This window comes from Colwellia echini (assembly GCF_002843355.2).
GTDB lineage: Bacteria > Pseudomonadota > Gammaproteobacteria > Enterobacterales > Alteromonadaceae > Colwellia > Colwellia echini.
This window is the reverse complement of the sequence record NZ_PJAI02000004.1, coordinates 1-57671: the sequence shown is the minus strand read 5'-3', so window position 1 is coordinate 57671 and position 57671 is coordinate 1. Positions and strand designations below refer to the sequence as shown.

Sequence of the window (57671 nt, the reverse complement as noted above, 5' to 3'; positions counted from 1 at the left end):
GGGAACATTGGCAACTTATCGAATGTCCGTTAGCGCTTTCTGAAAAGCTAAGTTTACTTGATAACGAGCTTAACAATAATCCTAAGCGCGTTTATTTACTCGATTGTTTAACCTTGTGGTTAAACAATCAACTTTATGCGGTTGAAAACCTAAACAATGAAGCGCAAACACAACATTTACAAACTGAAATTGATAAGTTAATACTCAGTTTAACGGCTTTTAAAAGTGATATTGTGATTGTTAGCAATGAAATTGGTTTAGGGGTTATTCCAATGGGTAAATCAACGCGTTTATATGTTGATTATTGTGGTTGGCTAAATCAAAAAGTGGCTGCCATTGCTGATCAGGTGACTTTGGTTACCGCGGGAATTCCGTTAACTATTAAATCCATTTCAGCTAACTAGTGATTTAAATAATAGTTAATCACTCTAACAGATATGCATATGATTGAAATAGACTTAATAAGACATGTTAAAGTTGTCGGTAAAGCTGGATTGTATGGCGCTACGGATGTAGAGCCGATGTTAATAGAAAATGCCCGTTTACTTAAATGTTTAATAGCACAACAAAGTACGGTTAAAACGTATCAGAGCATTATTTCGTCACCATTAATACGTTGTCAAAAACTAGCAAGAGAGTTCTCAAAAGCGAGTCAGTTACCGTTATCTATCGATTATGAATTACAAGAAATGAACTTCGGTGACTTTGACGGAGTAGCTTTCGATGACATGTATTATGAAGCAAAGGCTAACGATACAGTGTCTTTTGACGCTAAAACACAACCGCTGCATTGGTCAACACTAGAAGGTTTTTTTAATGCGCCTGCCAAGGTGATTTTACCCAATGCAGAATCATTATTTGATTTTAATGAGCGTATTATCAGTGCGTGGGAGAGTTTACTTGAACGACAGGTTAGTCTTTTAGCTTCTGACTCTATTACGAATATTGATACTAGTTCTGAAATGAGTGCTGGTAATAGTTCTGATACTAAGTCGAAAAAGAGAAAACGAATATTAGTGATTGCCCATGGCGGTGTTATACGCATGATATTAGCGCATATTTTAAAGCTTGATTGGAAGAGTCCTGCGTGGCATCAACAATTACAAATAGCTAATGGCAGCCTGTCTCGTATCAAGATTAATCAAAGTATACAACCATTACCAAATCATCAAAGCTGTGCACACATGCACGAACAAATACATGCACAATTTCACCAACAAGTGACGACTATTGCGATGCCGTTACTTGAGGATTTTTAAATGACCAAGCACGCAGAACAAGTACTAAAAAATAATAAACAGCAAAAAGAGAACCCAAACAGACAAGGTAAAACCTTGATGATTCAAGGCACCACATCCGATGCAGGTAAAACTACCTTAGTTGCAGGTTTATGTCGTTTGTTTGCTGATTTACAAATTAAAGTAGCGCCTTTTAAACCGCAAAATATGGCACTCAATAGTGCGGTTACACCTTGCGGTGGAGAAATTGGTCGAGCACAGGCTCTGCAAGCAAAAGCAGCACGTTTACCATTAAACGTTGATTTTAATCCTATATTACTTAAGCCTAATAGTGATACTGGCGCGCAAGTGATTGTGCATGGTAAAGCGCTTACCCATAAAGTCTCGTCAAATATGGAAGCGGCTGAGTACCAAAAATATAAAAAACAAGCGATGCAAGCTGTGCTTGAATCTCATCAACGTTTAACTAAAATGTATGATTTAATTGTTGTTGAAGGTGCTGGTAGCCCCGCAGAAGTTAACTTACGTGAAGGTGATATTGCCAATATGGGTTTTGCTGAAGCTGTTGATTGTCCTGTTTTAATTATTGCCGATATTGATAAAGGCGGCGTGTTTGCCCAACTCGTTGGCACCTTAATGTTATTGTCGCAATCAGAGCAAGACCGAGTAGCAGGTTTTATTATTAACCGCTTTCGTGGTGACATTAGCTTACTTGAACCAGGCTTAAAATGGTTAGAAGAGAAAACTAATAAACCTGTTTTAGGTGTTTTACCTTATTTACATGGCTTAGATATTTCTTCTGAAGATGCGTTAGTCACTCAGCAAGATAACAGTGGCAGCAGCCAAATTAAAGTGCGTGTTGTTGTTCTAGTATATCCGCACATGAGCAATCATACCGACTTTGATGCACTGCGCCATCATGATGGTATTGATTGTCAGTTTTTATTTGCTAAAGGATCGGTTAGTGAAGATTCCTCAACTGAAAAGAGCCCTGATAAAGTCGTTATTCCTGCTTGTGATTTGATTATTTTACCAGGAAGTAAAAATGTACGTAGTGATTTACATTTTTTACGTCAACGAGGTTGGGATACCGATATTGCTAAACATTTACGCTACCAAGGAAAAGTAATTGGTATTTGTGGGGGCTATCAAATGTTAGGTGAGTTAATTGGCGATCCGCAAGGTTTAGAGGGCGCGCCAGGGGAAAGTCTAGGTTTAGGCTATTTCCCCATGAATACGGTATTAGAAGCCGAAAAAACACTAATAAATGTTGTTGGTTCATTACAGCTTAATCAACAAAGTGCAGACATTAGTGGTTATGAGATTCATGCAGGGCAAAGCACGCTTATTACCTTTGATGAAGAGCGGGGCAAAGACGTTGAGTTTCTACCTTTACTTAATATTAAAGGTGAAAAGCACGGGTTAGTCACCAGTGATGGTCAAATAGCAGGTTGTTATTTACATGGTTTATTCGATCAACCTAAAGCATTACAACTCTTTATGGACTGGGTCGGTTTTAATGTTGTAGAAGCACCAAGTATTGAAGTACTAGAAGAGCAAGCAATAGAACGAGTGAATAAAGCCTGTCAACAGCATTTAGATATGACGAAAATACAAAAAATTGTTGATGATTGGTATCAGTAGCCTGATATAAATCGCTGAAAAGTATTAACCAATGAATATCGGTAATTATGATTGTGTACATTCATTGTAATGTACACAATCAAGGAATCATTTTATGGCTAGATTAATTCTTAGATTAAATTTTCTTGGTTAGCTATAAATAAGAGAATTATGCATCGGTTGCTAAGAAAGGTGCATATTGATTATTTTTACCCAATATTGCCTGCGTGCCTTTTAGCGAGAAGTTATAACCACATAAGGTGAAATTACCTCTAAATGCCAATGCCTGTATTAATTCTGCGCTGTCTAATGGAGAGAAACTAGCGAAGTATTCACCACCATTTTCTACTAATACCGCTAAAGGTCGAATAGAATCACCTTTATTAAAACTAATTTCCTGACAGCTTTTATCACCTTTCGCCGAAGCTAACGACCAACGTTCGCCATCATTTACTTTATCAGCTTGCCAATGGATTATTAGACCCTTGTATTGTGATAAATATAAATTGAAGTTATCGGGCATACCTAATAAATGGTCTCTATCAGCAACTAAAGCAATTAAGGGGCTTTGAGGCGTTACTTGCTCTTCAGCAATTTTAGCAGGAGTTATTAACTCATCAGGTTGGTTAAACGCATTAATGATACTGTTGATAAATACGCCGATAAAAATTAATGCAACCGCGGCAATAATACCTAGTTGTAACTGTCTATTACTAAGAAACTTTAACCGAATTAGCTCACCAATATCAGTTTGTTTATTATCGGTAAAAGAATCATTTTCAGGGGGATTAACATAACCGGTTGAGTAATTTTCATTCAGGTTAGCATTAAAAGCCGCGATGGTATTTACCTCAGCTATATTTTCGCTCGTTTGCTGTTGTTGATTACCTTGTGTAACCGCTAAAGTCGGTTCAATTCTACGGTTATTGGCTTGAGTGGTTGGTTCACTAATATAACGACTTAAGTCAACTGGGCCGTAATAACCAAAAATATATGCATCTTTAGGTTTTTTACTTTTGCTAGGGTAAGTAAGAAGGAGTGCCGTACTTAATAAGGGTAAAACAAATAAATAATAGCTACTTGTGCTATCAATAAATAAACTCAATATGCCTATAAGTAAAAATAACCCGCCAGGTACAAGTTGCCAGTTTGTGGTTAAACGAGCGTCATGTAAACGACGCTTGGTGCTACAAACAAGTACCGCCGTTAAAATAAAAAGAATGACGATACTTATTATCAAAGTGTCAGAGAAAATGGCTGATAAAATAATAAAACTAAGTAAGGTAAAGAGTGTAGTAGCAAAAAAACGGCTACGATTATCAAACCCCTTTAAACAAAAAGCTGCTTGTAAAAATGGCACATAAACTCCAATTGAATGTAGTTAATTTGAAAATTTATTGTTCAGTAAAATTCATTATCTGGTTCACAGGTTAATTAAAATCCTGTACTAATGAATTCGGTATGCAGGTAAATCTATGGTTGATAACTTTAAGCCATAAAGCGATAAGCTACCTTGGTTGTTAGACTCACCATCACCGCTAAAATCAAAATCAAAAATGCTGTAAATACACAGCCCTTGTTGTTTGGTGTACTTCACTCGACTTGAGCGTCTAGCCAATGAAATAAATTGTAAGTCACCTTCTTTACAGTAGCGACGAATATGATGCTCTGCCATTTCAGATACTTTGCGTAAATAGACAAAATACCAACAAAACAAACAAAAAATTAATAAATAATAAATATTTTCCATACGGGTAGACCTTAATTCTAAACTTATTTTAGGTTAAAAGTAACACAGTAAAATGTAACTTTTTATCTTTAGGGATATTACGCTTGTGGGCGTATTAATGTCGTTTTGTAATATTTCTCACTAATATCTCTAACTAATATTGTTCAGTAAAATTAATGCTGAGTAAATAATTGTCCAATTGCTTGGGCAAGTTCCGCAGATCTATTTTCACTACGAATACATTCAAAGACCACATGCCTTACTAATGGCAGTGTTACTAAATCTTTAAATACACTTGAAAACAATGCTAAATCGTTTTGTTTAAGTAGTTGTTCAAAATAACATATTAGTATTTTATTATCCGCTAAAGCTTGCCAACAACGGCTGGATAACGTTATGAGTAATTCAACATTAACTTCGTTTTTATTTAAAAGCTGTGCAACTAATACTTTTACATGGGGATGATCACTACTCGCTGCAAGGGCACGTAATAATTGTGTAGACTTTGCCTGTTGTTCTGACGTACCTGTTGTGGCTGAACTTATTAAGGTTGTTGAAAACTCAGCGATGACCACATCAAGTAAAGCAACAGGATAATGTTCATTTTCTAAAGCACTACAAACGGGCGATAACACTTCATCAGGTAAGTAAGGTAGCGCGCCACGTAACAACTCGCTGTGATTATCTTGATTTATTCTTGCCACAAAGTCGGTAATACCTTGTACGCCAATATGCTGCCAGTTATTCCAGTCAGGTTTTTGATTGGATTCTAAGTTCAGCGTTAAATATTGTTTAAATACTGAAAAGTATTCACTGGGTGCTTGTTTTAAATCGACTTTTATTTTGCTATTTAAACTGGCTAATTTATATTGTGCAGGCGTAAAAAGGTAAGGGTTACTGCTGAGTAACTCTTCCTGTTTTTTAGTTGCTTCTTGCGTTAAATCACCACCTAAGGCTTCAACAATAATAGCAATTAAATGGTTTCTTGCGGCTTGGTTTAATAAACCACGTTCATCAAGAGGAAGCTTCAACAACCATAAATAAGGTTGTGCAGATTGCTTTTGCCAAAAGGCAATAGCAATACAGGCATGCCCTTGTACGGGCGTAGGGTATGGTAATTGATTTAACTCTACCTTCTCAAATTGTTCTTTAGATAATTTAGTGACCAACCGACCAATATCGTAAAGTCGATATTGAGAGCCTGAAAGTTTAAGTAATTCAGATAAGGTCTCTATATTCTTTGTAGGTGTAGATTCGGGAGTTGTAGATGAGTCAGTCATAAGTCATAAGTATTGTCGCTTGTTATAGCAAGTTATTATAAGGATAATGGCCGCGTTAACATAGTAAAATCCTTAATAGGTATAATTAATAGGTATAATTAATAAGTATAATTAATAGGTATAAGTAAATGGATCAATACGTATAGATGAGTAAGTTAATAAACGAAGTAAGCGCTGATGAAGAGTTGATAATAGATCCTGATAAACCAGTACTTACTATTTTATATCAAGACGAATACATGGTTGCTGTTGATAAACCGGCAGGCTTGTTTGTGCACCGAAGCTTTATGGACCGAGATGAAATATATTTTGCTTTGCAACTCGTTCGCGATCAAGTTGGCCAGTATGTGTATCCCGTACATCGTTTAGACAGACCTACCTCAGGTGTATTGCTTTTTGCCCTAACTAAAGAAGTTGCTACATTATTAAGTGAAGCTTTTGCTAATAAATCGAAACAAGCTGAGCTTGAAAGTGGTGCTGATTCAGTATCACAAACCAGCATGATGGAGAAAACCTATTATGCTCTAGTGCGTGGTCATTTAGCGGTAGCTGCAGATTTAATAGATCATCCGCTTAAAGAAAAGTTAGATAAGTTGGGTGATAAAAATGTTAGCCGTGATAAACCAGCACAATCGGCACAAAGTTATTATCAAGTTAAACAACAAGCCAGTTTACCAATCCCTTTAGGTAAGTTTGATAGCGTCCGTTATTCATTAGTAGAAGTGAAACCCATTACGGGCAGGCGACACCAAATCCGTCGACATCTTGCGCATTTGAGAAACCCTATTATCGGCGACATTAATTATGGTGATAATAAACAAAACCCATTTTTTATTGAACATTTTGGCTTCAAGCGATTAATGTTACATGCGCAATCGTTAGCGTTTAATCATCCGATAACCCATGAAAAAATCAACATAGTGGCACCGTTTGATGAACAATGGCAGCAAGTGTTTCACGAGTTAGAATGGCCATTGCCAATGCTATAACCTGACGTTGTAACTAGCTAAATAAAAAACCTTTACTCGGCGTAATTATTTCGGGTAAAGGAATATCCCAACTTTCTACGGGTACTTTCTCTACTTGCTGACAATTATGCGCAAGCCCCATTGGGTATAACTTAGTTTGCTGCCAATTTGCTAGGCTACGATCATAAAAACCACCACCCATTCCTAATCTTGCGCCTGTTTCATCAAAAGCGACAAGCGGCGTACAAATGACATCTAGCTGATTTAATGGGCATACCTTGGTGACGTCTAATTTAGGCTCTAAAATACCATATTTATTACTAATAAGTGGTGTGTCAGCTTGGTAATGTAAAAAAAGTAAATGCCCACTGCTAAAAGGGTGAAGTACCGGTAGGTAAATATCTTTATTATTTTGCCAACACCATTCAATAAATTTAACTGTTGATAGCTCGCCATCATTACTTAAATAAATGGCAATGTGCTGGGCTTGTTGAATCTTACTATGGTTAGCTAATCTGCTAATTAAATCTATTGCTGCTTTACTTTGTTCAGCATCAGTTAGGGCATTTCTACGCAGTCTTATTTCTTTGCGAAGCTGTGCTCTTTTAGTTGTAGGATTATTGATATTTTTAGTTATAGGATTAGCGATAGATTGAGTCATAAGTTAGCAATTAAATTAAAAACAAGATTGTAAGATGTTTTTCTATAGAGAATTCACTATAACTATATGTTCATAAAGTGAAAAATTATAAAGTTTAAAAAACAAACGATAAGTGTTTATCGCAATAAACACTTATATTTGATTTGTTTACTCTTCAGGTAATATTTCCCAATACCGGCTCTTTAAAGCAATTAATACAATAATAATACCGATGCCAATACCGAACAAGCCGATTTGCAGATAGAGGCTAGGTAATTGGTCAATATTATTAGGGTCGAAGTTACCCGCTAATAAACCGGCAATAATACTGCCCATAGAATAAGTTAAAACGAATATGCCCATCATTTGACCAACATAACGACGTGGAGATAACTTACTTACCGCGCTTAAAGCTACAGGACTAAAACATAGCTCACCAACGGTATGTAAAAAATAAGTAGCAACTAACCAATAAGGCGCAACTTTTAATCCTGATGCAGCATATTGAGCTGCGAAAAACATCACGATAAAACCACTTGCCATGATAATTAAACCTAACGCACATTTTATTCCATAAGATGGGCTAACTAAGCGTTTGCCTAAATTAATCCAAAGGGCAGCAAAAAAAGGTGATAGTAAAATAATAAAAAAGGCATTTAATGACTGAAACCAACCTGTAGGAACTTCAAAGCCGCTAATTAGTCGATCGGTATAATCTCTGGCAAACAAATTTAATGACGAACCCGCTTGTTCAAAACCAGCAAAGAAGCAGGTTGACGCTATACAAATAAGAAAGAGTGCCCACAAACGCTTTTTCTCATTGGCTGTTAAGTCACCGCCAAAATATATTGCGCCATAGTATAAAAAGAAGATTAAGGTAAAAGTAATAGCCACATATTGTGCAATTGAAACTGGGTCAACCAATAATGAACCCATCATAATTAAGGCCATAATTATTGCTACTACAATCAACAGTGAACTAATAATTAGCCAACTTAGTGTTGTGGCTTTCGCAGATAAAGGAAATGTTGGTGCAGCTCCAGCAAGACCAAGTTTATCTATTGTTCTACGGTATTGAACTAAGCCAATTGCCATACCAACGGCGGCAGCGCCAAACGCCCAATGCCAACCATAACTTTCTTGATCTTCCATTAAATAACCGCAAACCGAATAACCAATCACAGCACCGATATTTATTCCCATATAATAAATGGTGTAGCCACTATCACGTCTTTTATCATCATAAGAATATAACTGTCCAACCATGGCGCCAATATTAGGTTTTAATAACCCAGTACCCAAAATGACAAAAACTAAACCAATAAAGAAGGTATTGTCGTTAGGAATGGCTAAAATGATGTGACCACACATTATAATGATACCGCCATACCACACCGCTTTTTGTCCGCCAATTAATCTATCGGCAATCCAACCACCTGGTAACCCCATAAAATAAACACTACCAGTATACAAACCATAAATAGCCACAGCAGACGCAACGGTTAAGCCTAAGCCGTTTTCTTGTAATGATGCCGTCATAAATAAAACTAACAACATACGCATGCCGTAATAACTCATACGTTCCCACATTTCTGTGAAAAATAAGGTTTTTAAACCTGCAGGTTGACCAAAAAATGTGGCGTCAGATTGCGTTGACATAAATTAATTTCCTTCCAGGGTAGGCAGAATGTTTTATTGTTATTTTAATTATATTTATTGTTATTTTAGTAACTCGATTATCAGTTTACTTCAAGACAAAGTTAAGAGTAATGAGTGAAGCATCTATTGATTTTTTAAGCCTTATAATAGCTATTGCCTTGCCAGTTACTTTATCAGTTACTTTATCAGTTAAGCAAGGTAATACCTAAGTGAAGAACTTAGATAATATCTTAGTTATAACGTACTGAATATTCGTTGGTTTGTGCTTATTAATTTGTAGAGTAATTTTAATAACAGCAAATATTACTCAGAGCAAGCCATGCTAATATATTGTTTGCGCTGCTATATACTGGTAAACTTCGGCGTCACTAAAATTAGTGCGTATGTTAGGTGCTGTTATTCTTGTTTTACTTACTTTAATCAAGACATTGTCACGGCCTTAAATTACTGTATTTAGCTAGCTTATATGCTCGGTAAGCTATAAAGATAGGAACTTCTTGTTAAAATGATAACCGCCATAAAACTGTTTTTAAGTCGCCGTATTCGTCATATTTCTAGCCCTTTTTCTGTGGCTTTAATGATACTTGCTTTTACTATTTCTGTTTTGCCTATGAAAGGTTTTGCTTATGCGGCCGTAAGTCAACAGCAAATAGAGCAATTTAAACAGCTGCCTAAATCGCAACAAGAATCTCTAGCTAAAAGTATGGGGATTGACCTAAATAGCATACAAGGACAGTTGTCAGGGAATGGTGCTCTTGATGAAAAACTTAATACTGAAGTGTTTCCTCGTGGTACACAGTTTGACGCGGAAGGTAACCCACTTACTGAAGAAGAATTAGCAGAATTAGAAGAATTAGAGCGAATTGAAGAAAGTACAGAGCTTAAACCGTTTGGTTATGATGTTTTTGCTAATGCACCGCAAACCTTTGCACCAACCATGGATATCGCAATTCCTGCAGAATATATTATCGGCCCAGGTGATCAAATATCTATTCAAGTATTTGGTAAAGAAAAAAATGAATTTGAATTAGAAGTAAACCGTGAAGGACAAATTGTTTTCCCTGATCATGGTCCATTTAACGTATCAGGTTTATCATTTAACGAAATGAAACGCTTATTAACGGCGCGTATTAAAGAAAAAGTTATTGGGGTTGATGTCGTTATTGGCATTGCTTCTTTACGTTCAATGCGTGTTTTTGTATTAGGCGATGCGCACAAGCCAGGCCCTTACACCTTAAGCTCATTATCAAGTATTACCCATGCTATTTTTGCTGCAGGCGGTATTAGTGATGTAGGTAGTTTACGTAATATTCAATTAAAACGTTCTGGGAAACTTATTAAAACCCTTGATTTATATGATTTATTAATTAAAGGGGATTCACGTAGCGATATATTACTGCAATCTGGTGATGTGGTATTTATCTCACCTAAAGGTGGCACTGTTGCTGTTGAAGGCGAAGTACGTCGACCTGCTATTTATGAACTAATAAACAATGATACCTTTGCTGACGTGTTAACTATGTCAGGTGGCTTATTACCTTCTGCTTTTTCAAAAACAACGCGAGTTGAACGTTACAACCAAGATGCATTACGATCAGTTGTTAATATTGATTTAACTAAAAAAGATGATCTGGCTAAAAAAGCGCAAGCAGGCGATGCAATGTTTGTGATGAAAGCTGCTGAAATGTTTGAACAATCAATTACTGTAATAGGTGCAGTAACTCGCCCTGGTAAATATCAGTGGCAAGAGGGGCAGCGTATAACCGATGTTTTTCCAACCATTGACTCGCATTTATTGCAGTCAGCTGACCTAAACTATTCACTTGTTGTACGCGAAATTGATATTGCTCGCAATATAGAGGTATTGCAATTTAATCTATCAAAAGCATTAACCTCACCTAATTCTTCAGATAACTTAGTGTTACAAGGCAACGACAAAATTCTTGTTTTTTCTAATATCATTAAATTAATAGACAGTAAAATTAATTTAGATGCGCTAGCTTTTACGCAAGAAAATTTAACGAAGAAAGAAGAAGATCTAGCTAAAAAACAATTTAAGCAAAAACAATTTTGGCTAAGGTACGGTGATGAAGAACAAGTATCACAATTAGATAGCGGGCAAATTGCCGCAGCAAAACTTATTGAAAAGTCTATTGCCCAATTTAGTGGTGGTGATATAGAAGAAGAAGTTGATATTCAAGAATTGACTATTTTTTCTCGTCAACGCTTATTATTACCGATAATTGAACAACTTAAGCGACAAGGTAGATCAGGTCAACCAATTTTATTAGTTGAAATTGATGGCGAAGTGAAGTTTCCAGGTATATATCCTTTAAGTAAAAACTCACGTGTAGACGACTTAATAACAGCCGCTGGTGGCTTAACTGAGTCAGCTTATTTAGTGCGTGCTGAAGTGACTCGAAACCAAATCGTTAATCATATGGCGCAACAAAGCTCTATTGGTATTAATCTGCGTAATGCTATTAATGGTGATGATAAGGACAATGTATTATTGCGTTCAAAAGACCGTCTTAATATTCATCAAATACCTGCATGGAGTGAGAATAATGTTGTTGAACTTCGTGGTGAGTTTGTCTTTCCTGGTAAATATACTGTGCGCCGTGGCGACAGTTTAGCTGATTTAATTGTTAAAGCGGGTGGTTTTACTAAATTTGCTCATGAAGATGGCTCGGTATTTACCCGTGTACAGTTACGCGAAATAGAGCAACAAAATTTATTAAAGCTAACTGCTGATTTACGTATTGAAATGGCATCTAAGTCAATGACAGACAAAGATTATTCGCAATCTTATGCAGAAGTACAGCAAATGTTAGCGGATATGGCAAACGTGCAACCAGTTGGACGTTTGGTTATCGACTTACCAAAAATTATGACGGATAAGAATTACGATGTGTTACTTGAAGGTGGTGATGTACTTTATGTACCAACCAAGAAAAATTCAATTAACGTAGTGGGTCAAGTACAAGTTACCTCATCGCATATGTATGATGTAAATTTATCAGCCGACGATTATCTAGCACAAAGTGGTGGTAGTAAAAAACGTGCCGATGAAGGGCGAATTTATATCATATCAGCCAATGGCAGCATTAAAATGATGAATAGCGGTAATTGGTTTACCAGTGACGCTGGCGATAATTTAAAACCTGGGGACACTATTGTTGTTCCGCTTGATGCCGAGTACATGAATAACTTAGCCTTGTGGACAAGTGTAACAGGTATTATCTATAACTCTGCGGTAGCTATCGCGGCTATCAGTGGTATTTAATTAATCACACTCAACATATTATTATTCGCTTATTCAACATAAGTTAATAGATTTTTAAAGGTCACTAGCATTTGCTACTGACCTTTTTTTATGTCTGCTAGCTATTGAAACTTCGGGTAATCATTTGCCCTGTAATAAAAGTGTAATAAAAGTAACTTATACTTCGCCTCATTATAATATCGTATTCTCTCTATTGAATAAGCTACCGAGTAGCTTATCAATGATAAGGTTTATTAAGTGGCAACTCTTATTAGTTCGAACCGCAGTCGCGGGGTTAAAAACTCATTAGCAAAGTGGTTAATCACCTTAGGTGGCATTAGCGTATTATTTACGTTGGTGTTGATTTTCTTATATTTACTTTACGTCGTTAAGCCTATCTTTGAATCGGCTGAAATCGAAAGTAAAACAAATATTAGCTTGCATCTAGCCGCAGGCGAAAAAGTATTAAGTACAGGCGTTGACGAACTACAAGAAGTTGGTTATCAGATTAATGATGCAGGTAGTATTGACTTTTATCATTTAAAAGACAGTGTTAAAGGTGCAAGTAATGCTTTTAAAATTGGTGATAGCGCCTTATCAACATCACTACTTGAAAGTGATGATTTTGAAGATAAACAAGTTGCACAAGTTGTTAACTCTTTTAGTGCTAATAAGTTAGTACATACAGTTACCGGTAAAACCTTGCTGGTTCAGCCTAACTTTTATGCGACTTATGACAATGATGTCCGTGAAATCATTCCATTACTTAGTTATCCATTAGGACAAAATGCACTGATCATTGATGAGCAGGAAACACCATTAACGGAGTTATCTTTCGCAATGAATGATGAGCTAATCATTTTTGTAGGTTTTACTGAAGATAAGCGTTTAATTAAAACTACTTATGTTGCTGATGATGATTTTGGCTCTTCAAACGACGGCTATGATGTTGAATACGAGACTATATTCCAAGAGATAGATTTTAATCATCAGGTTGATGAAATTAAAGTCACCCCAGATTTAAATTTAGCTTTTGTACGTAGTGGTTCAACAGTTTATGTATACGAGTTAAACGAAGAAGACGACGCAAATTTAAAAGCAACCATTGTTCCTACTTTTACCAATTCTACAACTCAGCTTACTTCAATGGCACTACTTTCAGGTAGCAGCTCAGTGTTGCTAGGTGACAGTAATGGTAGTGTTAGCCAATGGTTTGAAGTGGCGACTGACAATGGTCGTAAATTTAAACAAATTAGAACGTTTGAAACCAGTGAGTTTAATAACTCATCAAATGCAGCATCAAATACTAATGCTATAAGTGCAATCTACACCGAGCAGTATAGAAAAAGTTTTTACACCATGACCGAAACTGGTTTGGTTAATGTTTTTTATACCACTAGCGATGCACATCTATGGCAAGGGCAATTAGTATCAGGTGAACCTGAGGCTTTTGCTATAGCGCCACGTGCTAATGGATTAATTAGTGTTGTTAAAGATCCTGCTAATAGCAATAAAATTAGCTTGCAAACATTTAGCGTGCACAACGAGCATCCTGAAGTAACATGGCAAGCATTATGGCAAGAAGTTTGGTATGAAGGTTACCCAGAGCCAGATTATGTATGGCAATCTACATCAGGATCTGATGATTTTGAAGGTAAATTCTCTTTAGTTCCAATCTCATTCGGTACTATTAAAGCGGCTTTATACGCAATGTTATTCGCCGTACCAATTGCCTTAACTGCAGCTATTTATACCGCTTACTTTATGACCCCAGGTATGCGTAAAAAAGTTAAACCAACGATTGAAATGATGGAAGCATTACCAACGGTTATTTTAGGTTTCTTAGCGGGTTTATGGTTAGCACCAATCATGGAAGAGTACTTACCTGCAATATTCTTGTTGTTCTTCTTCTTGCCATTAGCAACATTACTTACTGCTTTCATTTGGCATAACTTACCGAATGAATGGAAAGACAAAATACCTGAAACACTTGCTCCAGTGCTGCTTATTCCAGTACTTATGCTAGCCACATACCTTGCTTTTTCATTATCAGGTGTACTCGAAGTTGCCTTTTTTCAAGGTGATATGCGCCAATACTTAACGAATGATTTAGGTATAGATTTTGACCAACGTAATGCTTTAGTGGTAGGTATAGCAATGGGCTTTGCGGTAATTCCAACTATATTCTCTATGGCTGAAGACGCCATCTTTAGTGTACCAGGACACTTAACCAGTGGCTCATTAGCATTAGGTGCAACGCAATGGCAAACATTGGCTAAGGTGGTATTACTTACTGCTAGCCCAGGAATATTCTCCGCAGTAATGATGGGGTTAGGTCGTGCCGTTGGTGAAACAATGATTGTATTAATGGCAACGGGTAATACGCCAATATTAGACTGGAGTATCTTCCAAGGCATGAGAACGCTAGCGGCAAATATTGCGGTAGAAATGCCAGAGTCAGAAGTAGGTAGCTCGCATTACCGTATTCTATTCTTAGCGGCCTTTGTGCTCTTTATATTTACCTTTGTATTTAACACCATTGCAGAATTTGTTCGTCAACGTTTACGTGAAAAATACAGTTCAATGTAGCAATGTACATTAAGTATAGAATAAGTCAGTTTAGAGCTTAGTTAACAACCTAAGTTAATAATCTAAGTTAACAGTAAAGTCACGATAAAAATTATAGCGATAAAGTAGCGTGTCAGTTTTAAGCTGTATAGTTCAATTGAGTTATACAGCAACAAGATGATGACTACTTACCAATAAAGAGTTTATTTATGAATAAATGGTTTAAATCAGGCGCTCCTTGGATATGGATGTCAGCAGGTGGAGTAAGTATTAGTTTAATTTCAGTGTTAGGTCTTTTATGGCTTATCGCTTCAAGAGGTTTATCGTATTTTTGGCCGAGTGAGTTATATCAGTTTGATATTACCGACCAAAACGGTGCTAAAAGTGTGGTTATTGGTGAAATTTATGAACGTGAAGAAATACCTGTAAATCAGTTAGCGCATTTAGACCTTAAATTAGATCCTAACCAAGAAGTGTTAGAGAGACTGTTAGTTAAAACGGGTAACCGTGAGTTAGTTAGTTTAGATTTTCGCTGGTTGTTAGGTAATAACATTACTAACACTCAAACACCAAAAGACTTAGCTGTTATTGAACGCACTACGCACGGTAATTTTTATGGTTACATTGATAGTGTTGTGATGGATGGGAAAGAAGTCGAACAAAGCAAATTACCTGAGCTATTAACGCGTGTTGAAGAATTTCAAGACCAAATTGACGAATTACAAAAATCAGACATCGGCGCCATTAACTATCAGTTAGAGCGTTTACGTTTAAAAACAAGAAAATATCAACTAGATAATGAATTAACACCAGCACTACAAGCTGAGATAGATAGTGAAACAACGGCGTTAAAACAAGATTACGATAAACTTGAAGCTGAATTGATGGGTTACAGAAAAAAAATATCACGCGATCATATTGTTATGCGTGCTATGGACGGTCAATTAGTCACTGTTAACTTTGAACATATCCTTAAAGTAACCTTTAATAACCAACTGAATGTTTTTCAAAAAACAGGTTTGTTCTTTAGCCATATATGGGGCTTTTTAGTTGAAGATCCGCGTGAAGCCAATACTGAAGGTGGTGTTTTTCCTGCAATATTTGGTACAGTGTTAATGGTACTATTAATGACCATTATCGTTTCACCATTTGGCGTAATAGCGGCAATTTATTTACATGAATATGCAGGGAAGAATGCATTAACTAAAATTTTACGAATTGCAGTTATTAACTTAGCTGGCGTTCCATCCATTGTTTATGGGGTATTTGGTTTAGGCTTCTTTGTTTATATGGTGGGTGGCTCACTTGACCAACTGTTTTATTCAGAAAATCTACCAAGTCCAACCTTTGGTACGCCTGGTGTTTTATGGTCAGCGTTAACATTAGCCATATTAACGTTACCTGTTGTGATTGTATCAACAGAAGAAGGCTTATCACGTATTCCATCAGCGATGCGTCATGGTTCATTGGCATTAGGTGCAACCAAGGCAGAAACCTTATGGCGTATTATTTTACCTATTGCTAGCCCAGCGATTATGACTGGTATTATTTTAGCCATAGCACGTGCAGCAGGTGAAGTAGCGCCATTAATGTTAGTGGGTGTAGTTAAAATGGCTCCTAACTTACCGTTAGATGGTAACTTTCCATTCTTACATTTAGACAGAAAATTCATGCATTTAGGTTTCCATATTTATGATGTTGGTTTCCAAAGCCCAAATGTTGAAGCAGCACGCCCGTTAGTTTTTGCAACCGCACTATTATTAGTAACTATTATCGTTGCTTTAAATATGACTGCTGTGTCAATTCGTAATAGATTACGTGAAAGATATAAAATGTTAGAGCACTAAGTTACTCAGACACCGACAAATACCAATCCGTATTTACCCTTATTACTAAGTAAGAGCTAAGTAAGCACTTAATAAGCAGAGTAAATACGGCTTTATAAAAAAGAATTAGAGAATAACACTTATGATTTCAATTAATCCAAAAGCACTCGCAACAGGCTCAAATACTACTTTTGAGAGCAAGTTAGATTTACACAACTTATCGCCGGAGCAAGTTGCTTTAGACATCAACAAATTGAATTTGTTTTATGGTAAGAAACAAGCGTTAAATGATATTACCATGTCAATCCCAAAAGGGCAGGTAACAGCTTTCATCGGTCCAAGTGGTTGCGGTAAATCAACACTGTTACGTTGTATTAACCGCATGAACGACTTAGTTGATGATTGTCATATTAGTGGTGAAATAAATCTTCACGGCAATAACATTTATAATAAACATGTTGATGTAGCAGAGCTTAGACGAAAAGTGGGTATGGTATTTCAACGTCCTAACCCTTTTCCAAAAACTATTTATGAAAATGTAGTCTATGGTTTACGTATCATGGGCGAAAATAATCGCCGTAATCTTGATGAAGCAGTTGAAAAATCATTACGTAGTGCAGCGCTTTGGAATGAAGTAAAAGATCGCTTACATGAAAGTGCATTAGGTCTATCTGGTGGTCAACAACAACGTTTAGTTATTGCCCGTGCTATAGCAATTCAACCAGAAGTTTTACTGCTTGATGAGCCAACGTCGGCACTTGATCCTATTTCAACCTTGACCATTGAAGAATTAATCAATGATCTTAAAGAACAATTTACCGTAGTAATTGTTACGCATAATATGCAACAGGCAGCTCGTGTGTCTGATCAAACAGCGTTTATGTATATGGGGGATTTAATTGAATACAGCGATACAAATACATTATTTACTACCCCTGAGAAAAAGAAAACAGAAGACTATATTACCGGTCGTTACGGTTAATCGTTAGCAAGTAAACCTAATATAGCTTCAATGTAATAAACATTGCTGCAGTACAGATAAAAGTAAATACCTACAAAGGGATATCTCATGGATAAGTTACAAATTGGCCGTCATATTTCAGGTCAATTCAATGAAGATTTAAATCGCGTTATTAATAATGTTATGCATATGGGCGGTTTAGTTGAAAAACAATTAGCCGATGCCTTAATTGCTGTTGGTAATTCTGACGTTAGTTTAGCAAAACAAGTGCTAAGTAACGATTACCAAATTAATGCTTATGAAGTAAGTATTGATGATGAATGTACGCGAATTATTGCCAAGCGCCAACCCGCAGCAGGTGATTTACGTTTAATTATGGCGGTAGTTAAAACTATTGCCGACCTAGAGCGTATTGGTGATGAAGCTGAAAAGATAGCCAAGGTAGCGTTAGAAAGCTTTTCTTCTTCACAGCAAGATTTATTGGTTAATTTAGATAACCTAGGCCGTAGAGTGTTAGAGTTTTTACAAGCTAGCCTTGATGCTTTCACACGCATGGATTATGAAGCCGCGATAAAAATCCATCAAACGGATGACAAGATTAATCGTGAGTATGAAGCGCTAATGCGTCAATTAATGACTTATATGATGGAAGACCCGCGTTCAATACCGCAAGTAATGACGGTTATTTGGTCAGCTCGCGCATTAGAGCGTATAGGTGATCGTTGTCAAAATATCTGTGAGTATATTATTTATTTTGTAAAAGGTAAGGTTGTACGCCACACCACAGCAGAAGATATAAAAAAATTATAGAAATAACATAGTGAATGTTTTTTACTATAAATTTATTTAATTCAAACAATTACCTAGAAAATAACACTAAGTGTAAACTGTTTTTAAAGGAATATATAATACAAAAACAAACTTGGTAGTGCAGACCAGCTAATAGCGGCACAAGGTTAAGCTGACATTAGCATTTAACATTAACTGTTAAATGGGGTACTATCCGCGGCGAATAGCAATGACGAGAGTTATAGACTGACTGGAAACATTATGAATAAAAATACAATCTTAGGTGTATTTGCAAAATCACCGATCAAACCGTTAGTAAATCATATTCAAATAGTTGTTAAATGTAGCCAACAACTTATTCCATTTTTTGAGGCTTGTACTGCTCAAGATTGGGATGAAGCGGCAAGTATCCGTCGCAAACTTTCAAAACTAGAACAAGATGCTGATGCAGTAAAGCGTCAATTACGTCTAGAGTTACCAGGCGGATTATTTATGCCTGTTGATAGGGCTGATTTACTCGCTCTAGTGTCACAACAAGATAAAATAGCGAACAAAGCCAAAGATATCGCTGGCCGAGTTTTAGGGCGTAGCCTTGAAGTTCCTCCGAGCTTACAAGCTGAGTTTACTGCTTATTTAGCACGTTGTATTGAAGCAACAGAAAAAGCGGAAGAAGCGATCAACGAACTTGATGACTTATTAGAAACGGGCTTTCGTGGCCGTGAAGTTGTGTTAGTTGAAAACATGATCAGTCAATTAGATGCTATCGAAGATGATACTGATAGACTTCAAGTGACCTTACGTAAAAATTTATTAGCGATTGAAAAGGATTTGAATCCAGTTGATGTAATTTTCTTATATCAAATCATTGATTGGGTTGGTGACTTAGCCGATCTTGCTGAACGTGTAGGTGCACGTTTAGAAATACTTCTCGCTAGAAAATAAGGCTTAGAACATGGATATTATACTTAACTCAGGCAGTACCTTTATCATACTTGCCGCTATCGTCGGTTTCTTCATGGCATGGGGCATTGGTGCAAATGATGTAGCCAATGCAATGGGAACTTCTGTTGGTTCTAAAGCATTAACCATTAAACAAGCTATTATCATCGCAATGGTGTTTGAATTCGCTGGTGCTTACCTTGCTGGTGGCGAAGTAACATCAACTATCCGTAAAGGTATTATTGACGCAAGTTACTTTGTTAATAGTCCTGAATTACTTGTCTACGGTATGATTTCAGCATTATTTGCTGCTGCAACTTGGTTATTAATTGCTTCAGCATTAGGTTGGCCGGTATCAACTACCCATTCAATTGTTGGTGCTATTGTTGGTTTTGCTGCAGTAGGTGTTAGCGCTGAAGCAGTTGAGTGGAGCAAAGTGGTAGGTATTGTAGGTAGTTGGATAATTACACCACTTATCTCAGGCGTTATAGCTTTTGTTATTTTTAACAGTGCACAAAAATTAATTTTTGATACAGATAACCCTTTAAAACAAGCTAAACGATGGGTGCCTGCATACATGTTCCTTGCTGGATTCGTTTTATCGTTGGTAACTATTAAAAAAGGTCTTAAACATATTGGTTTAGAAAATGTCGACCTTGGTTTTGTCAGTTTTGAACTTAAAGGCGCAGGTGGTTTCTATTTAGCTGCTATCATCGCACTTATTGTTGCTGTTATCGGTAAAGTATTTATTAAGCGTTTAAAATTTGATGAAACCCTAGCTAAAGAAGCACATTACGTTAATGTTGAAAAAGTTTTCGCAATATTAATGATTGTAACCGCTTGTGCAATGGCATTTGCACATGGTTCAAATGATGTTGCTAACGCTATCGGTCCATTAGCTGCAGTAGTGAGCATTGTTGAGCATGACGGTCAAATTGCTGCTAAATCAGCTATTGCTTGGTGGATATTGCCATTAGGTGGTTTTGGTATCGTTGCCGGTCTTGCTATTTTTGGTCACAAAGTTATCGCAACAATTGGTCAAGGCATAACGCATTTAACACCAAGCCGTGGTTTTGCTGCTGAGTTAGCTGCTGCAAGTACCGTGGTAATTGCATCGGGTGCAGGTTTACCTATCTCAACTACGCAAACTCTTGTTGGTGCTGTGTTAGGTGTGGGTATGGCACGAGGTATTGCAGCAATTAACTTGTCTGTGGTACGTAACATTGTTGTATCTTGGGTTATTACTTTACCTGTAGGTGCTGGTTTATCAATCATCTTCTTCTGGATGATGCAGGCGTGGTTTGGTTAATCGTTATAGACTTTAACCTAACTTACAAACAGAAAGAGAGGAGTTCCTCTCTTTTTAAAAGTTACAAAAAAGCCGCATTATATTGCGGCTTTTTATTTTATACTTAATGAGATTGGTGTTATTTAGCTACGAGCAGTTACTTCTAATAAATGATAACCAAACTGAGTTTGTACAGGGCCTTGTACTGTATTTAATGGCGCTGAAAAAACAACTTTATCAAACTCTGGTACCATTTGACCTGGACCAAAACTACCTAAATCACCACCTTGTGCATTTGACGGACAGTTCGAATGTTCTTTAGCAACTTCAGCAAAGTCTTTACCGGCTTCAATTTCGGCTTTTAAGGTTAAACATTGTTCTTCAGTATCCACTAAAAGGTGGCGTGCGCTTGCTTGAGACATACTTTTTTCCTATTTCTGTAATGTGAAATTATAGTTATATTTATAATTGAGCACACGTACATTAACGCATATTATCAATAATTGAAAGTAAGGTACTTTGAAAGCAACAATAGTAGAACAAATGGACTATATTTGTATTGTTTTAATAATGTGGATAATTACCTCATTTTGCCCAATTACATTTCACATGCCTGTTATTATCATCGAATACTGCCAGCAAATGGCATTCACTTAGTTTTTAGCAATCATATTATGAATACTCTTTATTTTAAGGCGTGTTATAAGATATTTAAAATATGACAGGCATAACTTCGTAGAAGTTACTTAATGTATACTGCGCCATGAAACTATTTTGTGAATTGTTTGGTAGTTTTTTCTCGATATATCCTGGCTTGTTTTCCCTGATACACTTTCTAGTTAATTCAGCTAGCTGCAAGTAAACCAGTAACTCAACTGGTAAACCTGTTGGCATGTGTTTTGTGGATTACTTACAAAGGATACTAATTCTATTAGACTGTTGGTTATGTTTGCGGCTTTGATGTGTTGCTGAGCACAGGCAAAGTTTGATTGCTCTGATGTTTTAGCGATATTTACGCGAATAGAGTTTAAAAATTATGAGTGAGTGTCTTTTATTTTTCTATTACGGGGTTACGTGTCCGTTCTTAATGGCCTTATATTTTAACACTCCCAAATTGCTTAGCCATTTATATGCTTCATCTATATTTTGACAAAAATTTGTTTCGACATTGGTTAAAGCAGAATGACTATTTTCCATCAACATTTGTTGAATTGACAGGCAACAAATCACAGCTTCATATTTTTGGTTATTACTATTACCCCATTGATTTAATTTATCAATTTCATCCCACATTTCTGGTGTTGACAATTCCCATTGAGTCATATCAACTAAGCAGGCCCATGGTTTATCATTTATTGTTTCTACAAGTTCTTTGTACTCATTACACAGCCTTAAGACTGTTTCAATATTCCAAGAATCAAAACATTTAATAATTAATGTTTGATCAACTATTTTCATATCAAATGATCCATGTTCTTGCACATAAACCCCAGAAAAATATAACAGCTTATTGAATTGGATAATTCTTTCTATTTACAAAGACAATAACCCAACAGATTTTTTAAATTAAATTGAGAATACGTCACTATCCACTTTATAGCAATAACTCAAAAAATCAGCACTAAACTGGTTGAATTTAATGACGTTACAGAATGTACTAGGTGCCTGATCTTCATTTTATTCTACTAGTGTACGACAATGGACAGCAATACCAGTAATACACTCTATGGATTAGCACTTCATAATAAATATAGGTAGAATAACGTAAATTTATTCACCCTATATTTGATTTCTTAAACTCTTAAGGTAAGAGCCTGTATTTATTAAGCAGACAACAATCCTTTTGATTTATGAATTAAGGATTATTGATGGCTTCTCTTCAAGAACAACTGCTTAAAGCAGGATTAACCACCAAACAAAAAGCACGTCAGGCTAATACTGATCAGCGTAAGAAAAATAAACAAAAGCGCAGTGGTGTTGCACATGACGCGAGTTTGCAAGAACAAGTAAAACAAGACTTAGTACTATCAAAAGCTGATAAAGCCGCTAAAGACTCTGCACTTAATGAAGCGAAAAAAATAGAATTAGCCAATAAAGAACAACAATTACGCATTAAACAAATTCTTGAACATCATCACCTTAAAGGCGTAAATGGTGATACCGAATATAATTATACCTTTGACAATAAGGTTAAAAAATTAGCGCTTGATGCTAGCACGCATAAAGCTCTAGTAAATGGTCGTTTAGCGTTGTGTGGCTTAAATGAAACTACCTTTATTGTCACTAGTGAAACTGCCGCAAAAATAGCTGAGTTAAATAAAGATATTATTCTTGTCCAAAATGATAAAATTGAAAGTCCTGAAATAGATGAAGAAGACCCGTATGCTGATTATCAAATTCCTGATGATTTAATGTGGTAATTGAATCTACAAGAAAGGCATAACAAACATATTTACTGCAAATGCAACTGAACACACTAAAACGCTACTTATTTGTTTAAATAATAATGTAGCTGCTTTAGTTTTATTTAATTAACCCGAGTTATTATTTATTATGTTAATGAAAGCAATCCGTTGGCCAATAGGCCAATTAATATTATTACTAAATGTTATATTTTCACCAAGTTCGCCTAAACGTAACCTTGAAGATCAAGCTAAGCTAGATACAGCTACTCAAAGATTAAGTTTATACCAATTACCTTCGTGTCCATTTTGTGTGAAAGTGCGCAGAGCAATTAAGCGCGAAGGCTTAAATATTGACTTGCGTAACATCAATGCAAATAATGAATATAGCGAAGAGCTTACTCGTGAAGGCGGTAAACGCAAAGTACCTTGTTTACGTATTGAAAAGGAAACAGGGCAAGTAGAATGGTTATATGAATCGAGTGATATTGTAACTTATTTACAAAACTTAACTAAACCAATCTAAACGAAACTAAATAAAGCTAAGCTATACCAAACCAAACCAAACCAAACCAAGCTAAATTTAATTAAAACAGCATAATTAGAGCTGTGAATATAAAACGGTATAAGCAAAGCTGTAAAAACTAAAATAACCTGATATTGGGATAAGCAAATACTACAACAGCCTTAATTATCCCGCACTCAGGTTAAAATAATTAACTTAATGCTTTTGATTGAAATTATTTACGCGTTAAACGTGTCTATTAGATTAGCCTTTTGATTTTAAACTTTAACTAAATTTAAACTAAACCTAATCTGAACTTAAATTAACAACTGAGTAGACACTTTATGTTATTAAATTTCAAGAATAAAAATACGCTCAAATCATCAGACATTACTGATGAATCTGTTTATTTACAACGCCGCCAACTTGTTAAAAGCATGGGGTTTTTAGGTGCAGGGGCTTTACTTAGCTCAGCGATTGCTAATAAAGCCAATGCTGGTTTTTTTGATAGTGAACCAGCGGATAGTAATAAAAACTCAGTTTTTAAAACAACGCCATTAAAGTTTACTGCAGATAAAGCTAATCAAGCTTTAATTAAAACACCTGAAAATAAAGTGATCAGCCATAATAACTTCTATGAATTTGGCGCACAAAAAGAGCAGCCTGCAGAATTAGCGCAAAACTTTAAGGTTGACCCTTGGCAATTAACTATTTCTGGTGAATGCGATCATCCCATTACCTTAGATTATGATGATTTAACCACTATGTTCGCGTTAGAAGAGCGAATTTATCGACTGCGCTGTGTTGAAACATGGTCGATGGTTGTGCCTTGGATTGGTTTTTCATTAGCTGACTTATTAAAAAAAGTAGCACCTAATTCATCGGCCAAATACGTGCTTTTTGAAACACTTTATGATCCTAAGCAAATGCCAGGGCAAGCTGATAGGCGCTTAGGTGGCGGAATTAACTACCCGTATGTCGAAGGTTTAAGACTTGATGAAGCAATGAATCCATTAACGTTAATGAGTGTAGGGCTTTATGGTAAAACGTTACCACCACAAAATGGCGCACCAATTCGCTTAGTTGTACCTTGGAAGTATGGTTTTAAAAGTATTAAATCTATCGTTTCTATCAAGTTAGTAAGCGAGCAACCGAAAACTACTTGGCAGCAACTTGCTCCTAATGAATACGGTTTCTATGCTAACGTAAATCCAAACCATGATCACCCTAGATGGAGCCAAGCGAGTGAAAGGCGAATTACCTCTGGAGGTTTATTTTCTCGTAATCGCACCGAAACTTTACCGTTTAATGGTTATGGAGAAGAAGTAGCTCATCTCTACAAGGGAATGGATTTAAACAAGTATTATTGATTGGCTAATAGTCATTGGAATTAGGTGAATGAACACTAAACTAAAAACATCAACTAAAGTCTTTAGCTTAAAGGTGTTTATTCACCTAGCGGCATTATTGCCTATAGTAGAACTGTATTATTTGGCTTTTATCGATCAATTAGGTGCAGATCCGGTACAGCGTGTTATTCACTTTACGGGTATCGGCGCTTTTAACTTGTTATTAATAACCTTATTGATTTCGCCGTTAGCTAAAAAATTTAAACAAGGTTATTTAATACAGGTTAGGCGCTTATTAGGTTTATATGCCTTTAGTTATGCTTTTATGCACGTTTTAAATTTTATTGCTTTTGATTTACAATTTGCTTGGTCATTGTTTTTTAATGAAGTTGTGGAACGTCCGTATATTTCTATTGGTATGGTAGGCTTTGTACTACTTACGTTATTAGCTATTACTTCGCATAACACCCTTAGGCGGAAAATGGGTAAGTCTTGGCAGCACTTACACAACTTCAATTATCTCATCGTAATTTTGGTTGCAATACACTTCTATTGGTCTGTCAAATCAGAGCTAATATCCCCATTGTTTTATATTGTACTAACAGTCATCTTATTAAGTTTTCGTTATAAAAAGCTAAAGGCGATGTTGTTAACTTTCTTTCCTTCCAACACCTAAACACGAATAAGTAGCTGAATTAGGGATATGGAAAATGCTATACAGCCTTATTTATCCCTGCAATGACTATTCGCTCATATAGATAATACTAATTTAATTTTTATTTAATAATCCTTGTTTTAATTCAAGTGTTTATTAGCTTTGTTTACGATAACCTTGTGTTATATTATTTGTTTATAATACCAATTGAAAGACTAAATAAATCATCTTCAAATGGTATAACAACCTGCGTAATGCTCTTTTTCAGTTTTATATTCCATTAATTTAATTATCTTTTAGGCTTTGGTATGCGTTTTATTTTAACTATTATATCTCTGCAATTATTAAGCTTGAGCTTTTTAGTTGAAGCTCGCGACAAAATTGGCTTAGTGCTTAGTGGGGGAGGAGCTAAAGGCTCAGCACATGTTGGCGTACTTAAAGTGCTTGAGCAAAATAATATTCCAATCGATTATATAGCTGGAACCAGTATTGGTTCATATGTAGCTGGTATGTATGCTTTGGGCTATAGCGCAGATGAAATTGAAGTGATTATGTTAGGCTTGCCTTGGTCTGATAGTTATTCAGATGAAATCCCTCGGCAATCATTATCTTATAATAATAAGCAGCATAGAGATGTTTATAATTTTGCATTACGTGTAGGTTACAGTGATGGTCAATTTAAAGTCCCGCAAGGTCTATTGCTTGGGCAAAGTGCGTACCAAGTATTTCAACTGTCAACGGGCCCAGTTACTACGTTTACTAGTTTTGATGATCTTGCTATTCCGTATCGAGCAGTAGCTTCTAATATAGCAACAGCTAAAAAGGTGGTGCTTGAATCTGGTAATATTGATGTAGTGATGAAAGCTTCAGCATCAGTGCCAGGTGTATATGCGGCAACTAATATTAATGGAGAATTATTAGTTGATGGTGGGATCACCGATAATATGCCTGTTGATGTAATTAAAGCCATGGGAGCAGATATTGTTATTGCCGTTGATATAGGCTCGCCATTAGTCAATAAACAAGAGCTAACCAGTGCAGTAGCGGTACTTAATCAACTATCTACGGTGTTAACCAATAATACTACCTTAGCGCAAAAATCTTTATTAGATAAAAAGGATATTTTTTTACGCCCAGCAATTGATAAGCTTGGTACTGGTGATTGGTCGATTTTACCACAGGCATTAAAGCTAGGAGAGCAAGAGGCTAATTCAAAGTTAGCGCTATTGAAACCACTTTCTATAAATGATGAAGATTATCAAGCACATGTGCATCAGAAAAAATTAAAAGCCAAGCAGTGGTTTGATGAATTCCCTCAAAATATCAAAGAAATACACATTCGTAATAATTCTCAAGTAGCGGATGATATAATCCTCGAACACTTCGATGTGCAATTAGGTAAACCAATAACCAAAGAAGCATTGAATTTAGCTATCTCAAGAGTTTATGCGCTAGATGCATTTGAACAGGTCACTGTTGAATTTAGTGAGGCTCCAGACGGGAGAATAATTACTTTAATCGCCGAAGCTAAATCTTGGGGGCCTAATTATCTTGATTTAGGCTTTAACTTAAAAATGGATTTTGGTAACAGAGCCTTTGCATTTGTTAATGCGTCATACTTAATGACAGATTTAAACTCTTATGGTGGTCGTTGGCTTAATGAGTTGGAGTTTGGCTGGGAGAGTATGATAGCAACTGAATTCTACCAACCTATCATTAAAGAATTTGATTTATACAGCAGAGCCCGTGTCGGTTTTCAACAAGATAAGTGGCAAGAAAACAATACTCGCCAAGAGCTCGTTAATGACTTTTACTTTTCTACATTAGCGTTAGGTTATGATTATTCGTTTGATGGTATCGTTGAATTTGGCGTACTTGCTGAAACGGGTGATGTTTCAGTTGAATCATCTTCTTTAGATAATTTGGAATACAATACTTACGGTACTTATTTAACTTTTGGTTACGATACGCTTAACAGCATAAATTTCCCTACGGCAGGTAATAAGTTATTAATTAAAATGCAATGGCTAAATGACAAGTATTTACCTGAAACAGAACCAACACGCAGGGATAGTGCACAAATATTTAGTTTTGATTGGCGTGGAGCTTTTGGTTTTTCGGGTCACTCTTTTGTCGGTATAGCCTCTTTTTACACTATGAATAATGAAGATGATTTTAGTGTTCATATAACTGAACTCGGTGGTTTTTTAAATTTATCAGGATATTCGCAAGATGCTTTGATTGGTGTAGATAAAGTATTCGCTGCGGCTGTTTATCAATATGATTTAGGCTATGATATTCCTGGAAGTTCAGGTTTACCTATTTATTTAGGAGCGAGTATAGAAGCTGGTAATATTTGGCATGCTGATGAAATCGTTGACTATACCGATTTAATCTATTCAAATAGTATATATGTGGGAACTAATACTGGATATGGCCCCGTTGCCCTAGGTGTAGGTTATGCAACTGGCGGACAATATACCTTTTTCTTTTCGCTAGGGAAGAGTTGGTAGATAAAGCGAGTGTTTAAACCTTTCGTTGAGCTCATAGGTGAAAACCAAAAGCATTGATAATGTAAAGCTAACAGCTTAGAAACCGAAGTTTATATAACCAATAATTTTATAAGTTAATATTTTTTAATTAATATTTAATATATCAAAAATAAGCGATTCTCATGAATAATATACTCTTAGAAAATAATTTCGCTCAAGTTACATCAATTTCTTTAAATCATAATAATGATGCGCAATATCCAGATGGAGTGAATATCAATCACTCAAACTGCAAAGCAAGGGTAAGCTTATATGGCGGCCATGTATTAAGTTTCACGCCGACAGGGCATAAAGATATTTTTTGGTTAAGTAAGCAAACTAGTTACGAAACGGGTAAAGCCATTCGCGGCGGCATACCGCTTTGTTGGCCTTGGTTTGGCACTTATAGCAGACCTAATTTAGAGGCTGCTCAAGTCGCTTTAGATCCCAGCGAAACAGCAGAAGAGCAAGTTAATGCTGGTAATCATGGTTTTGCACGCCAACTACCGTGGACAATAATGAGTATTAATGCCGATGAAAAAGGCGTTACGCTAGTGCTAGTTTTAGCGGGAGAAAATCAACATTCACTTTGGCCGAATGCTTATCGAGTCACACAAACACTTTTTTTTGGTAAAAACTTCAAGCAAACACTTGAGATGACAAATCTTAGTAAAGACGATGCTGCATATTCAACGGCGCTTCATAGTTATTTTAGCGTAAGTAATCCGGCCAACATTACGGTCACAGCGTTAACCAATGTTGAATATGACGATAAGTTAACGGGTAAATCTAGTTTACAACAACAACCCGTGAGCTGTGTTGGCGAGATTGATCGAATATATCATAGTAATGAAAAAATGAGTTTAGTTGACAGTCAATGGCAACGTAAAATTGACATCATTAGCAGCAATTGTCAGCAGTGGGTGTTATGGAATCCAGGTGCTGAATTAGCAAAATCTATGGTAGATGTGCACCTAAATGGTGAGCAAGAATATGTTTGTTTAGAAGCAGCGAATACTGCTTGGCAAAGATTACCTGCTGGAAAAACGGTTACCATTGGGCAGGAAATTAATGTTATTAATCTTTAATTTACGCGTAAATAGCGATGTAATAATCCTTGAGTGAAATTTATTTTTAAGTAAAAACCACGCGGTAATGTCATAAAAGGCTTACCGTTTTTATCAAATGCTTGGGTTTTAACTTTACTATTAGCGGCTTTGGGTCTTAATTGCATTACTTGGCCGTGCTTACCTTGAATGTTTTCAACTTCACCTAATACGATCATGTCGGTCAATTCTTGCCAATCTTGCGCTAATAAGGCTTCTTCTTCTTCATTAGGAGACCATAAAAAAGGCATGCCGACTAAACGCTCTGCTATAGGAATTTCTTTAGCGCTAATCACAGGTACCCATAGTACGCGCGCCAATTTTTTTCGCACATAGCTATTATGCCAATTTATTCCTACCAGCCCAGTTAATGGAGCAACACTTACAAAGGTTGTTTCTAAAGGTTTGGCTTGCTCGTTAATCGGTAGTGACTTTAATTCAATGCCAAGGTGAGGGAAGTCAGGCTCAGGCCTAGAGCCAGCACTTGCCCCTAAAACTTGTTCAAGTAATAAACCAACCCAACCTTTATTACGGGTTAAATTTGGGGGTACGACAATACCAGCATGTTTAGCTATTTCACCTAAAGATAAACCCGCGAGGTTTTGTGCGCGCTCAAGCAAATCTTGTTCAGAAGAAGGAATATTTACATTGTTCATAATCATGTTTTTATATCGTGTTTAGCAAAAATGAGTTAGGTGAGGCCAGTTTAAAAATAGTGAATGTGGCGATAGTGTTTATGTTCTATGCTAACACTTTCAGGAGTAAAACAAGCTTAAAAATAGGGTCTTATCAAAAGTTACCTCGTATTATCATAGAATTACTAAAAAAATCAAAGTAATCATTTGCCCCACTGCCGTTAATATGGTTGAATTGAAGTAAGTATTAAATATATGTCAGGAGTTCCTGTGATCGATGCCGAAGGCTATCGCGCCAACGTCGGCATAGTAATAATTAATGACAGGGGACAAGTATTTTGGGCAAGACGGTTTGGACAACATTCATGGCAATACCCGCAAGGTGGCGTTGATGACGGTGAGTCAGCTGAAGAAACTATGTATCGAGAGTTACATGAAGAAGTTGGCTTAAAACCTGAACATGTGAAAATTGTTGCTTCAACCAAACATTGGTTAAAATATAGATTACCAAAACGTTATATTAGGCATGATTCTAAACCCGTTTGTATTGGTCAAAAACAAAAGTGGTTTTTATTGAAACTCACCTCTGCTGAAACATCAGTGGATTTACTGCATAGTCCACATCCTGAATTTGATGATTGGCGCTGGGTAAGTTACTGGTATCCAGTAAGGCAGGTGGTGTCCTTTAAACGTGATGTTTATCGTAAAGTCATGAAAGAGTTTGCTAGTTATGCTTTACCACTAACTTACGAAAGGCGTCCAGAGCGTCGAAAACGTAGGGCTTAGTCTCAGTGTTTTGATGAATTAGGGTAACCTTTTTCTAAAAAACACTAATTATTATTATGATTGTAGATTCGCGTTAAGAATCTTAATAGCCCACTTTATTGTGGGCTATTTATTTTACATCTCATTATTTTCACTTTGGTAATTAGTAAATGTGAAATATTAAGTTTTACCAAATGAATTAAGTATAGCTCTAAACTCAATGAGGATAGATAAGGCGCTTTCAAACTTAGCGCCACTTTACTTGTTTAGTATTTGCTAACTATAATTAATTTCACTAGCACAGGTTAGTGCGCCCTATAAAGTGCGCCCTATAAAGTGCGCCCTATAATATGAGTGAGTAATATAATTAGAGCGAGTAATATATTTCGAGAGAACACCACTTAACAAATTTTAATATGCTTTAATACCATCTGAAGATAATTGATTTATTATTTCAATGGGTATAACACCTTAATCAAAGTATTTATCAACCTAAATCGATCAGATCGCAGAGGAACACAATGTTAACTACCCTACGCCGAATAGTATTGGAATTTAGCCAAGAGGCTGAATTACAAGTTGCGCTTGAGCGTATAGTAACGAGTGTGAAAAAAGCGATGGCAACTGATTGTTGTTCAATTTATCTTGCTGATTACCACCACCAACACTTCTTATTAATGGCCTCTGATGGACTAGCTAAAGGTTCTCAAGGGCAAACCTGTATAGGTTTTTCTGAAGGCTTGGTTGGGCTTGTAGGGCAACGTGAAGAACCGTTAAATATTTCCGATGCGCAAAAACATCAAGACTTTATTCATGCCCCAGAAGTTGAAGAAGATGAGTTTAATGCTTTTTTAGGTGCGCCTATTATTCATCAACGTAAAGTTATTGGCATTTTATCGGTACAACAAAAAAAATCACGTCACTTTACCGAAAATGATGAAGCGTTTTTAGTTACCTTGACAACACAATTAGCTAACGCATTGGCTAATGCCGAAATTAAACGTTTGCTTAATCAGCAAGAAGAAATTAACCAAGGTGTTAAGCAGTTACATGGTATTGCAGGCGCACCAGGTATTGCGTTGAGTGAAATAGTGGTTTGTCAGCCGCAAGCTGATCTTGCAGCAATATCATTAAAAAAATCAGATGACACTAAAAATCAATTATTTCGTTACGAACAAGCGGTTGAAAAAACCCGTCAAGAATTTAATGTTTTAAGCAGTAAATTGAGTGAAACCATTAATGATGACAGTCTAGCCATTTTTGATGTTTATAAACAATTATTAGAGCAAGCCAGTTTAGGGCAAGAGGTTAGTGCTAAAATAGCTGAAGGTTGGCGTGCAGACAGTGCATTAAAGCTTGTTATAGAACATTATATTAGTCAATTTGAAGCTCTCGAAGATAGCTATTTTCGTGAGCGAGCAAGTGATATTCGTGACTTAGGCACGCGTTTATTAGTTAACCTGCAACATCAATCGAAAGAAGACTTAAAGTTACCCCCAAAATTTATTTTACTTGCTCAAGATGTTACAGCCTCAATGGTTGCTCAATATCAGCATCAAGGCTTATTAGGGATCATTTCGTTATCGGGATCTAATAACTCACATGCAGCGATCATTGCACGCTCTTTAGGTTTACCCGCGGTTATGGGCGTAAACGCCATTGTACTTAGTCAATTACATCATAAACAAGCGATTATTGACGGTTACAGCGGCCAGTTATTCATTAACCCTAATGAGACGCTAAAGCAAGAATATGAATATTTATTAAATCAAGAAGAAGAGCTGACCAATAAGGTTATGGAAGTTGCTCACCTGCCTTGTATTACCCAAGACGGCAGAGCTATTGAAGTATTACTCAATGCAGGTTTATCAGCCGGTTTCGAGCACTCTGCAAAGCTTGGTGCATTAGGTATTGGTTTATACCGAACAGAAATTCCTTTTATGACACGCAATTGCTTTCCTTCTGAGCAAGAGCAAACTCAAATATACCGTAAAGTATTGCAAGCATTTCCTAATCATGGCGTTACCATGCGTACCTTAGATGTAGGGGGTGATAAGTCATTACCTTATTTTCCTATTACCGAAGAAAATCCTTTTCTTGGTTGGCGTGGTATTAGAATTACCCTAGATCACCCTGAAATATTTCTGGTTCAAGTTCGAGCCATGCTCCGTGCTAATCAAGGCATAAATAATTTAGAAATAATGCTGCCGATGATTTCAAGTGTTGAAGAAGTTGATGACGCATTGCGTTTAATTAACCAAGCATTTTTTGAGCTCAAAGCTGAGTTGACTACAGATATTGCCGCCGAATTAATGTCTAGTAACAGCAAAACGAAGTTAACACTTGAGCAAGCACAACAAAAAGCAGAAGCTATTTCGGCTACGTTAACTCGGCCAAAGGTTGGCATTATGTTGGAAGTACCTTCGGTTATTTTTCAAATGGAGGCTTTGGCTAAGCGCGTTGATTTTTTCTCGGTTGGTAGTAATGATTTAACGCAGTATTTATTAGCAGTTGATAGAAATAACAGCCAAGTAGCCAATTTATATGATTCTTTTCATCCTGCAGTATTAACCGCTTTGCATAGTTTAGCTAAACAATCGGCACAATATTTAACACCTATAAGTTTATGTGGTGAGTTAGCCTCAGAGCCGGCGGGAGCCATTTTACTACTTGCCATGGGCTTTGATAAAATCAGTATGAATGGTCATAACGTTCCGCGTATTAAGTGGGTAATTCGCCATATCAGTTTCGAACAAGCACAAAGTATATTAGAAAAAACATTAACATTATCAACAACTAAAGAAGTGCATAGTTACCTTAATACGCAACTTGAAGCATTAGGGCTTGGTGGTTTCATTCGTGCAGGGTTTTAATTACTAGTCTTTGCTAAAATGACCATTATGCATTGTATAATTATGCACTGTATATAGTTCAATAGTTCGCTAAATTGACAACTGGTGAGTGAATATCATTAGCAAGTAAAGTACATTACCTTTTAAGGAGCGGATTACCGTAACGTCAATGATTCTAACCGTTTTCATTTCTTGTATTGTTTTAGGTAGCGCTGTAGGTTTTCTGGCCGGTTTACTGGGTATAGGCGGTGGATTAATTATAGTTCCCGCACTTATCTATTTACTTCCTATGGTCGGCGTGAGTCCTGATATTGTTTTCCCTATGGCATTGGGCACTTCATTAGCGGCTATTGTTATTACTTCATCAAGTGCAGCTTTTGCTCATCACAAAAATACTAATATTCCTTGGCAACTAGCCAAAAAATTAATGGTTTTAGTTGCTGTTGGAGCCTTTATTGGGGCTTTTATTGCTGACTCATTATCAGCCGAATTGTTAACAGGCTTCTTTTCTATTATTGTTATTTTACTTGCCCTGTATATGTTACTGTCTATCAAAATAACCAAAACAAGAGCCCTTCCTACAGGTTATGTTTTACAATTACTCAGTTTTATAACTGGCATTACTTCAAGCTTAATGGGTATTGCTGGCGGTGCTATTTTAGTTCCTTCCTTAAGCTTTTTTGGTTTGCCAGTAAGGCATGCTATTGGTATTGCCACTGCATGTGGGGTAGTGGTTGCACTCTTTGGTTCTATTGGCTACATTATTACGGGCTTGAATCAAGCTGACTTACCACAATGGAGTTTAGGTTATATATATCTTCCCGCCTTATTGGGTATTGTCATTAGTTCATCTCTTGCGGCGCCGCTAGGTGTTAAACTTGCGAGTAAATTACCGATAAAAATATTAAAGAAATTTTTTGCTGTATTTTTAATTTTTGTCGCACTGAAAATGATGCTTGGTTAAATACTTTTAGCAGAGAAATTTATAACTTTACCACGTATACTAGCCCAGCAACTTGCATGTAACTGAAATAGTACCTGAAATGATTAGACGTATTATATAGAGCAAAATAGCGAATTAATTCGCAAAGTGCAGCTACAATCGCGATAGTAATGATAGCTGTAGATTATTAACCACAAATACCGTTTGAATAACGATTATTATGTGAGTATAACACCAACATATTTTTTAACTTTCACCTTTGAGAAATGGACAAGCAATGACAGAACAGTTTTTACAATTTCCCGTAATAGATCCCATTATTTTTAGTATTGGTCCGGTATCGCTACGCTGGTATGGTGCTATGTATTTAATCGGCTTTCTCGCCGCTATGTTTCTCGCGAATAAAGCTGCCGATCGTAGTAAAGGTGAATGGACTCGTGAACAAGTTAGTGATTTATTATTTTATAGTTTCTTAGGGGTTATATTAGGTGGCCGTGTTGGTTACGTACTGTTTTATCAGTTTGAATACTTTTTATCAGATCCCTTGTATTTATTTGAAATATGGCAAGGTGGCATGTCATTCCATGGTGGTTTGTTAGGGGTTATTTTAGCGATATTTATTTTTGCTCGTAAAACCAAAAAATCATTTCTGGCAGTAGGTGACTTTGTTGCTCCACTAGTACCTATTGGTTTAGGTATGGGCCGTTTAGGTAATTTTATTAATGCTGAGCTTTGGGGGCGTCAAACTGATGTGCCATGGGCGATGGTTTTCCCTACAGATTCATTACAAGTGCCTCGTCATCCGTCACAATTGTATGAATTTGCTTTAGAAGGGGTAGTGCTTTTTGCTATTTTATATTTTATTAGCCGCAAAACTAATCGCTTAGGATTAGCGTCAGGTGCATTCTTAATCGGTTATGGCGTATTTAGAAGTATCGTTGAGTTCTTCCGTGAGCCAGATGCGCATCTAGGTTTGTATTTCTCATTTATTTCAAAGGGACAAATTTTAAGTATTCCAATGATAGTCGCAGGTATGTTAATTATTTATTTAGGTTATTTAGCCCAACAAAAGTCGGCAATTAGCCAAACTAACTCAGCTAAAGCGGATTCAAAAAAAATAAAGGGGAATAGCTAATGCGTGCTTATTTAGATTTATGTCAACGAATTATCGACGAAGGTACTTGGATTGAAAATGAACGTACAGGTAAACGTTGTTTAACCGTGATTAATGCCGACTTACAATACAATGTTGGTGCTAATGAGTTTCCATTGATAACCACGCGTAAAAGTTTTTTTAAATCGGCAATTGCTGAATTTATTGGTTATATCCGTGGTTACGATAATGCTGCTGACTTTCGTAAATTAGGCACTAAAACCTGGGATGCCAATGCTAACTTAAATGATGATTGGCTCAATAACTCTTACCGTAAAGGTGAAGACGATATGGGGCGTGTTTATGGTATTCAAGGGCGTAGTTGGGCAAAGCCAGATGGTGGTTCAATAGATCAACTTAAAAAAATTGTTGATAACTTGACTAATGGTATTGATGATCGCGCAGAAATTTTAACTTTTTATAATCCTGGTGAATTTCACATGGGCTGCTTACGTCCTTGTATGCACACCCACAATTTTTCTTTAGTGGGCGACACCTTGCATTTAACGAGTTTTCAGCGTTCATGTGACGTTCCATTAGGGCTTAACTTTAACCAAGTGCAAGTATTTACCTTTTTAGCGTTAATGGCACAAATAACGGGTAAAAAAGCAGGTATGGCATACCACAAAATAGTAAACGCCCATATTTATGAAGATCAGTTACCATTAATGCGAGACGTGCAACTTAAACGTGAGCCGCTAGCGCTACCAAAATTGATTATTAACCCTGATATAAAGTCTCTAGAAGATCTTGAAACTTGGGTGACTATGGATGATTTTAAAGTTGAAGGTTATGAATGTCATGAAGCAATTAAATATCCATTTGCTGTGTAAAATCAAAAATTAATAACAATTATCTATAATTGTTAAATTAACTGCTATTATAAAAGGGCTGCAATCAAATGTAGCCCTTTTTTAATGCTTTAACAGCTGACTTTACTTATAGTGATTAATATAATGCTATTGCGTATTACTATGGCATCATATTGCTTATAGCAGTTAGCAAAGCTAAACTAACCTGAAATCGGGATAAGCAAAATGCTACAACAGCTCTAATTATGCGTATTTCTGCGTTGTGAAAACTCCCAATAACCAGTTATTGGCTTCGTTTTCTCGCCTTGAACTACGAATAATTAAAACTATTGTAGAAGTTTAATGGTAACTAATTGTTATTGTTAGGTTATACATATTCATTATCCCGATTTCAGGTTAAACTAATTACTGAGAATATTTTATATTAAAAACGTCGTCAGAATGATAAATAAAAACAAAGCACATTATCTAATAGTTATGATACTTTTCATGGCCTTGTATTCTCACAACTCCTACTCCACTTCTATCGTTAAACTACAACTGCAACAACTCTCTGAAAATAAAGCTGCGCATAGTGTCGAAGTAATTCGTCGAGCGCTTGAAATTACTGAGCCTGAATTTGGTGATTTTAAATTAGAAATACTAAAAATAACCATGAGCGGTAGTCGTATGTCGCAACGACTACTTGAAGGGAAAACAGTTAATACCGTCTTTTTACCTGCAAATAAAGAATGGGATGAAAAGGCGCTTGTTATACGCGTACCTGTTCGATTAGGGCTATTAAATTATCGACTATTATTGATAAATAAAACTGATATTGAAAAATTTTCACAAGTCAATACGTTAGACGATTTAAACCTATTGCAAGCAGGATTAACTACCGATTGGCAAACAACTAAAATATACAAGTTACAAAACCTTTCTTATGTAGATACAGGGCATTTTGAAGGGATTTTTTTGATGCTAAATAAACATCGTTTTGATTATTTACCACGAGGTATTTACGAAGTGTATGATGAATTAGAAGCGCGTAAAGATCAGTTAACAGATATTGTGGTAGAGCCAACACTCGCATTAAATATTCCTATGTATACCTATATTTATGTCTCGCCTAAAACCCCAGAAATAGCCAAACGATTAGAGAGCGGGTTAAGAAAAATTTTAGCGAATGGTGATTTAAAAAAATTGTTGTATAAATATTACGCTGCAGATATTGAACGCGCTAATTTAAAATCAAGAAAGATTATTAAAATAGAAAATCCATATTATAGCCAAGAAGAACAGCAACTTGCGCAAGATTTATTTTCAAATTCTTTAACTCTTAATTGATATATTTGATCTGAATTCGGATAATGAATATGTATAACCAAATAATATCAATTAGTTGCCTTTACACTTCTGCAATAGTTTTAATTGTTTTTCTTCAAGGCGAGAAAACGCAGCTAATATAAGTGACTACGCATAATTAGAGCTGTTGTAGCATTTTGCTAACCCCGAATTCAGATTGTTTAACGCATAAAAATCTTCAGCAGTAATTTTTGTACAAAGCGATCATAAGGCGGATGAATGAATCTTCCGGGGTTTATTTTACCTTGTGTTAGTACCGTTTTCGCTTTTGAAAAAGTAAAGAAGCCTTCTTTACCATGATAGTGCCCCATTCCTGAATCACCAATACCGCCAAAAGGCGCATCATCTGCAGCAACATGCATAACAGTATCATTAATACAAACCCCGCCAGAGTGTGTTTTATCAAGAATCAATTGTTGCGTAGTTTTATCAAAACTCATGATGTATAACGCTAATGGGCGAGGACGGTCATTGATGTAATTTATAACATCATCAAGATCTTTGTACGGTAATATAGGTAGTAAGGGCCCAAAAATCTCTTCTTGCATTAATTGCATATCATCATTTACCTGAGTAATTAACTGGGTAGCAAGCTGTCTTGAAGTACGGTCTATTTTTTCGCCATTGGCGGCAATTACTTTCGCACCTTTAGCTATGGCATCATCAAGCCAAGTAAGTAAGCGCTGATGCTGCGCCTCATTAATTATATTGGCGTAGTCACAGTTTTCTTGTTTAGGGTACATTGCTTGAAATTGTTGTTGATAAGCGCTAATAAACTCATCAACCTGTGCTTCTGGGCAAAAAACATAATCAGGTGCAACGCATATTTGTCCTGCATTTAAACATTTACCAAAGATTAATCGCTCAACGGCGGTTTCAATAGCTATATCATTAGCAATAATTACGGGGGATTTACCACCTAACTCTAAAGTGACAGGAGTTAGATTATCAGCAGCAGCACGCATAACGTGTTTGCCAATATTAGTTGAACCGGTAAACAACAAATGATTAAAAGGCAGCGCCGAGAAAAAAGCCGCCACATCGGCTTTACCTTCAATTACAGCGACAGTTTTGCTGTCAAAAATACTTGCGAGCATAGTGCTAAGTACTAAGTTTGTTGCAGGCGTAAATTCAGACAGTTTAATCATAGCGCGATTACCCGCAGCCAAAGCGGTAATTAAAGGGCCGATTGATAACATAACTGGAAAGTTCCATGGCACCATAATACCTATTACCCCAAGTGGTTGGTAATGCACGGTAACCTTTGCTGGCGATAACAATAGCCCCGAATGGCGGCGTTGTGGTTTTGTCCATTTTTTAAGATTTTTAATAGTGTATTTTATGTTCATAATACAAGGTAAAATATCTGCAATTAGGCTGTCTTGTTCGGCACGTTGCCCATAATCAGTATTAAGCGCTGATACTAAAGCATCTTGATGCGATAATAAGGCACCTTTCAAGGCGATTAATTGTGTTTTTCTATAATCAATTGAAGGCGCTGGTGATAGTTTATAAGCCAACTGCTGTTTGGCTAAAATAGCAGTTAGAGATTGCTTATTATGAGTCATACTTATTTCACCTTTTTGTGATATCAACTAATTTGAAGGCGGTTGTTTATTTTAAAAATATGAACAACACCAGTTCAACGCTTGTGTTAAGTCTTATGTTAATAGTTATGTTAAGAGTTATTTATGTGAAGGCCTAGGTTGATAATTAATTTGAGCAACTAAATCTTTGAGCATTACCGCGGTTGCGCCCCAAATATTGTAATGCTTGTAAGGAAAAAAGTGCACCTTATGTTGAAAGCCATTAAGTGTTGAATTGACAACCCTATGGTTACTTGACATTAAAAAATGCTGTAATGGCACATGAAATATTTCCGCTACTTCGCCTGTATCCATTACATAGTTTTGTTTAAGTTTAACAATACCAACCACAGGCGTTATATTAAAACCACTAAGGGTTTCATAGGGTGGAAGCTGACCAACAATGGTTATATTTTGTTGGTGTAAACCTATTTCTTCAAAGGCCTCTCTTAATGCTGTATCGACTAAAGACGCGTCATATTGTTCGACTTTACCACCAGGAAAACTCACTTGTGAAGCGTGATGTTTTAAATGACTGGCTCGTATTGTTAATAACACCTGTAATTCTTCACCTTCTGAAGGCTCGATTAATGCAATAAGTACTGCTGCAGCGTGAAGTGGTTTGGGATGTTGATAATGATGTTCAGACTCGACTCGTTGTAACAAATTAAAGCGTAATAAAAATTCATTTTTGGTCATTGTTTTTTGTACCTGTTCCATTAAGTAGTGGTTTATTTTATACGCAGGAAAAATGGCCAAAAACAAGGCCTTTATTTCAATATTCCTTGTACTAATTATAAAACTACAACTTAACAGGCTATGGCTGAGTTGGTATAACCTAAGGTTTATTAAGCGTTGATAAAACAGGTAATATACAATTAACCTTATCAAACGTTTCTTGGTATTCACTTTTTGCTGTTGAATCGGCTACTAATCCCCCCCCAGCCCAACAATGAATTTCACCACGAGAGTCAGTATTTTGTTGGCAAATAAGGGTACGAATAGTAATACTGGTATCCATATTGCCACAATTTGATAAATAACCAATAGAGCCACAATAAACGCTACGACGATTAGGCTCTAACTCTTCAATAATTTCCATCGCTCTAATTTTGGGAGCACCAGTAATAGAGCCTCCAGGAAACGCACCGCGGAGTAGGTCGGTGGCATGTTTATCGGTTGATAATATGCCCTCAACGGTACTAACTAAATGATGCACAGCAGGAAAACTCTCAATAGCAAATAATGACGGTACTTTTACCGAGCCTGCTTGGCAGCTTCTACTGATATCGTTACGAAGCAAGTCTACAATCATTAGGTTTTCGGCATTATCTTTAGGGGAGTTTTTTAAAATTTCAGCATTTAGAGCATCTTGAATTGGATCTTTGCTACGGGGCATGGTGCCTTTAATAGGTTTACTTTCTACTTTACCGTTTGATAATTGTAAAAAACGCTCAGGCGAGACACTTAAAATTGCGGCGTTTTCTAAACGGATAAACGCAGAAAATGGTGCTTTATTAGCTTCCCTCAACGCTAAATAGGCTTCAAATTCATCCCCTTGATAATTGCTACTAAAACGTTGAGCAAGGTTAATTTGATAACAATCACCTGATAATAAATACGCTTGAACTTGGTTAAATTTTTCAATGTAATTGGCTTTGTCCATATTGGCTTGCCAAATATCGGTTAATTGAAAACTATGTTTGGTTTTATCATTTAATAAAAGACTTTGCGCTAGCTCTTCATAAATAAAAGTTTCAAGACTGCTGCGTTTATTATTTTCACAAACCAAATAAAAACTTTGGCTACTTTTATCAAAGATAATTGCCTTATCGTATAAGCCCATAGCCATATCAGGTAAATTAATATCTTGTTTCGCTACACAGGGTAAGGTTTCAAATCGACGACCTAAATCATAAGATAAATACCCTAATGCGCCACCTAAAAATGGTAAGTATTCATGTGTAGGAATAGCAGTATTAAATAATTGTTCTTGCAGATTTTTTAGTGCTTTTAGTGGGTCATCAGTAGTCGTTTTTTTAACCTTGCTTTGTTTTTCTTTTTGATCAAAGAAACAGATTTCTGAGGTGGTATTATTAGTCGTTATCGTGGCAATAGGCTGCCAAACAATAATATCAAAGCGACTATCGACATGCTCACTTTCACAAGAGTCTAACCACATTGCCCAGGGTTGCTGCGCAAATAAACTAAACAACATTTTACTCGTAACATTAACTTTATTATTGAGCTTGTTAATATCATTAAAAAATATTCTTTTAGCTGAAATACGGGCTGGTTTTTGAGTATAACTGTGGTTATTGTCGGTCGAATTGCACAAATTTTTGCATTCTCTCATTATTCGCTAGTTAAATAGTCATTATAAACCATTTGCGGTGGCAGCACTTTCATTAGCGAGTTATTATATATGTAGATTTATTATATCTTTCAACAACCTTGTATTAAAGAGTATTAACGCAGTTTTAAGCGATTTCATCCTATATACAGGTAACGCTAATAGAGAGCACTATGGCCATTATTAAACAACAAGACGTAATCGATAGTATTGAAGACGCATTACAATATATTTCTTATTATCACCCACTTGATTTTATTCAAGCGTTAGAAAAAGCTTATAACAAAGAAGAGTCAACAGCGGCGAAAGATGCGATAGCACAAATTTTAATTAACTCGCGCATGTCAGCTCAGGGCAAACGCCCAATTTGTCAAGATACTGGTATTGTTACTTGTTTCGTTAAAGTAGGTATGGAAGTTCAGTGGGATAAAACTGACATGACCGTACAACAAATGGTTGATGAAGGTACGCGTCGTGCTTACTTAAATCCAGATAATCCATTACGTGCCTCTATTGTTAAAGATCCTGCGGGCAAACGTATTAATACCAAAGATAATACACCAGCTGTTGTACATATTGATATGGTGCCAGGTGCCGGTCTTGAAATTATGATCGCAGCTAAAGGCGGCGGTAGTGAAAACAAAACTAAAATGGTGATGTTAAACCCATCAGACTCTATTGCTGATTGGGTTGTTAAAACCTTACCAACAATGGGCGCGGGTTGGTGTCCACCAGGAATGTTAGGCATAGGTGTTGGCGGTACAGCTGAAAAAGCAGGCGTACTTGCTAAAGAAAGCTTAATGGATCCGGTAAATATTCAAGAGTTAATTGAACGTGGTCCACAAAATGCTGAAGAAGAATTACGCTTAGAAATTTTTGAGCGTGTTAACAAGTTAGGTATTGGTGCACAAGGTCTTGGCGGTTTAACTACTGTGGTTGATGTTAAAATTAATTCAGTACCAACTCATGCTGCATCTAAACCTGTAGTGATGATCCCAAATTGTGCGGCAACGCGTCATGTGCATTTCCATCTTGATGGCTCAGGTCCAGCTGATTTAACGCCACCTAAACTTGAAGAATGGCCAGAAATTACTTGGGAAGTTGGCGAAAATGTTCGTCGCGTAAATGTTGATGGTTTAACCAAAGCTGATATTAGCGAGTGGAAAACTGGCGAAACGGTATTACTTAGCGGTACTATTTTAACGGGTCGTGATGCAGCGCATAAACGTATTCAAGAAATGCTAGCTAAGGGTGAAGAATTACCTGTAGATTTCACTAACAAGTTTATTTACTACGTAGGCCCAGTTGACGCTATTGGTAATGAAGCGGTAGGTCCTGCTGGCCCTACAACAGCAACTCGTATGGATAAGTTCAACGAAATGATGTTATCGCAAACAGGTCTTTTAGGCTCAATTGGTAAAGCAGAGCGCGGCGCAGCAACATGTGAAAGCATTAAAAACCATAAGTCAGTGTATTTAATGGCTGTTGGTGGCGCAGCTTACCTTGTGTCTAAAGCAATCAAAAAAGCGAAAGTGGTTGCCTTTGAAGACATGGGAATGGAAGCTATCTACGAATTTGAAGTAGAAGATATGCCAGTAACTGTTGCGGTAGATAGCACAGGTGAATCAGCGCATGTAACAGGTCCAGAAATCTGGAAAGTTAAAATTCAAGAAGCAGAAGGTAAAGCCTAGTTTTAACTTCAACCTTTATTTTGAATTACAAAAGGCGCTTTAAGCGCCTTTTTTGTTGCGGGAGCTATTATACCAATCCAACTCATTAAGTGATCATTTATACTGGTTAAAATATATCAGCTAAATTAATAGAGTTAATTTTACGGCTGTTTATCAATGCATTTCATGCCGTCTGGTATTGTGTACCAACTTAATTTTTTACTTACCCAAACATGCGCACTTGGCTCAAATAAGTTTGCGACTTCAGGTGCAATAGGTTTTAACTTTAATTTTATCGTGCTCATATCTGCAGGATTATAATGGTAAATTCTTGTGCCGCAATTAGGGCAAAACTTAGCTATATTTTCATTGCCGCTATCTGCACTTCGGCTCCACTCTTTCATTTCGCCAGAAAATTTAATAGCTGAAGTGTCAATTACAGCGGTTACACTAAAAGGACTGCCTGCAAGTTTCTGACATTCTGTACAATGACAAGCTAAAACCATTTTAGGCTTTTCAAATAATTGATAAGTTAATTGTCCGCATTGACAAGCACCTGATATTGGAAATTTTACATTGGGGTTATGCATGGTTTCTTCCTAAATTAATTTTTTGTCGTTTTTTGTTGATTGATAAGTACAGAAATAGTCGGTGTACAGTTTAGGTAATTATTGGATTTAAGTCTCATAAGTTAACATATCTTGATTATCTGAAAAATCAAAGCGTTATTATGGCTATTGCTGACAGTCAAATAAGCCTATAATCCTCAGTTAATAATTTACGATTTAGTCTCTCTTAAGCAAATCATCTAGCTAATTGTCTAGTTAAGTTAATTGCTTAAATTAATCGAGAAAGCCCCTGTTAAAGGTTATAAATATGAAAAGTAACGAAGTAATACCACAATCAATACCTAATAATAAATGGCAAAGTCCCTTTGTTTTTTTGGCGGTAGCAAGCGTGGTAATGGCTATTACCTTCGCCGCATGGATGGCAATGCTCAATAATTTTGTTATTGAAAGAGCAGCCTTTAGTGGTGCTGAAATAGGTATGTTACATTCATTGCGAGAAATTCCCGGTTTTCTAGCATTCACCGCAGTTTTTGTTTTACTTGTATTTACCGAGCAAGTTTTTGCGCTTGTATCCTTGTGTTTATTATCTATTGGCGTAGCTCTTACGGGAATATTTCCGAGTATTTATGGGCTTTATGCGACTACGGTATTAATGTCGATAGGCTTTCATTACTACGAAACAATCAATACCTCGTTAAGTTTACAATGGTTTAAAAAAGATGAAGCGGCTGAGAAACTTGGTAAATTAATGTCGATAAAATCAGCAGCCTCATTGAGTTGTTATGCGTTAATCTGGCTAGGTTTTAGTGTACTATCTGCTAGTTATCAAGTGATGTATTTGTTTTTTGGTATCAGTGGTTTATTACTGACGTTATGGCTCGCATTCTCTATGCCTAAGTTTCCGATGGAACACGTGCAACATAAAAAATTGATATTAAGAAAACGTTACAGCTTGTTTTATTTTCTAACTTTTTTATCGGGTGCACGCCGGCAGATATTTGTTGTTTTTGCAGGTTTTTTGATGGTCGAAAAGTTTGGCTACAGTGTGCAACAAGTGACTTTTTTATACATGATTAACCATGTGATTAACTTCTTTTTAGCGCCTAAAATTGGTAAGTGGATTGCAAAAGTAGGGGAGCGTAGAGCATTAACCGTTGAATATACTGGTTTGATTATTGTTTTTGTTGGTTATGCGTTAGTTGAGTCGGCAGATGTTGCTGCAGCACTTTATATTATAGATCACTTGTTTTTTGCGATGGCTATTGCGTTGAAAACTTATTTTCAAAAAATAGCTGATCCGAAAGACATCGCTTCAAGTGCCGGGGTGAGTTTCAGTATTAATCATATTGCGGCTGTCGTTATTCCAGCTGCTTTTGGTTTAATCTGGCTTTATGATGCATCATTAGTTTTTTATGCGGGCGCTGGCTTTGCGATAGTGTCATTGTTAGCAAGTCAATTTATCAATACAAGGTCTTCCTTTATACCTACTAATATATCAGAAGTTTCTGGCTCTGATCTTGGTTTGGAGAAAGATTCACAATTAAGCCAAGTTAAAGGGCAAGGTTAATTATGACGTTCGCCTATGCCAATATGCCATTAGATCGCTGCACTAATCAACGTAACAATAAACGTTGGTTAGCTGCTGAGTTTAATCATGATAATACTGTTTTTTGTGTCATTAATGACGGAATGTGTCTTGTTGATAATAGTAAAGTAATTAGCCCTATTTACCTTAATAAAGCACAACTGCCTACTGTTAATATTGCTAGTTGTATCTACCTAGGTAAAACTAGCGTAAGTGGAGATAAGTCGCAATCAAGCTCTATTTTTGCCATCGATTTTAAAAAGTTACGCTTCTCTACTCAGGAAGAGTTAACCGAGCTAGGTCAATGGCAAAAATTAAGAGGCATAACACCTAACTTAACGGCGATTGATGCCTCAATTTTAGCTTTAGCAAAAGGTTTAGTGTATTGGCATACCAGCCATCAGTTTTGTGGACTGTGTGGTAACACTAGTCTCGCAGTCGAGGCAGGACACGCAAGACGATGTACAGATTGTCGTAATATGACTTTTCCACGTACCGATCCTGCGGTGATCATGTTAGTTGAAAAAATGTTTGATGATGGTATAGCGCGCTGTTTATTAGGTAGACAAGCAAGTTGGGATAAAGGTGTGTATTCCATCCTCGCAGGTTTCGTTGATCCAGGTGAAACTTTTGAACAAGCAGTGGTCAGAGAAGTTGTTGAAGAAACCGCAGTTATTGCACAAAACCCACAATATATTGCCTCGCAGCCGTGGCCATTTCCAGCGTCTATCATGATTGGATTTACCGCAGAAGCAATCAGCGATGTTATTGATGTCAGTCAAGATGCCTTAGAAAATGCACAATGGTTTAGTCGTGAACAGTTAAATAGTTTTGGTGTAAAAGGTGACGGACTTGAGTCAGGTAAAGACTCGGCTAATAAATTACTTTATAAAATGAGTAGTAGTGATTCTATTTCAGCGTATTTAATAAACGCATGGAAGAATAAGGAAATAGGCAAGTATTAAAGTATTGATAGAAAGTCATCAAATTTAAGTAGTTACTAAGCAATTGATATAATGAATTAACTCTATTTCATGAGCCCGATCTCAGGTTAGTTAATGAAAGTACTAGCTGCAATAAGTGAGTTATGCTTTAATAAGTACTGTAATAAAAAACAGTACTTTTATGCGCTTACATTACTAAGTGAATTACTAGGTGAATTGCTAGATAGATTGCTTGGTAAGTTACCATTGAGTAAACATTACTAACTTTAACTACTTGAGAATAATGAATGAATTTCCTCACTGATTTAAGCCCTGATCAACAATATCTCTTAGCGTTAACCCTAGCGGCAATACTCTTGGGCACTTTGTTATGGGTAATCTTTCGTATTGCTAGCATGAACAAAAGTCTATTGGCGCAAAACCAAGAATTAGCGCAATCAGTTACCACTTCATTGGCGCAGCAATTTTCTGAACAATCAAAGCATTTGCAAGAAACAATTCAACAGCAATTACAACAGCAACTGGGCCAAGCACACGACAAACAACAGTTGTTGTTATCAAACACCATTGACCAACAAATGGCCGATTTGCGCATTAAATTGATGAGACAAGTAAATGAGTTACAAACTCAATTGACCAATCAACAAAGCCAGTCGCTTGATCAAGTGATTAATCATTTAAATAATGCAGGGCAAGCAAACCGTGAAGAATTGGCGAAAACCTTAGCGCAAACTAGCGATCAAATGAGTAAACGTATTGACGGTTTAACAACAGCTACCGATAAACGCTTGCAAGAAATCAGTGGTCAGGTAGAAAAACGTCTAGCCGAAGGGTTTGAAAAAACGACTAAAACCTTCAGTGATATTTTACAACGCTTAGCACTGATTGATGATGCGCAAAAGAAAATTACCGAGTTATCGACCAACGTGGTGAGTTTACAAGAAGTACTAAACGACAAACGTTCGCGTGGCGCTTTTGGTGAAGTACAACTAAACAGTCTGATTAGAAACGTATTACCAGAGCAAAGCTTTAAACTTCAACATACCTTATCTAACGGAAAAATAGCCGACTGTGTACTCTTCTTACCTAAACCTACTGGTAATGTGGTGGTGGATTCAAAGTTTCCATTAGAGAGTTATCGTAAAATGGTTGATCTTGAAGCACATGAAACAGATCGTACTATTGCGATGCGTCAGTTTAAACTGGATATCAAAAAACACATTAATGATATTAGTGATAAATACCTTATTGACAACGAAACTGCCGATGGCGCTATTATGTTTATTCCTGCCGAAGCTATTTTTGCTGAAATTCACGGACATCAAAGTGACTTGGTAGAGTACGCTAATAAAAAGCGGGTATGGCTAACATCGCCAACTACGTTGATGGCAATATTAACCACCGCGCGCTCAGTACTTAAAGATGAAGCAACGCGTCAACAAATTCATATTATTCAAGCGCACTTGTCTGATTTAGGAAAAGATTTTAACCGCTTTAAAGGGCGCTTTGCTAACCTTGCCAAACATATTGATCAAGCGGCTATGGATGTTAAACAAATTCATACCTCAGCGGACAAAATATCTACACGCTTTGAGAAAATAGAGCAGGTAGAGTTAGTTAATGAAGAAGTTGAGTTATTAGAAAAATAAACCGATTTTTATTACGTTATTTTCTGTTTAATAGGCACTTTGCTTCAGATATATCCCCCAACTAAAAAGCAATATTAACAAAAACAATCATGAGTAATACTGGGCAAATAAAGCGTAAATAAAAACCTAATAGTTTTAAAGTTCGTTTTTTATTTAGCTCTGCTAGGTTGGTTAACTTATTACCGCGTTGCCATAACCAGCCGACAACAATGAAATAAAACAACGACATTAATGGTTGTAAAATGGTGGTGAGTAATTGAATCACCAGCTCAAATAAAGGCTCAAAAAAGATAATAACTAACATGCTGGCGATAAAAACTATGCCTGATGTTAAGCAGGTGGCTTGTTTTCGGCTCAATCTTTTATCTTCAATAAGATAAGCTACTGGTACTTCCGTAGTTGAAATAGTGGAGGTTAATGCGGCTATTGATAACAACATAAAAAAGATAAATGAGACGACTAGCCCTATTGTCCCCATGGCACTAAATAGAGTAGGTAAAATACTAAATATTAGTTGTCCACCGCCCACTAAATTGCCATCAGAGAAAACCGTTTGACCATTATGTTGAGCTACAAACAGCGCAGGAATAATTAATAAGCCAGCAATAAAAGCAATAAAAGTATCCAGTGCAGTAATTGATAACACTAACTTACCAACGCCTTTACCTTTTGGGATATAAGAGCCATACGCCATCATAGCGCCAACGCCAATGGCAAGAGAGAAAAACGCTTGTCCCATTGCCGATATTATTAAACTTGGTTTTGTTATTTGACTAAAATCTGGAATTAAATAAAGCGCTAAACCCTCTTGTGCGCCATCTTGTTGTAGCATGTAAATAATTAAACCGAGCATCATTACCAACAGTAAAGGCATTAACCGTGCAGACCAGCGCTCTATGCCGCTATGCACGCCTTGAAAAACAATACCAGCGCTTAGTATGATAAAAATAGGCGTAAAGAGTAAATTACGTAAGGTGCTTGAGTTTGATAACCAAACAGATATTTGTTGTAAACCGATGATCTCAAATATTGCCGCTAACGCATGAGCAAGCATCCAACCCGCTACTATGGTGTAAAAGCTAAGCATCATTACAGCGCCGATGATACCAATAATACCAGCACAGTGACCAAGTTTACTGAACCTTTCGCCACAAGCTTTTGCTAACGCCGAAACAGGATTCGTTTGTGCCTGATTACCAATATAAACCTCAGCATAAAGTGCTGGTAGGGCAAGTAATACAGTAACAATTAAGTAAACTACTAAAAATGCACCGCCACCATTATTAGCCGCTTGGGTTGGAAATCCCCAAATATTACCTAAACCAATTGCTGCACCTGCTGCAGCCAGTACAAATCCAAGGCGAGAATGAAAAGAGTCACGTGATGAAGTGCTAGACATAGAAAATAACTGTTTGATAAAATTAATTATTTAAAGCTTAGCTATTTAAGCGCTGAAGTGAAAGGCTTTATCTTTATTTGATGTGTTATTATTCAAGCGCTTTTATCTGAAATTTAATTTTTAAATACTAAATAAGTAATAAATAAGCAATCAGATAAACATTATAAGTAAACAGACAATAAGTAGAGTACTATGTTAAAACATGAAATTATTCCGGTAACACCTTTCGAGCAAAACTGTACCTTGTTTTGGTGTACCGAGACTAAGCAGGCTGCGGTAGTAGATCCCGGTGGTGATATTGAAAAAATTAAAGCCGCTATTGCTCGTAATGGAGTAACGTTAGAAAAAATATTGATCACTCATGCTCATCTTGACCATGCGGGCGCCACTGATGCTTTAGCTAAGCACTTTGATGTGATCATAGAGGGACCACATAAAGAAGATCAGTTTTGGATTGATGGATTTGATAACCAAAAACAGATGTTTGGTGCAGCATTTTCATACGCAACCAAGTTTACGCCAACACGATTTTTAAAGCAGGGCGATACTGTTAGCTTTGGTAACATTGTGATGGAAGTGTATTTTTGCCCAGGGCATACACCAGGGCATGTGGTGTTTTTCCATCGCGAATCAAAAATAGCACAAGTGGGCGATGTGATATTTAGTGGTTCAATTGGCCGTACTGATTTTCCACGAGGCGATCACGGCACGTTAATTCGCTCTATTCGTGAAAACCTATTTCCGTTAGGTGATGATGTGTGTTTTATTCCTGGACATGGGCCAATGAGTACGTTTGGTCAAGAGCGCCGAACAAACCCGCATGTAAGTGATCGAGCTGTGGGCATAAGCTAATTAGCTTTTTGCTAACGGTGTATTTGACAGATCCTGCGTGTATTTAGCTTCGCGCTCTAACGCTTCCAAGTCTTTAATTATAAGCTGATTACGTTTTTTATCGATAATATCAGCTTGTTTCCACAACTGTAATTGTTTATTCACTACTTGTCTTACCGAGCCTGTCATTCTTGCTAAAGTTTCATCGGTCAAACCATTAATCAAATGATGGTGATGTGCTTCTTCTTCACGGCCTGTATAAAATTTAATTTTATTAATGTGTTCTAAAATAATACGACCTAAACGCGTGGTTACATCATGTAAGGCGAGGTTACTGACTTGCTGCTCTTTTTCGCGCATTTTTTTCGCTAAATAAGGCATAAACTGTTTATTAAATGCAGGGTAGGTCCAAAGCCATTGACGCATAGTTTCCAGTTTTACTGATAACAATTTTACAGTGTTAAGTGGCGAGATAATAATATCGTGTGGTTGGTCGTCAAGCAGCACCATTAAATCTAAACAATCACCAGCATATAGCATATCTAAGGTGGCTTCTTTACCTGTATCAGCATTACTTTGTTTAATTTCTAATTGCCCAGACATAACCACAAAGAAGCGTTTTGTTAATATGTTGGAATTAATGTAATCGTCTTTTTGCCATTCATGAAGCTGAAATTCTTGCTGAAAATCTTCAATTAATTTCTCAGGTAAACCGGCAAAAATAGTTGCTTGTTTAACGAGTACAGGATTAGCACGTTGTGGTAAGCCGATAGTGTTGTCCATAGTAAAAATAATACCTAAAAACTGAATACGAGTTAAATAACCGGAAGTTGATGTAATGACAACGGGTAAACTTTATTCTACATAGTTGTCATTATTTAGCAAAAACATCATGCTGGTTTTTATTTTTCCATCATCTCATTAAATATAATCAAATAACATAATGATTTTAAATGAAAATTTAATTTTTTGAAATTAAATAGCGCAAACTGTCATATATGTGACAGAAGCATTATCGCAGTCTACGTATTATAGCCCCACTAACCAAACATCAAGTGACAAACCAACAAGGTTATTTAGTTAACCCGTTAGTAACTCACAATGTTTAAAGGTTGTTTATACGGTCAAACTGCAAACAGGTAAGTACCATGAGCATCAGACCTTTATTACATTTTTAATTTAATAGGTGATTATTATGACAAACACTACATCAAAAGTTATTGGTATTGATTTAGGTACAACAAATTCATGTGTAGCGGTTATGGAAGGTGGCGTTGCTAAAATTATAGAAAACGCTGAAGGTAGCCGCACCACACCGTCAATTGTTGCCTATGCAGATAACGAAACTCTAGCGGGTCAACCTGCAAAAAGACAATCGGTAACTAACTCTAAAAACACATTATTTGCTATCAAGCGATTAATTGGTCGTAAATTTAGCGATAAAGAAGTACAAAAAGATATTAAATTAGCGCCTTACAAAATTGTAAAGGCAGACAATGGCGATGCGTGGGTTGAAGTTAATGGTAAAGCATTATCACCACAAGAAGTATCAGCACAAGTTTTACGTAAACTCAAAAAAGATGCGGAAGCTTATTTAGGTGAAACAGTAACTGAAGCGGTAATTACGGTTCCTGCTTACTTTAACGATTCACAACGTCAAGCTACCAAAGATGCAGGTAAAATTGCAGGCCTTAATGTTAAGCGTATTATTAACGAGCCAACAGCAGCAGCACTCGCTTATGGCGTAGATAAAAATAGTAAAGCCGATCAAAATGTTGTGGTTTACGATTTAGGTGGTGGTACTTTTGATATCTCAATAATTGAAATATCGAATGTTGATGGTGAAAAACAATTTGAAGTATTAGCAACCAACGGTGATACCTTTTTAGGTGGTGAAGATTTTGATTTACGCTTAATTAATTACCTTGTTGATGAATTCAAAAAAGACACAGGCATTGATATTAACAATGATCCTCTAGCTTTACAGCGTATTAAAGAAGCGGCTGAAAAAGCTAAAATCGAGTTATCATCAACGCAGCAAACTGAGGTGAACTTACCTTATGTTACTGCGGATGCAAGTGGTCCTAAACATTTGAACGTAAAAGTGACCCGTGCAAAATTAGAATCTCTAGTTGAAGATTTAATTAAATCGACTATTGCACCGTGTGAGCAAGCGTTAAAAGATGCGGGCTTAACTAAAGGCGAAATTAACGAAGTTATTTTGGTAGGTGGTCAAACACGTATGCCAAAAGTGCAAGAAGCAGTTAATGCATTCTTTGGTAAAGAGGCTCGTAAAGATGTTAACCCTGATGAAGCGGTGGCAATAGGCGCGGCAATTCAAGCGGGAGTGTTATCAGGTACAGTAAATGATGTGTTATTACTTGATGTAACACCACTATCGTTAGGTATTGAAACCTTAGGTGGTGTAATGACTAAACTCATTGATAAAAACACTACCATACCAACCCGTGCGTCAGAAGTTTTTTCAACGGCGGAAGACAATCAAGCGGCGGTAACTATACATGTGTTACAAGGTCAGCGAGAAATGGCGACCGATAACAAATCGTTAGGGCAATTTAATCTAACTGATATTAACCCCGGTCCTCGCGGTTCGGTGAAAGTGGAGGTTACCTTTGATATTGATGCCGATGGCATATTAAATGTTTCAGCGAAAGACCAAGCAACGGGTAAAGAGCAAAGCATTAAAATAACATCTTCAAGTGGTTTAACCGAAGATGAAATAAACCGTATGCTTAAAGATGCTGAAGCTCATGCGAGTGAAGATAAAGCAAAACGTGAGTTAGTTGAAGCAAGTAATAAAGCCGATCAATTAATTCATACGGTACAAACGTCTATGACAAGTTTGAGTGATGAACAGCAAACCGAGCTTAAAGGTTTAATTGAGCAACTGAAAATGGCGGTAAATGGGAACGATAAGTCAGCGATTGAAATGCGACAAAATGCATTGCAACAAGCTTACAGTAATATAACGCAAGCTGAGCAAGCAAAAGCAGAGCAATCACAAACTGATCAACGTCAACAGCAATCAGCGCAAGGTAATGGAGCAGAAAGTGCTAACGACGACATCATTGATGCAGAATTTGAAGACGTTAGTAACGGTTAATCAATAGGTTTAGTACTTAATTAATTAGCTAGTATGCTAGCTAATAAATTAAATAGCCGGTTAAGTGGTTATTTAACAGGGTTAGCTAAAAGCTGTTACTAATAGCGATCAACTAAATAAAACCCCTAATATTTAATATTAGGGGTTTTCTATTATTAAGAAGCTAGTTGAAGCAGTTAAGTTAAGTAACTGGAAAATATCATGTGGCCGTGCCAGCCAATGACATCTCGTATTGCCATTAAATGACTTGTAGTCTGACATTTATCAAATAATAATATTCTCCTCATTCAGCATCAACCAGTTCAGTACTTATTTTTAACTTATTGATATAATGCGCATAGTGACGTATTCTCAATGCCATTTAAAAGATCAGTTGGATTATTTTCTTTTGTAAATAGAAGGAATGCTAAAGCTGTCACATTTTTTGTTCCAAAAATCCGCCAACATCACCAAGCCGGTGAATGGCGTTATGAAAGGAATCCTATGTATCGAATTATGTTTTTACCCGTTATTTATTTATTGACGGCTTGTGGCTCTGAATCTGATAGTGAAGAGCAAACTAGAGATTTAAATGAAGCAATCTCTTTCTCTGAATTGATCGATAAACGTATGAAAGTAGACACCAGCATAGATGGTAAAACTATTTTGATTATTAGTGAGGTTAATGCTTATTTTAATCAAAATGATGGTTGTGCTAATGATATCCCTATTTGTACGCAAGAGGAGTATTCAACAGATATTTCAGAACCATCATATCAAAGTAATGGTGTAGGGGCTTGTAGTGGTTACGGTATTGAATTAATAAATACCTCATTTTCTGAAAAACTTGAGTTAAATTTAGTTGAGCACCCTGAATTTTACTCTCTTGTTGAAGAGTATAATGTTCCAGTAAACTTTTTTGCAAAAGTTGAATTTATTGAGCGCCAAGTTTGGTGTGGAGATCAAATGAATTATGGGATTAAATTGACACTTAAAGATGGTGAAGAGTCACATCTTCTTGAACAATTGAACTAACCCTTTCATAACCTTAAACGGAACATAAACAGTTGCCTATGTTTTGCTTAAATATAAAAGAAATATAAAAGACACTCACCCATAATGTGCTGATCTATAACTCCAATGTATAAGACTTTATTTGAAGTAAATTTTTAAAATCAAAAGGAAGTGATAAATAAAACACTATCTCTTCTATCTAATAAACATCCAAATACCAGCAGCGATCATAAATAGATTTTCTGTTAGAGAAATAAAGCCCAGAGGTACGTTACTGTCACCGCCTACGCACGCACATTTTAGTTCTCGTTTATCTATATAGACGGCTTTAATTACAGAAACGGCACCAACACCACCAATGAACAATGAAATAGGGGCAATGCTATACGCTGGTAACCCAGCAATCATTCCAATACCAACAAATGCTTCTAAAAATGGGTAAACATAAGCGTACCTAATTACTTTCATAGCTAATAAGTCATAAGTGATAAATGAATTCGTGAAGCTAAATAAGTCTTGAAGCTTTTGTATTGCCAATACTGCCATTGTTAAGGCAACAAACAGCTCTGCTGTTTGCATTGATATTAAGTCATTACTCGATGCAAAAATAAATGCCAAGCTAAGCAAAAATGTAACTGAAAAAATTGCGATGATAGGAGTGTAAGTTGTACCTTGTTGGACGGCTTGTGGTTTATTAAAGTAATCACGTAAATCGTCATAACCTCCAATACGTTTATCGTCAATAAAAGTTTGAGGTGTCGTCTCTATATTGTGTTGTTTTTTAAATTCATCTATTTGTTCCCGAGAAGTTAAAAGCTGATCATCAACTTTATATCCTTCTCGTTCTAATAGGTCTTTTGATTTTAAACCAAACGGACAAATATACTCATCTGTTGCCATTCGAAAAAGTTGAGCTGATTTACTCATGTTTGCCCCTTAAATGTTATTTATTTTGTATTTTATTCCTACTTGTAAGTAATTTTTACACTATTAAATTAAAAAAATAGTGTTTGTAGTATTTACAATAGATATTTAAGAAAGACATCAAAAAATATGCCATGAAGGTTAAAACTAAACGCTTAATTTAATTATGAGCTTCTAATTTTAATTAAATATGTAAGTTCAACAGTAAAATATGAGGAGAAATATAAGTGAGTGTTACTTTTATTTATTTTTAATATCATAAATTATTTAAAAACTTAGCTAAAAATAACAATTACCGTAGTTACGAGCGCTAAAAACTAAATGAAAATTATTGATACAATAGTCGATAAGGTATATTGTTTTGTTAAATATTAAGTGAGTGTCACTTTTATTTTTCTACAAGCTCGTTATGCTGACTTAGTTCGGAGTATAAATGAACCTATTGAGTCATTTCATTTTGATGGCAGATTATAATCACAGAATGAACATTCAATTTTCTAATGTTATAGATAATTTGAGTGAAGAAATTACCAACGAAGATTTAGGGGCATATTTTATCTCTATAATGGGAACTCTTAATCATATATTAGTTGGCGATATCATTTGGCTATCAAGGTTTTCTAAGCATTCAAATAATTATCTAGCTCTAAAAAGTATACTGGAACTACCTAAACCAAATGGATTAAACGATATGATTTTTCCAGAGTTTAGCTCATTCAAAATAGCACGTGAAAAAGTAGATTTATCATTATCTAATTGGCTCAAGTATGAAGTTGATACAATTGACTTCACTAAAAACTTAGAATATTCCAGTACAAAAGGTATTATCAGTACTCGTAATTTTGGTGAGTTACTTAGTCATTTATTTAATCACCAAACACATCATCGAGGTCAATTATCCACTTTGTTAAATCAACAAGGACTTGATGTGGGAGTTACAGACTTCTTAGTAGAGATCCCCGAAATATCAACAAAGCAGGAAAATTTACAAATAATATAAGTGATACTCATTTGTAATTGCTAAATTAAAACCTCTTTACTATGGTTGAATAATCATCATGGAAAGAGGTTTTTTTATCATGGCACTCGCACCTAAAAAAATTAGTTTATCTGATAATTTTATTACCAATGCACTTCTCGTTGTGTTCGCCGAGCATTTTTTGTACGTCGAAGATAAACACACATGGCTGAAGTTTTAAACTAGAATATGTAGTGTGTTTTATGTTTTCTCAAAGAAAAAAGTAGTCTACTTAATCTTTTGTAACATTAATAAACTGTAATGTTAGCTCAATAATCAGGCGAAGTATTCTATACTAATAAACCGATAACGATATTAAATTGATTTTAAAGGTTTTTTATGATTAAAATCACCCAAATATTGAGACTTAGTACGTTTGATAGCTAAAATTACAACCAAAGCCTTATTACTACTGCCCTCTGGTAGGTTCAAGTAATAAGAGCATTATACCCGTTCAACTCAAAGGTGTAGAGCTCAGCAGAAATTAGAATCCCTTTTGGCAAAGCATTGATTGTAGTGAATGAGTATTCACTTATTACAATCAATAAATTAGCATAAAGCGCGAGTAAACCAATCCTTATGGTCGGATTAGTAAATCATATCCAACGTTATATTTTGAAGGGGCAAGCTTTATTAAACAAATATGCTTTGCTTATGATCGCTCAGATTTCCTGAAACGAACGTTTTTAAGAGGGTTGGTATACATCCTAAATAAAATATTACGCTACTTTTATTGTCTGATTGAGCATGACAGAATGAAAGTGTTAACTAAATGAATTCAAAGGAAATACAATGAAAGTTGCTATATTATCTCGAAACAAAAATCTTTACTCTACACGCCGCTTAAAAGAAGCTGGCGAAGCAATGGGTCATGAAGTTGATATTATTGATACGCTGCACTGTTATATGGATATAACTAGTACACGTTCAAGTGTGCGTTACAAAGGTGAAGAATTACCTGAATATGATGCTATTATTCCGCGTATTGGCGCATCAGTAACCTTCTACGGTACAGCAGTAGCAAGACAGTTTGAAATGATGGGCACGTTTAATATTAATGAATCAGTGGCTATAAGCCGTTCACGCGACAAACTCCGCTCGTTACAATTATTGTCGCGTAAAGGCGTTGGCTTACCAAGAACAGGCTTTGCTAGCCGACCTGATAACATTAAAGATTTAATTAAAAACGTGGGCGGCG

General features: G+C 36.3%; 46 protein-coding genes and 1 pseudogene (1 of these 47 running past the window's edge). 32 read left to right on the top strand and 15 right to left on the bottom strand.

Features of this window, described 5'->3' with window-relative positions:
- The 3 genes in view from cobU to CWS31_RS05245 are tightly spaced (at most 39 nt apart) and all read left to right on the top strand, a layout consistent with a single transcriptional unit that may run on beyond the window.
- Positions 1–404: the 3' portion of a bifunctional adenosylcobinamide kinase/adenosylcobinamide-phosphate guanylyltransferase gene (gene cobU, locus CWS31_RS05255; protein ID WP_101345131.1), read on the top strand. It extends 169 nt beyond the left edge of the window; the window shows 404 of its 573 coding nt (coding positions 170–573); the start codon falls outside the window, past its left edge; it ends in the stop codon at positions 402–404.
- A gap of 39 nt (positions 405–443) precedes the next feature.
- Positions 444–1259: a histidine phosphatase family protein gene (locus CWS31_RS05250; RefSeq protein ID WP_101345130.1), complete on the top strand. Its 816-nt coding sequence runs from the start codon at positions 444–446 to the stop codon at positions 1257–1259.
- Positions 1260–2882, top strand: coding sequence for a cobyric acid synthase (locus CWS31_RS05245; RefSeq protein ID WP_101345129.1), 1623 nt, complete (start codon positions 1260–1262; stop codon positions 2880–2882).
- A 148-nt stretch (positions 2883–3030) separates the two neighbouring features.
- Here the strand turns inward: CWS31_RS05245 and CWS31_RS05240 are convergent, their stop codons facing one another.
- The 3 genes from CWS31_RS05240 to CWS31_RS05230 form a co-directional block, all read right to left on the bottom strand.
- Positions 3031–4221, bottom strand: coding sequence for a DUF805 domain-containing protein (locus CWS31_RS05240; RefSeq protein WP_101345128.1), 1191 nt, complete (start codon positions 4219–4221; stop codon positions 3031–3033).
- Positions 4222–4308: 87 nt separating this feature from the next.
- Entirely contained in the window at positions 4309–4611 is a 303-nt protein-coding gene (locus CWS31_RS05235; protein WP_101345127.1) for a DUF3301 domain-containing protein, read from the bottom strand.
- A gap of 152 nt (positions 4612–4763) precedes the next feature.
- The gene (locus tag CWS31_RS05230) at positions 4764–5870 is read right to left on the bottom strand and encodes a DUF3549 family protein (protein WP_101345126.1); all 1107 of its coding nucleotides are present in this window, start codon (positions 5868–5870) and stop codon (positions 4764–4766) included.
- Between the two features lie 239 nt (positions 5871–6109).
- On the opposite strand from CWS31_RS05230, the gene CWS31_RS05225 reads away from it, so the two are divergent.
- Positions 6110–6859, top strand: a complete 750-nt coding sequence (locus tag CWS31_RS05225) for a pseudouridine synthase (protein WP_425457511.1) — start codon at positions 6110–6112, stop codon at positions 6857–6859.
- Positions 6860–6872: 13 nt separating this feature from the next.
- Here CWS31_RS05225 and CWS31_RS05220 read toward each other — a convergent pair whose 3' ends face one another.
- Both CWS31_RS05220 and CWS31_RS05215 read right to left on the bottom strand, forming a co-directional pair.
- Positions 6873–7499 carry a 5-formyltetrahydrofolate cyclo-ligase gene (locus CWS31_RS05220; RefSeq protein WP_101345124.1) on the bottom strand — a complete coding sequence of 209 codons (627 nt, stop codon included), beginning with the start codon at positions 7497–7499 and terminating at the stop codon, positions 6873–6875.
- Positions 7500–7646: 147 nt separating this feature from the next.
- Positions 7647–9137 (bottom strand): peptide MFS transporter, encoded by a 1491-nt coding sequence (locus CWS31_RS05215; protein WP_101345123.1) that lies wholly within the window; start codon positions 9135–9137, stop codon positions 7647–7649.
- Between the two features lie 505 nt (positions 9138–9642).
- On the opposite strand from CWS31_RS05215, the gene CWS31_RS05210 reads away from it, so the two are divergent.
- The 7 genes from CWS31_RS05210 (at position 9643) to CWS31_RS05180 (ending at position 20794) form a co-directional block, all read left to right on the top strand.
- Positions 9643–12423, top strand: coding sequence for an SLBB domain-containing protein (locus CWS31_RS05210; protein WP_101345122.1), 2781 nt, complete (start codon positions 9643–9645; stop codon positions 12421–12423).
- A 237-nt stretch (positions 12424–12660) separates the two neighbouring features.
- Positions 12661–14991 carry an ABC transporter permease subunit gene (locus tag CWS31_RS05205; protein ID WP_101345121.1) on the top strand — a complete coding sequence of 777 codons (2331 nt, stop codon included), beginning with the start codon at positions 12661–12663 and terminating at the stop codon, positions 14989–14991.
- Between the two features lie 188 nt (positions 14992–15179).
- Entirely contained in the window at positions 15180–16817 is a 1638-nt protein-coding gene (gene pstA, locus CWS31_RS05200) for a phosphate ABC transporter permease PstA (RefSeq protein WP_101345120.1), read from the top strand.
- Between the two features lie 121 nt (positions 16818–16938).
- Entirely contained in the window at positions 16939–17778 is an 840-nt protein-coding gene (gene pstB, locus CWS31_RS05195) for a phosphate ABC transporter ATP-binding protein PstB (RefSeq protein WP_101345119.1), read from the top strand.
- A gap of 87 nt (positions 17779–17865) precedes the next feature.
- Complete coding sequence (gene phoU / locus CWS31_RS05190) at positions 17866–18567, top strand: phosphate signaling complex protein PhoU (RefSeq protein WP_101345118.1); 702 nt, start codon at positions 17866–17868, stop codon at positions 18565–18567.
- A gap of 240 nt (positions 18568–18807) precedes the next feature.
- Positions 18808–19488, top strand: coding sequence for a TIGR00153 family protein (locus tag CWS31_RS05185; RefSeq protein WP_101345117.1), 681 nt, complete (start codon positions 18808–18810; stop codon positions 19486–19488).
- Positions 19489–19498: 10 nt separating this feature from the next.
- The gene (locus tag CWS31_RS05180; RefSeq protein WP_101345116.1) at positions 19499–20794 is read left to right on the top strand and encodes an inorganic phosphate transporter; all 1296 of its coding nucleotides are present in this window, start codon (positions 19499–19501) and stop codon (positions 20792–20794) included.
- Between the two features lie 122 nt (positions 20795–20916).
- Here CWS31_RS05180 and CWS31_RS05175 read toward each other — a convergent pair whose 3' ends face one another.
- Both CWS31_RS05175 and CWS31_RS05170 read right to left on the bottom strand, forming a co-directional pair.
- Positions 20917–21195: a peptidylprolyl isomerase gene (locus tag CWS31_RS05175; RefSeq protein WP_101345115.1), complete on the bottom strand. Its 279-nt coding sequence runs from the start codon at positions 21193–21195 to the stop codon at positions 20917–20919.
- Positions 21196–21835: 640 nt separating this feature from the next.
- Complete coding sequence (locus CWS31_RS05170; RefSeq protein WP_101345114.1) at positions 21836–22231, bottom strand: hypothetical protein; 396 nt, start codon at positions 22229–22231, stop codon at positions 21836–21838.
- Between the two features lie 410 nt (positions 22232–22641).
- Here CWS31_RS05170 and CWS31_RS05165 point away from each other — a divergent pair, with 410 nt between their 5' ends.
- From CWS31_RS05165 to CWS31_RS05140, 6 genes are all read left to right on the top strand, one after another.
- Positions 22642–23193 carry a DUF2058 domain-containing protein gene (locus CWS31_RS05165; protein WP_101345113.1) on the top strand — a complete coding sequence of 184 codons (552 nt, stop codon included), beginning with the start codon at positions 22642–22644 and terminating at the stop codon, positions 23191–23193.
- Between the two features lie 139 nt (positions 23194–23332).
- Positions 23333–23701: a glutaredoxin family protein gene (locus CWS31_RS05160; RefSeq protein WP_101345271.1), complete on the top strand. Its 369-nt coding sequence runs from the start codon at positions 23333–23335 to the stop codon at positions 23699–23701.
- A gap of 323 nt (positions 23702–24024) precedes the next feature.
- Positions 24025–25050 (top strand): protein-methionine-sulfoxide reductase catalytic subunit MsrP, encoded by a 1026-nt coding sequence (gene msrP, locus CWS31_RS05155; RefSeq protein WP_101345112.1) that lies wholly within the window; start codon positions 24025–24027, stop codon positions 25048–25050.
- 28 nt (positions 25051–25078) lie between these two features.
- On the top strand, positions 25079–25705 hold the full coding sequence (gene msrQ / locus CWS31_RS05150) for a protein-methionine-sulfoxide reductase heme-binding subunit MsrQ (protein ID WP_101345111.1): 627 nt from the start codon (positions 25079–25081) through the stop codon (positions 25703–25705).
- A 287-nt stretch (positions 25706–25992) separates the two neighbouring features.
- Complete coding sequence (locus CWS31_RS05145) at positions 25993–28197, top strand: patatin-like phospholipase family protein (protein WP_101345110.1); 2205 nt, start codon at positions 25993–25995, stop codon at positions 28195–28197.
- Between the two features lie 161 nt (positions 28198–28358).
- Positions 28359–29303 (top strand): D-hexose-6-phosphate mutarotase, encoded by a 945-nt coding sequence (locus tag CWS31_RS05140; protein ID WP_101345109.1) that lies wholly within the window; start codon positions 28359–28361, stop codon positions 29301–29303.
- On the opposite strand, the gene mutH is transcribed toward CWS31_RS05140, so the two are convergent.
- Positions 29300–29977, bottom strand: a complete 678-nt coding sequence (gene mutH, locus CWS31_RS05135) for a DNA mismatch repair endonuclease MutH (protein ID WP_101345108.1) — start codon at positions 29975–29977, stop codon at positions 29300–29302. The two genes, CWS31_RS05140 and mutH, sit on opposite strands and share 4 nt — an antisense overlap.
- A gap of 249 nt (positions 29978–30226) precedes the next feature.
- On the opposite strand from mutH, the gene rppH reads away from it, so the two are divergent.
- From rppH to CWS31_RS05105, 6 genes are all read left to right on the top strand, one after another.
- Positions 30227–30742 (top strand): RNA pyrophosphohydrolase, encoded by a 516-nt coding sequence (rppH, locus tag CWS31_RS05130; RefSeq protein ID WP_101345270.1) that lies wholly within the window; start codon positions 30227–30229, stop codon positions 30740–30742.
- 500 nt (positions 30743–31242) lie between these two features.
- Positions 31243–33594: a phosphoenolpyruvate--protein phosphotransferase gene (gene ptsP, locus CWS31_RS05125; RefSeq protein ID WP_101345107.1), complete on the top strand. Its 2352-nt coding sequence runs from the start codon at positions 31243–31245 to the stop codon at positions 33592–33594.
- 148 nt (positions 33595–33742) lie between these two features.
- Positions 33743–34537: a sulfite exporter TauE/SafE family protein gene (locus tag CWS31_RS05120; protein ID WP_101345106.1), complete on the top strand. Its 795-nt coding sequence runs from the start codon at positions 33743–33745 to the stop codon at positions 34535–34537.
- A gap of 256 nt (positions 34538–34793) precedes the next feature.
- Positions 34794–35651 (top strand): prolipoprotein diacylglyceryl transferase, encoded by an 858-nt coding sequence (gene lgt, locus CWS31_RS05115; protein WP_101345105.1) that lies wholly within the window; start codon positions 34794–34796, stop codon positions 35649–35651.
- Entirely contained in the window at positions 35651–36502 is an 852-nt protein-coding gene (locus CWS31_RS05110; RefSeq protein WP_101345104.1) for a thymidylate synthase, read from the top strand. Before lgt ends, CWS31_RS05110 begins: the two co-directional genes overlap by 1 nt.
- A 468-nt stretch (positions 36503–36970) precedes the next feature.
- Entirely contained in the window at positions 36971–37810 is an 840-nt protein-coding gene (locus CWS31_RS05105) for a hypothetical protein (protein ID WP_101345103.1), read from the top strand.
- Positions 37811–37989: 179 nt separating this feature from the next.
- On the opposite strand, the gene CWS31_RS05100 is transcribed toward CWS31_RS05105, so the two are convergent.
- The 3 genes from CWS31_RS05100 to pabB form a co-directional block, all read right to left on the bottom strand.
- Positions 37990–39396 carry a coniferyl aldehyde dehydrogenase gene (locus CWS31_RS05100; protein WP_101345102.1) on the bottom strand — a complete coding sequence of 469 codons (1407 nt, stop codon included), beginning with the start codon at positions 39394–39396 and terminating at the stop codon, positions 37990–37992.
- A gap of 117 nt (positions 39397–39513) precedes the next feature.
- Positions 39514–40113: a CoA pyrophosphatase gene (locus CWS31_RS05095; RefSeq protein WP_101345101.1), complete on the bottom strand. Its 600-nt coding sequence runs from the start codon at positions 40111–40113 to the stop codon at positions 39514–39516.
- A 139-nt stretch (positions 40114–40252) separates the two neighbouring features.
- Positions 40253–41632, bottom strand: a complete 1380-nt coding sequence (pabB, locus tag CWS31_RS05090) for an aminodeoxychorismate synthase component I (RefSeq protein WP_246143375.1) — start codon at positions 41630–41632, stop codon at positions 40253–40255.
- A 308-nt stretch (positions 41633–41940) separates the two neighbouring features.
- Here pabB and CWS31_RS05085 point away from each other — a divergent pair, with 308 nt between their 5' ends.
- Positions 41941–43458 (top strand): fumarate hydratase, encoded by a 1518-nt coding sequence (locus tag CWS31_RS05085; protein WP_101345099.1) that lies wholly within the window; start codon positions 41941–41943, stop codon positions 43456–43458.
- 140 nt (positions 43459–43598) lie between these two features.
- Here CWS31_RS05085 and CWS31_RS05080 read toward each other — a convergent pair whose 3' ends face one another.
- A complete protein-coding gene (locus CWS31_RS05080; protein ID WP_101345098.1) occupies positions 43599–44027 on the bottom strand; it encodes a GFA family protein in 429 nt (142 codons plus the stop codon).
- 286 nt (positions 44028–44313) lie between these two features.
- Here CWS31_RS05080 and CWS31_RS05075 point away from each other — a divergent pair, with 286 nt between their 5' ends.
- The 3 genes from CWS31_RS05075 to CWS31_RS05065 all read left to right on the top strand — a co-directional run bounded on the left by CWS31_RS05075 (position 44314) and on the right by CWS31_RS05065 (position 48184).
- On the top strand, positions 44314–45573 hold the full coding sequence (locus CWS31_RS05075) for an MFS transporter (RefSeq protein ID WP_101345097.1): 1260 nt from the start codon (positions 44314–44316) through the stop codon (positions 45571–45573).
- A 2-nt stretch (positions 45574–45575) separates the two neighbouring features.
- Positions 45576–46556, top strand: coding sequence for an NAD(+) diphosphatase (nudC, locus tag CWS31_RS05070; protein ID WP_101345096.1), 981 nt, complete (start codon positions 45576–45578; stop codon positions 46554–46556).
- Positions 46557–46822: 266 nt separating this feature from the next.
- A complete protein-coding gene (locus tag CWS31_RS05065) occupies positions 46823–48184 on the top strand; it encodes a DNA recombination protein RmuC (protein ID WP_101345095.1) in 1362 nt (453 codons plus the stop codon).
- Between the two features lie 61 nt (positions 48185–48245).
- On the opposite strand, the gene CWS31_RS05060 is transcribed toward CWS31_RS05065, so the two are convergent.
- The gene (locus CWS31_RS05060; RefSeq protein ID WP_101345094.1) at positions 48246–49583 is read right to left on the bottom strand and encodes a sodium-dependent transporter; all 1338 of its coding nucleotides are present in this window, start codon (positions 49581–49583) and stop codon (positions 48246–48248) included.
- A 192-nt stretch (positions 49584–49775) separates the two neighbouring features.
- Here CWS31_RS05060 and CWS31_RS05055 point away from each other — a divergent pair, with 192 nt between their 5' ends.
- Positions 49776–50435: an MBL fold metallo-hydrolase gene (locus CWS31_RS05055; RefSeq protein ID WP_101345093.1), complete on the top strand. Its 660-nt coding sequence runs from the start codon at positions 49776–49778 to the stop codon at positions 50433–50435.
- Here the strand turns inward: CWS31_RS05055 and CWS31_RS05050 are convergent, their stop codons facing one another.
- Complete coding sequence (locus CWS31_RS05050; protein WP_101345092.1) at positions 50436–51197, bottom strand: Crp/Fnr family transcriptional regulator; 762 nt, start codon at positions 51195–51197, stop codon at positions 50436–50438.
- 412 nt (positions 51198–51609) lie between these two features.
- Here CWS31_RS05050 and dnaK point away from each other — a divergent pair, with 412 nt between their 5' ends.
- Positions 51610–53538: a molecular chaperone DnaK gene (gene dnaK / locus CWS31_RS05045; RefSeq protein WP_101345091.1), complete on the top strand. Its 1929-nt coding sequence runs from the start codon at positions 51610–51612 to the stop codon at positions 53536–53538.
- A gap of 354 nt (positions 53539–53892) precedes the next feature.
- Complete coding sequence (locus CWS31_RS05040) at positions 53893–54552, top strand: hypothetical protein (protein WP_148747687.1); 660 nt, start codon at positions 53893–53895, stop codon at positions 54550–54552.
- A 174-nt stretch (positions 54553–54726) separates the two neighbouring features.
- Here the strand turns inward: CWS31_RS05040 and CWS31_RS05035 are convergent, their stop codons facing one another.
- A complete protein-coding gene (locus CWS31_RS05035; RefSeq protein ID WP_101345089.1) occupies positions 54727–55458 on the bottom strand; it encodes a MauE/DoxX family redox-associated membrane protein in 732 nt (243 codons plus the stop codon).
- Between the two features lie 430 nt (positions 55459–55888).
- Between CWS31_RS05035 and CWS31_RS05030 the strand changes: the two genes are divergently transcribed.
- Positions 55889–56455, top strand: a complete 567-nt coding sequence (locus tag CWS31_RS05030; protein ID WP_101345088.1) for a DinB family protein — start codon at positions 55889–55891, stop codon at positions 56453–56455.
- Positions 56456–57265: 810 nt separating this feature from the next.
- Positions 57266–57671 (top strand): annotated as a pseudogene (locus tag CWS31_RS05025) (30S ribosomal protein S6--L-glutamate ligase); the annotation flags it as partial.

What these genes read in the sequence shown, in the direction of transcription:
- CWS31_RS05250 (WP_101345130.1), top strand. Translation starts at nt 444, where the DNA reads ATGATTGAAATAGACTTAATAAGACATGTTAAAGTTGTCGGTAAAGCT.
- CWS31_RS05245 (WP_101345129.1), top strand. Translation starts at nt 1,260, where the DNA reads ATGACCAAGCACGCAGAACAAGTACTAAAAAATAATAAACAGCAAAAA.
- CWS31_RS05235 (WP_101345127.1), bottom strand. Translation starts at nt 4,611, where the DNA reads ATGGAAAATATTTATTATTTATTAATTTTTTGTTTGTTTTGTTGGTAT.
- CWS31_RS05230 (WP_101345126.1), bottom strand. Translation starts at nt 5,870, where the DNA reads ATGACTGACTCATCTACAACTCCCGAATCTACACCTACAAAGAATATA.
- CWS31_RS05225 (WP_425457511.1), top strand. Translation starts at nt 6,110, where the DNA reads ATGGTTGCTGTTGATAAACCGGCAGGCTTGTTTGTGCACCGAAGCTTT.
- CWS31_RS05220 (WP_101345124.1), bottom strand. Translation starts at nt 7,499, where the DNA reads ATGACTCAATCTATCGCTAATCCTATAACTAAAAATATCAATAATCCT.
- CWS31_RS05215 (WP_101345123.1), bottom strand. Translation starts at nt 9,137, where the DNA reads ATGTCAACGCAATCTGACGCCACATTTTTTGGTCAACCTGCAGGTTTA.
- CWS31_RS05210 (WP_101345122.1), top strand. Translation starts at nt 9,643, where the DNA reads ATGATAACCGCCATAAAACTGTTTTTAAGTCGCCGTATTCGTCATATT.
- pstA (WP_101345120.1), top strand. Translation starts at nt 15,180, where the DNA reads ATGAATAAATGGTTTAAATCAGGCGCTCCTTGGATATGGATGTCAGCA.
- pstB (WP_101345119.1), top strand. Translation starts at nt 16,939, where the DNA reads ATGATTTCAATTAATCCAAAAGCACTCGCAACAGGCTCAAATACTACT.
- phoU (WP_101345118.1), top strand. Translation starts at nt 17,866, where the DNA reads ATGGATAAGTTACAAATTGGCCGTCATATTTCAGGTCAATTCAATGAA.
- CWS31_RS05185 (WP_101345117.1), top strand. Translation starts at nt 18,808, where the DNA reads ATGAATAAAAATACAATCTTAGGTGTATTTGCAAAATCACCGATCAAA.
- CWS31_RS05180 (WP_101345116.1), top strand. Translation starts at nt 19,499, where the DNA reads ATGGATATTATACTTAACTCAGGCAGTACCTTTATCATACTTGCCGCT.
- CWS31_RS05175 (WP_101345115.1), bottom strand. Translation starts at nt 21,195, where the DNA reads ATGTCTCAAGCAAGCGCACGCCACCTTTTAGTGGATACTGAAGAACAA.
- CWS31_RS05170 (WP_101345114.1), bottom strand. Translation starts at nt 22,231, where the DNA reads ATGAAAATAGTTGATCAAACATTAATTATTAAATGTTTTGATTCTTGG.
- CWS31_RS05165 (WP_101345113.1), top strand. Translation starts at nt 22,642, where the DNA reads ATGGCTTCTCTTCAAGAACAACTGCTTAAAGCAGGATTAACCACCAAA.
- CWS31_RS05160 (WP_101345271.1), top strand. Translation starts at nt 23,333, where the DNA reads ATGAAAGCAATCCGTTGGCCAATAGGCCAATTAATATTATTACTAAAT.
- msrP (WP_101345112.1), top strand. Translation starts at nt 24,025, where the DNA reads ATGTTATTAAATTTCAAGAATAAAAATACGCTCAAATCATCAGACATT.
- msrQ (WP_101345111.1), top strand. Translation starts at nt 25,079, where the DNA reads ATGAACACTAAACTAAAAACATCAACTAAAGTCTTTAGCTTAAAGGTG.
- CWS31_RS05145 (WP_101345110.1), top strand. Translation starts at nt 25,993, where the DNA reads ATGCGTTTTATTTTAACTATTATATCTCTGCAATTATTAAGCTTGAGC.
- CWS31_RS05140 (WP_101345109.1), top strand. Translation starts at nt 28,359, where the DNA reads ATGAATAATATACTCTTAGAAAATAATTTCGCTCAAGTTACATCAATT.
- mutH (WP_101345108.1), bottom strand. Translation starts at nt 29,977, where the DNA reads ATGAACAATGTAAATATTCCTTCTTCTGAACAAGATTTGCTTGAGCGC.
- ptsP (WP_101345107.1), top strand. Translation starts at nt 31,243, where the DNA reads ATGTTAACTACCCTACGCCGAATAGTATTGGAATTTAGCCAAGAGGCT.
- CWS31_RS05120 (WP_101345106.1), top strand. Translation starts at nt 33,743, where the DNA reads ATGATTCTAACCGTTTTCATTTCTTGTATTGTTTTAGGTAGCGCTGTA.
- lgt (WP_101345105.1), top strand. Translation starts at nt 34,794, where the DNA reads ATGACAGAACAGTTTTTACAATTTCCCGTAATAGATCCCATTATTTTT.
- CWS31_RS05110 (WP_101345104.1), top strand. Translation starts at nt 35,651, where the DNA reads ATGCGTGCTTATTTAGATTTATGTCAACGAATTATCGACGAAGGTACT.
- CWS31_RS05105 (WP_101345103.1), top strand. Translation starts at nt 36,971, where the DNA reads ATGGCCTTGTATTCTCACAACTCCTACTCCACTTCTATCGTTAAACTA.
- CWS31_RS05100 (WP_101345102.1), bottom strand. Translation starts at nt 39,396, where the DNA reads ATGACTCATAATAAGCAATCTCTAACTGCTATTTTAGCCAAACAGCAG.
- CWS31_RS05095 (WP_101345101.1), bottom strand. Translation starts at nt 40,113, where the DNA reads ATGACCAAAAATGAATTTTTATTACGCTTTAATTTGTTACAACGAGTC.
- pabB (WP_246143375.1), bottom strand. Translation starts at nt 41,632, where the DNA reads ATGTTGTTTAGTTTATTTGCGCAGCAACCCTGGGCAATGTGGTTAGAC.
- CWS31_RS05085 (WP_101345099.1), top strand. Translation starts at nt 41,941, where the DNA reads ATGGCCATTATTAAACAACAAGACGTAATCGATAGTATTGAAGACGCA.
- CWS31_RS05080 (WP_101345098.1), bottom strand. Translation starts at nt 44,027, where the DNA reads ATGCATAACCCCAATGTAAAATTTCCAATATCAGGTGCTTGTCAATGC.
- CWS31_RS05075 (WP_101345097.1), top strand. Translation starts at nt 44,314, where the DNA reads ATGAAAAGTAACGAAGTAATACCACAATCAATACCTAATAATAAATGG.
- nudC (WP_101345096.1), top strand. Translation starts at nt 45,576, where the DNA reads ATGACGTTCGCCTATGCCAATATGCCATTAGATCGCTGCACTAATCAA.
- CWS31_RS05065 (WP_101345095.1), top strand. Translation starts at nt 46,823, where the DNA reads ATGAATTTCCTCACTGATTTAAGCCCTGATCAACAATATCTCTTAGCG.
- CWS31_RS05060 (WP_101345094.1), bottom strand. Translation starts at nt 49,583, where the DNA reads ATGTCTAGCACTTCATCACGTGACTCTTTTCATTCTCGCCTTGGATTT.
- CWS31_RS05055 (WP_101345093.1), top strand. Translation starts at nt 49,776, where the DNA reads ATGTTAAAACATGAAATTATTCCGGTAACACCTTTCGAGCAAAACTGT.
- CWS31_RS05050 (WP_101345092.1), bottom strand. Translation starts at nt 51,197, where the DNA reads ATGGACAACACTATCGGCTTACCACAACGTGCTAATCCTGTACTCGTT.
- dnaK (WP_101345091.1), top strand. Translation starts at nt 51,610, where the DNA reads ATGACAAACACTACATCAAAAGTTATTGGTATTGATTTAGGTACAACA.
- CWS31_RS05040 (WP_148747687.1), top strand. Translation starts at nt 53,893, where the DNA reads ATGCCATTTAAAAGATCAGTTGGATTATTTTCTTTTGTAAATAGAAGG.
- CWS31_RS05035 (WP_101345089.1), bottom strand. Translation starts at nt 55,458, where the DNA reads ATGAGTAAATCAGCTCAACTTTTTCGAATGGCAACAGATGAGTATATT.
- CWS31_RS05030 (WP_101345088.1), top strand. Translation starts at nt 55,889, where the DNA reads ATGAACCTATTGAGTCATTTCATTTTGATGGCAGATTATAATCACAGA.